This window comes from Streptomyces sp. NPDC003248, assembly GCF_055563235.1.
The window spans coordinates 283,943-340,072 of the sequence record NZ_JBVHDT010000006.1; the positions used below are offsets into that span (position 1 = coordinate 283,943).

General features: G+C 73.3%; 50 protein-coding genes and 1 pseudogene (2 of these 51 only partly in view). 19 read left to right on the forward strand and 32 right to left on the reverse strand.

What is annotated here, in order from left to right; translation table 11 throughout:
* Positions 1–351, forward strand: the 3' portion of a protein-coding gene (locus tag ACZ3KJ_RS17360; protein ID WP_467527791.1) for a pyridoxine/pyridoxamine 5'-phosphate oxidase. The gene continues 315 nt to the left of window position 1, outside the view; the window shows 351 of its 666 coding nt (coding positions 316–666); its start codon lies off the left edge, out of view; it ends in the stop codon at positions 349–351.
* A 178-nt stretch (positions 352–529) separates the two neighbouring features.
* Positions 530–1,555, forward strand: coding sequence for an expansin EXLX1 family cellulose-binding protein (locus tag ACZ3KJ_RS17365; protein ID WP_467527793.1), 1,026 nt, complete (start codon positions 530–532; stop codon positions 1,553–1,555).
* 187 nt (positions 1,556–1,742) lie between these two features.
* Here ACZ3KJ_RS17365 and ACZ3KJ_RS17370 read toward each other — a convergent pair whose 3' ends face one another.
* Positions 1,743–2,351 (reverse strand): GNAT family N-acetyltransferase, encoded by a 609-nt coding sequence (locus ACZ3KJ_RS17370; protein ID WP_467527795.1) that lies wholly within the window; start codon positions 2,349–2,351, stop codon positions 1,743–1,745.
* Positions 2,352–2,687: 336 nt separating this feature from the next.
* On the opposite strand from ACZ3KJ_RS17370, the gene ACZ3KJ_RS17375 reads away from it, so the two are divergent.
* The 3 genes from ACZ3KJ_RS17375 to ACZ3KJ_RS17385 all read left to right on the forward strand — a co-directional run bounded on the left by ACZ3KJ_RS17375 (position 2,688) and on the right by ACZ3KJ_RS17385 (position 6,513).
* The gene (locus ACZ3KJ_RS17375; RefSeq protein ID WP_467527797.1) at positions 2,688–4,322 is read left to right on the forward strand and encodes a subtype B tannase; all 1,635 of its coding nucleotides are present in this window, start codon (positions 2,688–2,690) and stop codon (positions 4,320–4,322) included.
* A 283-nt stretch (positions 4,323–4,605) separates the two neighbouring features.
* Positions 4,606–5,799, forward strand: a complete 1,194-nt coding sequence (locus ACZ3KJ_RS17380) for a flavin-containing monooxygenase (RefSeq protein WP_467527799.1) — start codon at positions 4,606–4,608, stop codon at positions 5,797–5,799.
* Positions 5,800–5,853: 54 nt separating this feature from the next.
* Entirely contained in the window at positions 5,854–6,513 is a 660-nt protein-coding gene (locus ACZ3KJ_RS17385) for a hypothetical protein (RefSeq protein WP_467527801.1), read from the forward strand.
* Here ACZ3KJ_RS17385 and ACZ3KJ_RS17390 read toward each other — a convergent pair.
* A complete protein-coding gene (locus ACZ3KJ_RS17390; RefSeq protein ID WP_467527803.1) occupies positions 6,399–7,712 on the reverse strand; it encodes an MFS transporter in 1,314 nt (437 codons plus the stop codon). The genes ACZ3KJ_RS17385 and ACZ3KJ_RS17390 overlap by 115 nt on opposite strands.
* A 71-nt stretch (positions 7,713–7,783) precedes the next feature.
* Between ACZ3KJ_RS17390 and ACZ3KJ_RS17395 the strand changes: the two genes are divergently transcribed.
* Positions 7,784–8,788, forward strand: coding sequence for a GlxA family transcriptional regulator (locus ACZ3KJ_RS17395; protein ID WP_467527805.1), 1,005 nt, complete (start codon positions 7,784–7,786; stop codon positions 8,786–8,788).
* A gap of 586 nt (positions 8,789–9,374) precedes the next feature.
* Here the strand turns inward: ACZ3KJ_RS17395 and ACZ3KJ_RS17400 are convergent.
* The 3 genes from ACZ3KJ_RS17400 to ACZ3KJ_RS17410 form a co-directional block, all read right to left on the reverse strand.
* Complete coding sequence (locus ACZ3KJ_RS17400) at positions 9,375–9,896, reverse strand: ATP-binding protein (protein WP_467528076.1); 522 nt, start codon at positions 9,894–9,896, stop codon at positions 9,375–9,377.
* Positions 9,897–10,629: 733 nt separating this feature from the next.
* Complete coding sequence (locus ACZ3KJ_RS17405; protein ID WP_467527807.1) at positions 10,630–11,142, reverse strand: EF-hand domain-containing protein; 513 nt, start codon at positions 11,140–11,142, stop codon at positions 10,630–10,632.
* A 149-nt stretch (positions 11,143–11,291) separates the two neighbouring features.
* Positions 11,292–11,672, reverse strand: a complete 381-nt coding sequence (locus ACZ3KJ_RS17410; protein WP_389521493.1) for an STAS domain-containing protein — start codon at positions 11,670–11,672, stop codon at positions 11,292–11,294.
* 338 nt (positions 11,673–12,010) lie between these two features.
* On the opposite strand from ACZ3KJ_RS17410, the gene ACZ3KJ_RS17415 reads away from it, so the two are divergent.
* Positions 12,011–12,592: a sigma factor gene (locus ACZ3KJ_RS17415; protein ID WP_467527809.1), complete on the forward strand. Its 582-nt coding sequence runs from the start codon at positions 12,011–12,013 to the stop codon at positions 12,590–12,592.
* The gene (locus ACZ3KJ_RS17420; protein ID WP_467527811.1) at positions 12,589–13,878 is read left to right on the forward strand and encodes a maleylpyruvate isomerase N-terminal domain-containing protein; all 1,290 of its coding nucleotides are present in this window, start codon (positions 12,589–12,591) and stop codon (positions 13,876–13,878) included. The genes ACZ3KJ_RS17415 and ACZ3KJ_RS17420 overlap by 4 nt, the downstream gene beginning before the upstream one ends.
* A gap of 49 nt (positions 13,879–13,927) precedes the next feature.
* On the opposite strand, the gene ACZ3KJ_RS17425 is transcribed toward ACZ3KJ_RS17420, so the two are convergent.
* Positions 13,928–14,233: an RICIN domain-containing protein gene (locus ACZ3KJ_RS17425; protein WP_467527813.1), complete on the reverse strand. Its 306-nt coding sequence runs from the start codon at positions 14,231–14,233 to the stop codon at positions 13,928–13,930.
* 440 nt (positions 14,234–14,673) lie between these two features.
* Between ACZ3KJ_RS17425 and ACZ3KJ_RS17430 the strand changes: the two are divergent.
* Positions 14,674–14,905, forward strand: a pseudogene (locus ACZ3KJ_RS17430) (TetR/AcrR family transcriptional regulator); the annotation flags it as partial.
* A gap of 66 nt (positions 14,906–14,971) precedes the next feature.
* On the opposite strand, the gene purU reads toward ACZ3KJ_RS17430, so the two are convergent.
* Together purU and ACZ3KJ_RS17440 are read right to left on the reverse strand one after the other, a co-directional pair.
* Entirely contained in the window at positions 14,972–15,856 is an 885-nt protein-coding gene (purU, locus tag ACZ3KJ_RS17435) for a formyltetrahydrofolate deformylase (RefSeq protein ID WP_467527815.1), read from the reverse strand.
* A gap of 138 nt (positions 15,857–15,994) precedes the next feature.
* Entirely contained in the window at positions 15,995–16,498 is a 504-nt protein-coding gene (locus tag ACZ3KJ_RS17440; RefSeq protein WP_467527817.1) for an SCO4402 family protein, read from the reverse strand.
* 117 nt (positions 16,499–16,615) lie between these two features.
* Between ACZ3KJ_RS17440 and ACZ3KJ_RS17445 the strand changes: the two genes are divergently transcribed.
* Positions 16,616–17,941, forward strand: a complete 1,326-nt coding sequence (locus ACZ3KJ_RS17445; RefSeq protein WP_467527818.1) for an ABC transporter substrate-binding protein — start codon at positions 16,616–16,618, stop codon at positions 17,939–17,941.
* 359 nt (positions 17,942–18,300) lie between these two features.
* Here the strand turns inward: ACZ3KJ_RS17445 and ACZ3KJ_RS17450 are convergent, their stop codons facing one another.
* Complete coding sequence (locus ACZ3KJ_RS17450; RefSeq protein ID WP_467527820.1) at positions 18,301–20,052, reverse strand: hypothetical protein; 1,752 nt, start codon at positions 20,050–20,052, stop codon at positions 18,301–18,303.
* A gap of 211 nt (positions 20,053–20,263) precedes the next feature.
* Positions 20,264–21,649: a transcriptional regulator gene (locus tag ACZ3KJ_RS17455; protein ID WP_467527822.1), complete on the reverse strand. Its 1,386-nt coding sequence runs from the start codon at positions 21,647–21,649 to the stop codon at positions 20,264–20,266.
* A 408-nt stretch (positions 21,650–22,057) separates the two neighbouring features.
* On the opposite strand from ACZ3KJ_RS17455, the gene ACZ3KJ_RS17460 reads away from it, so the two are divergent.
* On the forward strand, positions 22,058–22,720 hold the full coding sequence (locus tag ACZ3KJ_RS17460) for a bifunctional DNA primase/polymerase (protein WP_467527824.1): 663 nt from the start codon (positions 22,058–22,060) through the stop codon (positions 22,718–22,720).
* 218 nt (positions 22,721–22,938) lie between these two features.
* Here the strand turns inward: ACZ3KJ_RS17460 and ACZ3KJ_RS17465 are convergent, their stop codons facing one another.
* The 5 genes from ACZ3KJ_RS17465 to ACZ3KJ_RS17485 all read right to left on the reverse strand — a co-directional run bounded on the left by ACZ3KJ_RS17465 (position 22,939) and on the right by ACZ3KJ_RS17485 (position 28,730).
* Positions 22,939–23,874 (reverse strand): alpha/beta fold hydrolase, encoded by a 936-nt coding sequence (locus ACZ3KJ_RS17465; RefSeq protein ID WP_467527826.1) that lies wholly within the window; start codon positions 23,872–23,874, stop codon positions 22,939–22,941.
* 786 nt (positions 23,875–24,660) lie between these two features.
* Positions 24,661–25,353 (reverse strand): metal-dependent transcriptional regulator, encoded by a 693-nt coding sequence (locus tag ACZ3KJ_RS17470; protein WP_467527828.1) that lies wholly within the window; start codon positions 25,351–25,353, stop codon positions 24,661–24,663.
* A 310-nt stretch (positions 25,354–25,663) separates the two neighbouring features.
* Positions 25,664–26,419 carry an SIS domain-containing protein gene (locus tag ACZ3KJ_RS17475; protein ID WP_467527830.1) on the reverse strand — a complete coding sequence of 252 codons (756 nt, stop codon included), beginning with the start codon at positions 26,417–26,419 and terminating at the stop codon, positions 25,664–25,666.
* Positions 26,420–26,629: 210 nt separating this feature from the next.
* On the reverse strand, positions 26,630–28,063 hold the full coding sequence (locus ACZ3KJ_RS17480) for a PAS domain-containing protein (RefSeq protein ID WP_467527831.1): 1,434 nt from the start codon (positions 28,061–28,063) through the stop codon (positions 26,630–26,632).
* Positions 28,064–28,337: 274 nt separating this feature from the next.
* On the reverse strand, positions 28,338–28,730 hold the full coding sequence (locus ACZ3KJ_RS17485) for a RidA family protein (RefSeq protein WP_389521472.1): 393 nt from the start codon (positions 28,728–28,730) through the stop codon (positions 28,338–28,340).
* Positions 28,731–28,803: 73 nt separating this feature from the next.
* On the opposite strand from ACZ3KJ_RS17485, the gene ACZ3KJ_RS17490 reads away from it, so the two are divergent.
* Complete coding sequence (locus ACZ3KJ_RS17490; RefSeq protein ID WP_467527833.1) at positions 28,804–29,712, forward strand: LysR family transcriptional regulator; 909 nt, start codon at positions 28,804–28,806, stop codon at positions 29,710–29,712.
* Positions 29,713–30,034: 322 nt separating this feature from the next.
* On the opposite strand, the gene ACZ3KJ_RS17495 is transcribed toward ACZ3KJ_RS17490, so the two are convergent.
* Entirely contained in the window at positions 30,035–31,135 is a 1,101-nt protein-coding gene (locus tag ACZ3KJ_RS17495; RefSeq protein WP_467527835.1) for a citrate synthase 2, read from the reverse strand.
* 321 nt (positions 31,136–31,456) lie between these two features.
* Here ACZ3KJ_RS17495 and pdxH point away from each other — a divergent pair, with 321 nt between their 5' ends.
* Positions 31,457–32,086 carry a pyridoxamine 5'-phosphate oxidase gene (pdxH, locus tag ACZ3KJ_RS17500; RefSeq protein WP_389521619.1) on the forward strand — a complete coding sequence of 210 codons (630 nt, stop codon included), beginning with the start codon at positions 31,457–31,459 and terminating at the stop codon, positions 32,084–32,086.
* A gap of 18 nt (positions 32,087–32,104) precedes the next feature.
* On the opposite strand, the gene ACZ3KJ_RS17505 is transcribed toward pdxH, so the two are convergent.
* The 13 genes from ACZ3KJ_RS17505 to ACZ3KJ_RS17565 all read right to left on the reverse strand — a co-directional run bounded on the left by ACZ3KJ_RS17505 (position 32,105) and on the right by ACZ3KJ_RS17565 (position 50,811).
* Entirely contained in the window at positions 32,105–32,713 is a 609-nt protein-coding gene (locus ACZ3KJ_RS17505) for a TetR/AcrR family transcriptional regulator (protein WP_389521468.1), read from the reverse strand.
* On the reverse strand, positions 32,701–33,438 hold the full coding sequence (locus ACZ3KJ_RS17510) for an enoyl-CoA hydratase family protein (RefSeq protein ID WP_467527837.1): 738 nt from the start codon (positions 33,436–33,438) through the stop codon (positions 32,701–32,703). The genes ACZ3KJ_RS17505 and ACZ3KJ_RS17510 overlap by 13 nt, the downstream gene beginning before the upstream one ends.
* The gene (locus tag ACZ3KJ_RS17515; protein ID WP_467527839.1) at positions 33,435–35,006 is read right to left on the reverse strand and encodes a 4-coumarate--CoA ligase family protein; all 1,572 of its coding nucleotides are present in this window, start codon (positions 35,004–35,006) and stop codon (positions 33,435–33,437) included. The genes ACZ3KJ_RS17510 and ACZ3KJ_RS17515 overlap by 4 nt, the downstream gene beginning before the upstream one ends.
* A gap of 41 nt (positions 35,007–35,047) precedes the next feature.
* Positions 35,048–36,175 carry an acyl-CoA dehydrogenase family protein gene (locus ACZ3KJ_RS17520; protein WP_467527841.1) on the reverse strand — a complete coding sequence of 376 codons (1,128 nt, stop codon included), beginning with the start codon at positions 36,173–36,175 and terminating at the stop codon, positions 35,048–35,050.
* An 80-nt stretch (positions 36,176–36,255) separates the two neighbouring features.
* Entirely contained in the window at positions 36,256–38,115 is a 1,860-nt protein-coding gene (locus ACZ3KJ_RS17525; RefSeq protein WP_467527843.1) for an ATP-binding protein, read from the reverse strand.
* A gap of 6 nt (positions 38,116–38,121) precedes the next feature.
* Positions 38,122–39,720: an acyl-CoA carboxylase subunit beta gene (locus ACZ3KJ_RS17530; RefSeq protein WP_467527845.1), complete on the reverse strand. Its 1,599-nt coding sequence runs from the start codon at positions 39,718–39,720 to the stop codon at positions 38,122–38,124.
* Complete coding sequence (locus ACZ3KJ_RS17535; RefSeq protein WP_467527847.1) at positions 39,717–41,384, reverse strand: acyclic terpene utilization AtuA family protein; 1,668 nt, start codon at positions 41,382–41,384, stop codon at positions 39,717–39,719. The genes ACZ3KJ_RS17530 and ACZ3KJ_RS17535 overlap by 4 nt, the downstream gene beginning before the upstream one ends.
* Entirely contained in the window at positions 41,381–42,175 is a 795-nt protein-coding gene (locus ACZ3KJ_RS17540; protein ID WP_467527849.1) for a TIGR03084 family metal-binding protein, read from the reverse strand. Before ACZ3KJ_RS17540 ends, ACZ3KJ_RS17535 begins: the two co-directional genes overlap by 4 nt.
* A gap of 123 nt (positions 42,176–42,298) precedes the next feature.
* Positions 42,299–43,699, reverse strand: coding sequence for a hypothetical protein (locus ACZ3KJ_RS17545; RefSeq protein ID WP_467527851.1), 1,401 nt, complete (start codon positions 43,697–43,699; stop codon positions 42,299–42,301).
* A gap of 197 nt (positions 43,700–43,896) precedes the next feature.
* Positions 43,897–44,829, reverse strand: coding sequence for an EamA family transporter (locus ACZ3KJ_RS17550; protein WP_467527853.1), 933 nt, complete (start codon positions 44,827–44,829; stop codon positions 43,897–43,899).
* Positions 44,830–44,945: 116 nt separating this feature from the next.
* On the reverse strand, positions 44,946–47,171 hold the full coding sequence (locus ACZ3KJ_RS17555) for an ABC transporter ATP-binding protein (protein ID WP_467527855.1): 2,226 nt from the start codon (positions 47,169–47,171) through the stop codon (positions 44,946–44,948).
* Between the two features lie 110 nt (positions 47,172–47,281).
* Positions 47,282–47,407, reverse strand: a complete 126-nt coding sequence (locus tag ACZ3KJ_RS17560) for a hypothetical protein (RefSeq protein WP_467527857.1) — start codon at positions 47,405–47,407, stop codon at positions 47,282–47,284.
* Positions 47,408–47,622: 215 nt separating this feature from the next.
* Positions 47,623–50,811, reverse strand: a complete 3,189-nt coding sequence (locus ACZ3KJ_RS17565) for an FAD-binding and (Fe-S)-binding domain-containing protein (protein WP_467527859.1) — start codon at positions 50,809–50,811, stop codon at positions 47,623–47,625.
* A gap of 155 nt (positions 50,812–50,966) precedes the next feature.
* On the opposite strand from ACZ3KJ_RS17565, the gene serC reads away from it, so the two are divergent.
* The 3 genes from serC (at position 50,967) to ACZ3KJ_RS17580 (ending at position 53,161) form a co-directional block, all read left to right on the forward strand.
* Positions 50,967–52,085: a phosphoserine transaminase gene (gene serC / locus ACZ3KJ_RS17570; protein ID WP_385070781.1), complete on the forward strand. Its 1,119-nt coding sequence runs from the start codon at positions 50,967–50,969 to the stop codon at positions 52,083–52,085.
* Positions 52,086–52,331: 246 nt separating this feature from the next.
* On the forward strand, positions 52,332–52,811 hold the full coding sequence (locus ACZ3KJ_RS17575) for a hypothetical protein (RefSeq protein WP_467527861.1): 480 nt from the start codon (positions 52,332–52,334) through the stop codon (positions 52,809–52,811).
* Positions 52,808–53,161, forward strand: a complete 354-nt coding sequence (locus ACZ3KJ_RS17580; protein ID WP_467527862.1) for a hypothetical protein — start codon at positions 52,808–52,810, stop codon at positions 53,159–53,161. The genes ACZ3KJ_RS17575 and ACZ3KJ_RS17580 overlap by 4 nt, the downstream gene beginning before the upstream one ends.
* A 113-nt stretch (positions 53,162–53,274) precedes the next feature.
* Here the strand turns inward: ACZ3KJ_RS17580 and ACZ3KJ_RS17585 are convergent, their stop codons facing one another.
* Genes ACZ3KJ_RS17585 through ACZ3KJ_RS17595 form a run of 3 tightly spaced genes read right to left on the reverse strand, consistent with a single transcriptional unit; the run spans position 53,275 to position 54,614 of the window.
* Positions 53,275–53,520, reverse strand: coding sequence for a type II toxin-antitoxin system Phd/YefM family antitoxin (locus ACZ3KJ_RS17585; protein ID WP_467527864.1), 246 nt, complete (start codon positions 53,518–53,520; stop codon positions 53,275–53,277).
* Positions 53,521–53,568: 48 nt separating this feature from the next.
* Positions 53,569–53,748, reverse strand: a complete 180-nt coding sequence (locus tag ACZ3KJ_RS17590; RefSeq protein ID WP_467527866.1) for a DUF397 domain-containing protein — start codon at positions 53,746–53,748, stop codon at positions 53,569–53,571.
* Positions 53,745–54,614 carry a helix-turn-helix domain-containing protein gene (locus tag ACZ3KJ_RS17595; protein ID WP_467527868.1) on the reverse strand — a complete coding sequence of 290 codons (870 nt, stop codon included), beginning with the start codon at positions 54,612–54,614 and terminating at the stop codon, positions 53,745–53,747. The genes ACZ3KJ_RS17590 and ACZ3KJ_RS17595 overlap by 4 nt, the downstream gene beginning before the upstream one ends.
* 137 nt (positions 54,615–54,751) lie before the next feature.
* On the opposite strand from ACZ3KJ_RS17595, the gene ACZ3KJ_RS17600 reads away from it, so the two are divergent.
* The 3 genes from ACZ3KJ_RS17600 to ACZ3KJ_RS17610 all read left to right on the forward strand — a co-directional run.
* Positions 54,752–55,168, forward strand: coding sequence for an ATP-binding protein (locus ACZ3KJ_RS17600; RefSeq protein WP_467527870.1), 417 nt, complete (start codon positions 54,752–54,754; stop codon positions 55,166–55,168).
* The gene (locus tag ACZ3KJ_RS17605) at positions 55,149–55,466 is read left to right on the forward strand and encodes a hypothetical protein (RefSeq protein ID WP_467527872.1); all 318 of its coding nucleotides are present in this window, start codon (positions 55,149–55,151) and stop codon (positions 55,464–55,466) included. Before ACZ3KJ_RS17600 ends, ACZ3KJ_RS17605 begins: the two co-directional genes overlap by 20 nt.
* Before the next feature lie 81 nt (positions 55,467–55,547).
* Positions 55,548–56,130, forward strand: the 5' portion of a protein-coding gene (locus tag ACZ3KJ_RS17610) for a hypothetical protein (RefSeq protein WP_467527873.1). The gene runs 38 nt beyond the window's last position; only the first 583 of its 621 coding nucleotides appear in the window; its start codon is at positions 55,548–55,550; its stop codon lies beyond the right edge, outside the window.

The following is a 56,130-nucleotide window of genomic DNA, read 5'->3' on the forward strand; positions in this document are numbered from 1 at the left end:
TTCTACTGGCCCACGCTGGGCCGCCAGGTCCGCGTCCGCGGACCGGTCGGCGTCGCCCCGGCGGAGGCGGCGCGAGCCGATCTGCGGATGCGGTCGACGGGGGCGCTGGCCGCCGCGCTGACCGGGCGGCAGAGCGAGGTCCTGGGCTCGGTGGAGGAGTTGGCGAGGGCCTCGGAGGCGGCCTGGGAACGGGCCCGGCGGGACCCGGCGACCCCGTCCCCGACCTGGACGCTGTACCGGCTGCGCCCGGAGACGGTGGAGTTCTTCCAGGGCGACGAGAGGCGACGGCACGTACGGCTGAGGTACCGGCGGGACGCCGGGGACTGGGTCGCGGAGCTGCTCTGGCCGTAGGGCGCCCGGGCCCCCGCGAAGACGGGCGGGGCGAACGGATGACCCGCCCCGCATGACGACGGACCGCCCCTCGCCGACGGCCCACCCTCGCGACGGCGGCCTCCCCGCGGCAACGTTCCGGGCCCCGGCGGCGACCGAGAGGCGGACGTGCTCTCCCGGACCGCGTAAGGACTCAGCCGTGGCATCCCCCTCGCACCGCCGCCGTACCCGCCGTACCCGCCGTACCCGCCGTTCCCCCCGCACGCGGCGCCCCGCTCCCATCCCCGCCCGCGCCGTGGCGGCCGTCGCGGCTGGCGCGGCCGTCGCGGCGGTGACGCTCGTGGTGGCCCTCGTGGTGGCCCTCCACCCCGGCCACGGAACCGACGGCGCCCGGGAGGCGGCGGCCGGAACCGTCGCGGGAGCCGGGGGCACCGCCTCGCCGACGGCTTCGACGACGGTCCCGGCACCCTCCACGGCGTCCCCCGCGTCCCCGAGCCCGTCGGCGGGCCGGAGCACCTCACCCGCCACCCCGACGGCGGCCCCGGCCACCGCGTCGGCACGGTCCACGGCCGCGGGCGCCGCCCGCACACCGTCCGCCACCGCACCGCTGGCGGGACGGATACGGCCCGGAGTCGTCCGCCAGGGCGTCGCGACCTCCTACGCCGCCGGGGACGGCGACGGCGCCTGCTCGTACGGTCCCGCCGACGACCTCATGGTCGCGGCGATGAACACCGCCGACTACGAGACGTCCAAGGCGTGCGGGGCCCATGTCCTGGTCCGTACGGCGGACGGCGCGTCCGTCACCGTCCGGATCGTCAACGAGTGCCCGGCGCCCTGCGGGCCCGGCCAGCTCGACCTCAGCACCCAGGCCTTCGCCGAACTCGCCCCCCTCTCGGCCGGCCGTGTCGCGATCACCTGGAGCCTGCTGAGCCCCGCCGGCTCCGACCCGGTCTCGGTCCGCTACAAGACCGGCTCCAGCCGCTACTGGTGCGGCATCCAGGCCCTCGGCCACCGCAACCCGCTGGCCCGGCTGGAGGTCCGTACGGGCAGTGGCTGGACCGCGCTGACCCGCACCGAGTACAACTACTTCCTCTCCGAGCAGGGCACCGGCTGCGGCGGCGCGCTCCGCCTCACCGACATCTACGGCGAACGCCTGACGGTCGACGGCATCGCCCTGCGCCAGGAAGCCGTGCAGCAGACCGGGGTGCAGTTCGCCCGGCACTGATCGCCCGGCGCTGACCACCCGGCAGTGATCGCCCGGCGCTGACCAACCGGCACCGATCGCCCGGCGCTGACCAACCGGCACCGATCGCCCGGCGCTGACCAACCGGCACCGATCGCCCGGCGCTGACCACCCGGTACAGATCACCCGGCACCGACGCCACCCGCCCGCGGGCAGACGGGCCGGCCCCTCACAGCCCCCCGAGGTCCGGCTCCGGGTCCGTCGCGAGGCGGCCGTGGCGGTGGACGTCCCGCCAGGCGTCCCTGCGGCCCGCCTCCCACATCGCACCGCGCAGGGTCCCCTCGTACGGGAAGCCGCACCGCTCGGCGATCCGGCAGGACGCCTCGTGGCCGAGGGCGTGGCCCAGTTCCAGGCGGTGCAGGCCGAGTCCGGTGAAGGCCCAGCGTGCCGCCAGCAGCAGCGACCGGGTGGCGACCTGGCGGCCGCGGGCCTCGGGCAGGACCCAGTAGCCGACGGTGGCGACGCTCTGGACGGCGTCGACGGCGGCGAGCCCGATCTGGCCGAGGACCGTCCCGTCACCGGCGTCCGTGACGCAGAGGGTGATGCCCGTACCGGCCTCCGCGTCGGCGGCCCTCGCCCGCAGCGACTCCCGCGCGCCGTCGGCGTCGGTGACCGTCCGCAGCGGTGTGTTCCAGCGCAGGAAGTCGGGGTCGGCCACGCCCCGCAGCCAGGCGCTCACATCGGTGTCGGACGCGGGGTCCCACGCACGAAGGCGCAGGCCGTGACCTTGCAGGACCGGGGCGGCGGGAAGAACGAGCGGCTCGCGGATGTCGGTCATCCGGTCATTGAACACCCGCCCGACCGGGCGGACGCGCCCCGGCTCTCCCCCCAGGCGAGCCGACCCGACCACCTGACTGACGGCCCATCACCGCCACTTGCCACACTGGCCGTCGAGCCGCACCCCCGTCTCCGTGGCCCCGCACGCCCACCCCCGCGCACACGGCGCCCCGGTGCGCCGACCTCCCGTTCCGCGCGGCCCGCGCGCACGCCCGGCCAGCCTGTGGAGTCACCATGAAGCTGTGCATCGGCCATGAAATTCGCTGATTGTTGGCAATTTTGTCGGCACTGCTACTACGTTCACACCCGCAAGCCGTAGGAAGCGAGGAGTCGAACCGTGAAGCACAGGGCAGTCAAGCGCAGGTCCGTCGTCATCGGCATCGGGGCCACCGCCGGCGCCGCGGCAGTGGGCGGCATCGCCCTGACCGCGCAGGCGTCCGGTGACTCCTCGTCCTCCTCGGACTCCCTGGTCTTCGACCCCGAGGCCTACACGAAGCTGACGACGACGATCACCGACGCGGACGGCACCGACCACGAGGTGACGTACCACTTCTGGAAGGCGATCACCTACGTCGCCAAGCCGGTCGACGAGGCCTACCAGAGCCTGAACGTCAGCGTGCCCGTCGAGATCGACGGCACGGCCGTGGACGCGAGCGACGCGCCGATCCTCTTCGCGAACTCGGTGGGCGGCTACATGCCGTCCTCGGTCGCGGAGGCGACGGGCGTGGGCGGCGGCGGGATGACCGGCGCGCCCACCGGCGGCACCGGCGGCGCCTCCGCGAGCGCGGCCCCCAGCGCCTCCGCGTCGACCGGCACCGGCGAGGTCGCCTCCGGCGGCAACGCCATGCTGAACGCCGGCAAGATGGTCAGCCTCCCGCAGCTGGCGCTGGCGGCCGGCTACGTCGTCGTCGAGCCCGGCGCCCGCGGCCGCACCCTCAAGAACTCCGCGGGCGAGTACTACGGCGTCGCCCCGGCCGCGATCGTCGACCTCAAGGCCGCCGTGCGGTACGTGCGCGCCAACAAGGGCCGCATCCCCGGCAACACCGACCGGATCGTCTCCTCCGGCACCAGCGCGGGCGGCGCCCTGTCCTCCCTGCTCGGCGCCTCCGGCGACAGCCCGATCTACGCCAAGTACCTGAAGGAGCTCGGCGCGGCCGACGCCTCCGACGCGATCTTCGCGACCGGCGCCTGGTGCCCGATCGCCGACCTGGAGCACGCCGACGGCGCCTACGAGTGGAACTGGGGCGCCAACGCCCTGTCCACCGGCAAGCAGGTCGACCAGACGGTGTCGAAGGAGCTCCAGGCGCAGTTCGCCGAGTACCAGGCCGGCCTGAAGCTCAAGGGCCTCGACGGCTTCGGCACGCTGACCGCCCGCAACTACGACGAGTACCTGGTCGAGCAGTACCTCCAGCCGTCGGCCACCACCTACCTCGCCGCCCTGTCGGACTCCGACCGCGAGACCTACCTGGCCGCCAACACCTTCATCACCTGGAAGAACGGCAAGGCGTCCTTCACCTGGGAGGACTTCCTCACCCACGTCGGCGCCCGCAAGAAGACCGTCCCGGCCTTCGACGGCTTCGACCTGTCGACGGGCGAGAACAACGAGTTCGGCAAGGGCACGACCATCGCCCGCCACTTCACGGCGTACGGCCTGAAGAACGACACCACCGGGCTCACCGGCAAGCGCCTCGACAGCGACATCCCCGAGCTGCTGCGCCTGATGAACCCGATGTACCACCTGGTCGACGAGCCCAACGAGAACCGCACCAAGCACTGGTGGATCCGTCTCGGCACCAAGGACTCCGACACCTCGCTGACGGTCTCCGCCAACATCGCCGCCGCCGCGCACACCCTCGGCGACGACGTCAGCCACCTCTACTACTGGGACGAGGGCCACGGCTCCAACACCGACCCGGGCGACTTCATCGCCTGGATCGCGAAGGTCTCGGGCTACAGGGCCAAGAAGAAGTAACCACCCGGCCTCCCCCTCCCGGAGTTCTCCCTGAGTCCTCCCGGAGGCCTCCCGGAGGCCCATGGACACGGCGTCCGTTTCCCGTCATAAAAACTGACGCCGTCCGCCGCGCCGCCGGACCCCAGCGCACCTGGGCCCGGCGGCGCGGCTTGTTTTCGGAGGGCGAGGACGGGGCGGCGTACGCCACCGGCCGCAGACCCGCCTCCGCAAGCGTGATCAATCCGCAACCGATTCCGGTCTTGACCGAGACCCATCAATCCTGTGCTTGATTACGCTCCCGCTCATGGCCGACTCCACACCGTCCCCGAGCCCCTCCGCGCCCACCGCCCCGAACCCCGCCGACCGCCCGGTCTACGTCATCGGCGGCGGCCCGGCCGGACTCGCCGCGGCGTACGCGCTGGGCACCCGGGGGATACGGGCCGTGGTGGTGGAGAGGTCCGACCGGGTCGGTGCGTCCTGGCGGCGCCACTACGACCGGCTGCGCCTGCACACCACCCGGCGCCTGTCGGCCCTGCCCGGGCTCGCGATGCCGCGCCGGTTCGGACGGTGGCCGGCCCGCGACGACGTGGTCCGCTACCTGGAGAAGTACGCCGAGCACCACGAACTGGAGCTGGTCACCGGCGTCGAGGTGTCCCGCGTCGAGCGCACCGCCGACGGCACCGGCTGGCTGCTGCGCGCCTCCGGCGGCCGGGAGCTGACGGGCTCGGCGGTCGTCGTCGCCACCGGCTACAACCACACCCCGCACCTGCCGGACTGGCCGGGCCGCGAGACGTACGCCGGCGACCTCGCGCACGCCTCCGCCTACCGCGACGGCACCCCCTACGCCGGCCGGGACGTCCTGGTCGTGGGCGCCGGCAACACCGGCGCCGAGATAGCCGTCGACCTGGTGGAGAGCGGCGCCGGGCGGGTGCGGCTGGCCGTGCGGACCGTGCCGCACATCGTGCGCCGCTCGACCGCCGGCTGGGCCGCCCAGTACAGCGGCATCCTCGTCCGCCGGCTCCCGGTCGCCCTCGTCGACCGGCTCTCCCGGGTGCTGGCGCGGGCGAGCGTGCCCGACCTGTCGGCGCGGGGGCTGCCCCGCCCCGACACCGGGCTGTACACCCGGGCGAGACAGGGGGCCGTACCGGTGCAGGACGTCGGTCTGCTCGACGCCGTGCGGCGGGGCAGGGTCGAGGTGGTGGCCGCCGTGGAGGGCTTCGAGGACGGCAAGGTGGTCCTCGCCGACGGCACCCGGATCTCCCCGGACGCCGTCGTCGCCGCCACCGGCTACGTACGCGCCCTCGACGGCCTGGTCGGTCACCTCGGCGTCCTCGACGGCCGCGGCCTCCCCGTCGCGCACGGCCCCCGCACCCCGAAGAACGCGCCCGGTCTGTACTTCACCGGCTTCACCACGCCGCTCAGCGGCACCCTGCGCGAGGTCGCGCTCGACGCGGAACGGATCGCCAAGGCCGTACGCGCCCACCTGCGCCGCCCCTGACCACGACACGCCCGACGCCCCGGCCCGCCCCGTGTGCCGGATGCGACCGGGGCGTTGTCGCCCGCCCGTCCGCCGGTCGACGCGGCCGGGCTCGCCAACGCGGCGATCGTGCAGGCCGAGCTCGACGGCATGGCGAAGCTCGTCCCGGTCGACGCGCCCGAGCTGGACGCGGCCCCGACGGACACCGTGCGGGCCGCCGTCCTCGCGGACTTCGCCACGTACTTCGGCGGCCGGGCCCGGTCCCCCACGGCCTTCGTGCTCCAGCGCTGGAACAACGAGGCCCACACCCGCGGCGGTCCGGTGGCGATCGCCCCGCCCGGTGTGCTGACCCGCTGCGGCCCGGCCCTGCGGGAGCCCGTCGACGGGATCCACTGGCCGGGACGGAGACCTCCACCTCCTGGATGGGCTTCATGGACGGGGCCGTGCGGTCGGGCGAGCGGGTGGCGGAGGAGGTCCTGGCGGCGCCGTAGGGCCGGCCCCGCGGACCGGCCCCACAACGGCACGTCGACGCGGTCCGGCGAACCGGGCGGTCGGCACGATCCGGCGAACCGGGCGGTCGGCACGATCCGGCGATCCCGGCGGTCGGCGCGGTCCGGTGGTCAGCCCGCCACCGCGAGCCGGACCGTCCCGGCGTCCGGGCGCCGCCGGATCACCAGGGCCATCAGCGCCGCCGCCGCGCACAGCGCCCCCGACGCGTACCAGACCACGTCGTAGGAGCCGAAGACGTCGCGGGCGACACCGCCGAGGAAGGCGACCAGGGCGGCGCCGACCTGGTGGGAGGCGAGGACCCAGCCGAAGACGATGGCGCTGTCGTCGCCGTACTGCTCGCGGCAGAGCGCGAGGGTGGGCGGGACGGTGGCGACCCAGTCGAGGCCGTAGAAGACGATGAAGAAGATCATCGGGGGGTGGACCGTGGGGGCCAGCAGCATCGGGAGGAACAGCAGCGAGACGCCCCGGAGCGCGTAGTACACCGCGAGCAGGCGGCGCGCCTCGAAGCGGTCGGTGAACCAGCCGGAGGCGACCGTGCCGACCACGTCGAACACACCGATGACGGCGAGGAGCGAGGCCGCCGCCGTGACGGGCATGCCGTGGTCGTGGGCGGCGGGCACGAAGTGGGTCTGGACGAGGCCGTTGGTCGAGGCGCCGCAGATCGCGAACGTGCCGGCCAGCAGCCAGAAGGGGCCGGTGCGCGCGGCCGAGAACAGGACGGTGACCGCGCGCCGCGCGGCGCCCGTGACGGGGGGCGGCTTCGGCACGAACTCCCGTGCTCCGTACGGCTTCAGGCCCACGTCCGCCGGGTGGTCGCGCAGCAGCAGCCAGACGAACGGGACGACGGCGAGGGCGGCGAGGGCGACCGTGACGGCCGCCGGGCGCCAGTCGTGGCGGGTGACCATCCAGGACAGCAGCGGCAGGAAGATCAGCTGGCCGGAGGCGGAGGCCGCGGTGAGGATGCCGCTGACCAGGCCCCGGCGCTCGGTGAACCAGCGGTTGGTGACCGTCGCGGCGAACGCCAGCGCCATCGACCCCGACCCGAGACCGACCAGCAGGCCCCAGTACAGCAGGAGTTGCCAGGCCGCCGTCATCCACACGGTCAGGCCCGAGCCGACCGCGATCACGGTCAGGGCGACGGCGACCACGCGCCGGATGCCGAAGCGGTCCATCAGCGCGGCGGCGAACGGGGCGGTGAGCCCGTACAGCGCGAGGTTGACCGAGACGGCGGCGCCGATCGTGCCGCGCGACCAGCCGTACTCCTGGTGCAGGGGGTCGATGAGCAGTCCGGGCAGGGAGCGGAAGGCGGCCGCGCCGATGATCGTCACGAAGGTGACGGCGGCGACGAACCAGGCACGGTGGACGCGCGTCGGCCGCTTCTCCCGACGGACGGCGGTCGCTGGGGCTTCGCTTGTCTGGGTCACGCCATCGAGCTTCCGACACCCGCCTCGCGCGAACGAGTGGCCCGAAAGACAGGGTTCGCTAGGATCGGGCCATGACCTGTGAGCCGGATGCACCGCAGTTCCGCCCGCACCGCGTCGCCGTCCTCGCCCTGGACGGGCTGCTCCCCTTCGAGCTGGGCATCCCGCACCGCATCTTCGGCCGCCCCCGCGACGCCCTGGGGCGGCATCTGTACGAGGTCGTGACCTGCTCGGTCCGCCCGCCCGGCCCGGTCGAGACGGACGCCGACTTCGCGATCCAGGTGGAGCACGGCCCGGAGGCCCTCGCCACCGCCGACACCATGATCGTCCCCGCCTCCTACGAGCTGGGCCCGGTCCACGAGCGGGGCGTGCTCACCGAGGAGCTGGCCGCCGCCCTCGCCCACCTGCGCCCCGGCACCCGCCTCGCCTCCATCTGCACCGGCGTCTACGTCCTGGCCGCCGCCGGTTTCCTCGACGGCCGCCCCGCGACCACGCACTGGGCCGACGCCGAGCGCCTCCAGCGGCTGTTCCCGCAGATCGACGTCGACCCGGAGGTGCTGTTCATCGACGACGGCGACGTGCTGACCTCGGCGGGCGTCGCCGCCGGCATCGACCTGTGCCTGCACATGGTGCGCCGCGACCACGGCACCGCCGTCGCCAACGACGTCGCCCGCCGTACGGTCGTCCCGCCGCACCGCGACGGCGGCCAGGCGCAGTACATCGAACGGCCCGTGCCCGATCCGCAGCTGTCCGGCACGACCACCGCCCGCGCCTGGGCCCTCGACCGCCTCCACGAACCGATCCAGCTGCGGGACATGGCCGCCCAGGAGTCCATGTCGGTACGGACCTTCACCCGCCGCTTCCGCGAGGAGGTCGGCGTCAGCCCCGGCCAGTGGCTCACCCGGCAGCGCGTCGAACGGGCGCGGCACCTGCTGGAGTCCACGGAACTGTCCGTCGAACAGGTCGCCCAGGACGCCGGCTTCGGCACCGCCCAGTCGATGCGGCAGCACCTCCAGGCGGCGCTCGGGGTGACACCGACGGCCTACCGCCGCACCTTCCGGGCCACCGTCCGGACGTGATCCGGTGATCCCGGCGCCCACGGCGTTCGCGGTGTCCCCGGCGTCGTCAAGAATTGTCCACAGCCTGTGGAGAAGCGGGGGAAACGCCGGACGGCGGCGCGCCTCCCCCTGCCGGCTGCACCCGGGCGGGAGATGCCCCCGGCCCGCCCCGGGCACGGCAGCGCGCGCCACCGTCCGACTCGGCGTACGCCTCCCCACTCGCGACTCGCCCGAGCGGGGGGACCCTCATCGGTTCCCCTCGGCCCTGAGGGATCCGACGCCGAACCGGCGACCCGCACTCGGCGAGGACTCCCGTCACCGGAACCCTCGTCGTCCCCTCACGGCGAATCACCGACCACAAGCGTGATCAAACGGACACGCGCCGTCAACACCCGTTAGGTGATTCATCACTTACGCCCTCTTTGCGGTGGGCGCGCACGGAAGCACACCCGGCGCACCGCCACCCACCGGACACCGGCCGACCGCACCGCCCGCATCCGTGCCCCCGCCGGACACCGGCCGACCGCGGTCACCGCACCCGTGCACCCGTCGACCGTGCGCCCCTGGGCCTGTCGTTCGGATCACGCCGCGGACGCGGGGCCGGCCGTCACACGGCCTCGCAGGCGAACCCCTCGTACGCCGGCCCCCGGTAGGCCACCGCCGGTTCGGGACGGGACGGCGTGCCGCCGCGGTCCGCCGCGCCCCCGCACTCGGCCTCGTCCGCGCGGGGCCGCGCACAGCGGTCGAGTTCGCACCAGATGCGCTTGCCGGGCCCCTCGACGCTCCAGCCCCAGCGGTCCGCGAGACAGTCGACGAGGGCCAGACCGCGGCCGCCCGTGGCGTCGCCGTCCACGCACCGGGGCACGGGCGCCCGGCTGCTGCCGTCGGCCACCTCCAGACGGACGGTGGAGCCCCCCGCCTCCCCTCCGGCACCGCGCGGCAGCGAGAGGCGCAGCACGGCCGGACAACCCGTGTGCACCACGGCGTTGGTGACCAGTTCGGAGACGAGCAGGATCAGCGTCTCGGCGAGCGGCTCGTCGGCCTTTATCCCGGACCCGGCGAGGCGCGAACGGGCCCACCTCCGGGCCCGCCCCACCTCAGCGGGGTCGGGCCGGATCTCCAGCTGCACTTGAAGCACCTGCACCGCTCACACCATCCGAACCGGCGGACACATGGCCGCGCGCCACGTGAGCCACGCAAGCCACGCGAGCACCATGACGACGAGAGCCACGATCGTAGCCATTTTCTGCATGACCAGAACAATGGCCAGAGGCAGCGTGACGGAACGTGAATCCCTTACGAGACAGCCTGGTTGACGCACCGTCACCCCAACAAGCGCTTCGGGCATATTCCAGCGCGAAGGAGTACCCGTGCGGCATACTGTGCGACGCTCGCCCCGGGGGGTCGAACAGACGGGGCCCCGGCGCACATCCGCCCTGGGAGCGGGGGTGCGCACCCTCGCGTACGGCACCGTCCCCGGGGCACCACCGGCACGGCTCGCACTCGGAACCAGTCGCATCTCACAGACGGTACCCGAGCGACTCCCCGACTCCGGGCCGTGACGGGTCACGCCTCGGACACAACCGCAATTCACGCTCCGTGACAGCAGTACGCCACAATCCGCGACACCGGCGCCGTCAGTCATCCATCGCCGCAGGCCGGCGCCGTGCCGCCGTGTCCGCACCCAGGGGCCACGAGGGGGCCTCTCGTCACCCTCCGTGTGGTTGCACGCACATCGAGTGCACCTATGTGCGGACCGCGACTCCGCCTCCCAGGTGAACCCTGTTATATGCCTGACGTGATGTCAGATCGGTGTGGACGCGGGTCTGACTGCCGTTCAGTCAAGCGGCCATCGCCCCCGGCTACTCCGACACGGTGAAGTAGCGGGCGAACGCCGGCACGATGTCCGCCTCGCCGACCGTGCCGTCGGCGCCGGCGCCGAGTGCCGCCGCCACCGTGCGGGCGGTCTCGTCGGGGACGCCGAGGGCCTTGAGGACGCGGGCGGTGTCCTCGACGGTGGCGCGGCCGTCGCCGTCGGGGTCGGCGACGGCGAGGGCGGCGTGCAGGAAGGGACGGGCGATCTCGGCGAACCGGTCCGGGTTGTCGCGCAGCCGCTTGACCGCGCCGTTGACGAACTCCTCGCGGCTGATGCGCTGGTCGCCGTCGCGGTCGGCGATCCCCGCCATGCCCTGCCAGAAGGCCTCCGCCCCGGCGTACAGGGCCTGCCCCTTGTCGGACCGGGCGGGGGTGCCGAACTCGGCGAGCAGGGCCTTGGCCGCGGCGCCGAAGTCCTCCCGGTCGATGGTGCCGTTGCCGTCCTGGTCGAAGGTGGCGAACCGGCCGGCGATCCTGCGTTCGTACTCGCTGCTGACCATGTCTTCTCGGGCCGCCTTACGTCGTCGCGTGCGGGTGCTTCCGGCAGGGAGCGTACGACGCCGGCGACGCTCCGGTGGCGGCTGAGTGACGGTTGTGCCAAGACAGGGGGAATTTCGGGACAAGAGTGTGGCCGAGCGGGTGGCGCGGGTCACGCGGACAGGGGTTCGGTCCCTTCGTCGACGGCCTCCGCCACATCGCCGTACACGTCGAAGAGCCGGCGGACGCCCAACGCGCCGAGGACCCGGTTGACGTGGGAGTCCTCGACGGCGCCGCGCGCCGGGAGGATCAGGCGCAGCCGGCCCCGGCAGGACCGGATCAGGCGGCGGGCGGCGATGAGGACGCCGACGCCGCTGGAGTCGCAGAAATGCACCTCGGAGAGGTCCAGGACGAGGCTGTGGCGGCCCTCGGCCACCACGTCGTGGACCCGCTGACGCAGCACCGGCGACGTCACCAGGTCCAGCTCGCCCGACACGTGGAGCACGGCCCATCCACCCCGCTCGCCGCCGGTCACTTTGAACGCCACCACCACGCCCTTCGCTCGCCGTAAACGGAAGTCGTCCCTTCGCTTCCTTGCAGCGCGGCTGCCCAGCGGCCGTGCCCCGAAACGCCGCACGGAAAACGGCCACTCAAGAAAAGAGGCCGATTCCTGTCATATTCAGTCCTGTTCAATCTTTGTTGATCAATCTTGCACTGATCCGATCGGGTCTGATCAGTACCGAGCCGGGTAGGCAACGCCCTATACCACCCTCCGCCCGGCAGGGGGCGCACATTGCATCAAAGGGGCGTGCGGCATCGGACGTGCCGACTACATTCGAGGTGACGGTGGACGCACGCTGGACGCAGACACGAGCACGACGAGGGGGTCGCATGGCGCGGAAGGACGCACCACCCCGCTGGGACCGCAAGATGCAGCAGCGGCTCGCGCGCGGCGAGGCCGCCGCCCTCGGTGAGCTCTATGACCGCTTCGCTTCGCTCGTGCACGGACTTGCTCATCGTGTGCTCGAAGACGAACGGGCCGCCGACGGCATCACCCGCGAGGTCTTCGCCCATGTCTGGCAGCACCCCGACGCCTACGACCCCGCGCAGGGCCCGCTGCGCACCTATGTCGCCGCGCTGACCCACCGTCTCGCCGTGCAGCGGCTGCGCGCCACCGAGACCGCGGCGCTGGCCCGCGGCGGCCCCGGCAGCACCGAGGAACTGGAGAACAAGGTCCGCCACGCCTCCGTCGCCGCCCGCGCCGACTACATCGTCCAGTCCATGCCGGCCCCGTTGCGGGCCGCCCTCGAACTCGCCTACTTCCAGCGTCGCGACTACCGCCAGACCGCCGCCGACCTCGCCATCACCGAGGACGAGGCCCGCCGCCGCCTCCGTCTCGGCCTGCAACTGCTCTCCACGGCCCACGACACCGCCGCCCCGGGCGCACCGCCCGAATACGGGGGCGCGGCATGAGCGGCACGGAACGCTTCGCGGCGTTCGACGACGACGCCCACGCCCCCGGCGCTCCGAGCGCCGCCGGCCCGGCCGGCGGTTCCGGCGGTGCGAACGGTCCCGGCGGCTCCGGCGGTGCGGACGGTACCGGCGGTCCGCCGCCGTTGTCCGCCACGGTGCCCGCCGGCCCGACGCCCCCGCGTCTGGAGCACCCCGTGCTGAAGTCGCTGCTGGGCGCGTGGGCGCTGGCCGCCTGCTCGGCCGAGGAGACCGCCGCCGTGGAGGAGCACCTGGGCGGCTGCGGCACCTGCGCCGACGAGGCCCGGCGGCTGCGCGAGGCGGTCGGCCTGCTCCAGCGGCCCGAGAGCCTCGACCTGGACCCCAACCTGCGCACCCGCGTCCTGGACGGCTGCCTGGACCGGCGCCCGCCCCGCGTCCCGGTGCCCGCGTGGGCCACGTCGTACGACGCCGAGACCGCCCGCCTGGACGCCCTGCTCCAGGACTTCGGGGACGCGGAGTGGCACGCGCCGGTCCGGCTGCGCTGGTTCGGGGGCGAGGACGGGACGAGCCGCCGTACGACCGTCGCCGGGGTCATCGCGCACCTGCTCGCGGTGGACGGACTGATCGCCGTCGCCCTGGGCCTGGAGGACCCGCTGCCCGGGGACAAGCCGGCGGAGACGCCCGCCGAGCGGACGGAGGCGTACTGGGGGGCCTCGCGCTTCCCGCCGACGCGTACCGTGCGCGCGCCGTGGCGGGAGCAGACCCACGCCGTCGTCCGCACGGTCTCCTTCACCGGCGGCGGCCGCGGCACCCTGCCGGTGTCGTACGGCGGCTTCGAGCTGCCGCTGCGGGACGCGCTCGCCGACCGGGCCTTCGAGTGCTGGGTGCACGCCGAGGACATCGCGGAGGCCGTCGACTACCCCTACGCGCCGCCCGCGCCGCGCCACCTGCACGACATGATCGACCTGGCCGCCCGCCTGCTGCCGGGCGCCCTGGCCGAACGGCGGCGGGCGGGCCTCGCCGCGCCGGGGCGCAGCCGGCACCTGGTGACCGCCGGCCGGCCCGGCCGCAGTCTGCGGCTGGAGATCGAGGGCTCGGGCGGCGGCGAGTGGCTCATCCCGCTGGACTCCCCCGCCGCGGTGGGCTCCGCCGACCACGAGGTGGCCCATGTCGCCCTGGACGACGTGGAGTTCTGCCGGCTGGCGGCGGGCCATGTGTCGCCGGAGGAGGCCGCGGCGGGACAGGTCGGGGACCCGGAGGCGATCAGGGACGTCCTGTTCGCGGCGGCGTCCCTGAGCCGGATGTAGGCCGCCGCCCGGTCACCGACCGCCCCCGCACCGCCCCCGGGCCCTGTCGTCACACCGCCGACCAGCGCTGGGACGCCTCCCCCGCGCAGGTCGTCGCCGCCACCCCGCCGCCGAGGGCGAGGTCGAGGCAGCCGCCGATGGAGACGCTCACCAGGCTGCCGCCCGATCCGGAACGCCACAGCCGGGCGGCGCCCCCGTCGCACGCGGCGACGAAGACGGCCTGGCCGAGCATGTTGGCGGACAGGCACTGACCGCTCTGCCCGTTGACGAGCTGGAAGCTCCCGCCCGACGCGCTGCGGACGGTCCACGAGGAGCTCGCGTCCGAGCAGCTTCCGTCGTCCGCGGCGCCGTACACGGTGGTGAGGCAGTTGTCGTTGTCGCCGTTGCGGTAGCGATGGGTGCCGGAGGCGGGGGCGGTGGTCGACGTCGACGTACCGCCGGAGGTGCCCGAGCCGGACCTGTCCGCCGGTCCCTTCCGCGCCCGCCTGCCCGCCGGCGGCCGGTGACGCCGTCGGTGTCGTCGTGCCCGACGGGCTGCCGCCCGCGGCGGACGGGGTGACGACGGCGGTCGGCGCCGTCACGGTGACGGACGGGGTGGCCCCCGCCCCGGCCCCCGCCCCGGCCTCCGCCTCCGCCGCCCCCGGCGCGGACGTGTACGGCAGGTGCTGGACGGCGAGGGTCGTCCCGCCGACGATCACCACGACGGGGACGACGGCGAGGAGGATGCGGGTCCGGCGACGGCGCCCGGGTTTCCGCCCGGTCGCCTCCTCGTCCCCCTTCGCCCCGCCCTGCTCGAAGGAACTCCGCGACTCCCAGGAGGCGCGCATCTCGGCGTTCGCCCAGTGGGTGCGGCCCCACGTCGAGTCGGGGGAACTCGCCCCGCTCCCCCTGGCGTTGATCGAGTCGCTGGTCCTCGGACCGGTCATCGGCGTCGCCCGCCGCTGGCTCTCCGGGGTCGACGACGTCGACCCCGACGACGCCGCGCGGGATCCTGCCGGAGCGGATCTGGCGTTCGGTGAGCCCGTGAGGGAGAGCCGGGGAACGGGTCAGGAGGACGGCTCGGTGAGCCCGGGAGAGAAAGCCGGGGAACGGGTCAGGCGAAGACGACCGTCCGCCGCCCGTTCAGCAGGATCCGGCGCTCCGCGTGCCACTTGACGGCCCGCGCCAGCGCCTGGCACTCCACGTCCCGCCCGATCGCGACCAGCTGGTCCGGGGTCACGTCGTGCCCGACCCGCTCGACCTCCTGCTCGATGATCGGCCCCTCGTCGAGGTCCGCGGTGACGTAGTGCGCCGTCGCGCCGATCAGCTTCACGCCCCGCGCGTGCGCCTGGTGGTACGGCTTGGCGCCCTTGAAGCTCGGCAGGAAGGAGTGGTGGATGTTGATGATCCGGCCGCTGAGCTGCTTGCAGAGGTCGTCGGAGAGGACCTGCATGTAGCGGGCGAGGACGACCAGTTCGACGTTCTCCCCGCGGACGATCTCCAGGAGCTTCGCCTCGGCCTCGGACTTGGTGTCCTTCGTCACCGGGATGTGGTGGAAGGGAAGGTCGTAGGAGGCCACCAGCTCGGCGAAGTCGGTGTGGTTGGAGACCACCGCCGCGATGTCCACCGGCAGTGCGCCGATCCGGGCGCGGAACAGCAGGTCGTTCAGGCAGTGGCCGAACTTGCTGACCATGAGGACGATCCGCATCCGCTCGTCGGCCCGGTGGATCTGCCAGTCCATGTGGAAGGAGTCGCCGATCGCCGCGAAGCTCGCCCGCAGCTTGTCCACGGTCACCGGGGGCTCCGCCGAGAAGTGCACGCGCATGAAGAACAGACCCGTGTCGTGGTCGCCGAACTGCTGGCTGTCCTCGATGTTGCACCCGGTCATGAAGAGGTAGCTCGACACGGCGTGCACGATGCCCTGCTTGTCGGGGCAGGACAGGGTGAGGACGTACTGGTCGGCGGGGGCCGCCGCGGCTCGGGTGGACTGCTCACTCATGCACGACAGGGTCTCACGACCGCACCGGCCCGGTGGAACTCCGTCCGCAGGACGGACCCGCCCCGGTACGCCCTCCCCGGCCTCCGGGGACCGACCTGCCTACGCGGACCGGCCTGCCCACGGGACCGGCCTGCCTGCCTACGCGGACCGGGTCAGGATCCGCAGCACCTCCAGCGTGCGCGGCGGCGCGTCCGGGTCCTCCCCGTCGGACACGGCCATCCGCACGTGCGCGTCACGGGCCGCCCGCACCGCCTCCGGCCACGCCTGGTGGTCCATGTAGGCGGAGACCGGCGCGTCCGGGCCGACCTGGTGCATGATCCGCAGCACCCGCAGCACGGCGGTGTCGACGAGCGCCGCCTCCTGCGAGTCGCGGAAGATCGTGCCGACGTACTTCTCGGCGGACCAGTTGTCCAGCCAGGTGTCCTCGACCAGGCGGTACACGGCGTCGGTGACGTCGCCGTACCCCTCGACCCCGGCCAGCCAGACGTCCCGCTGGAACAGCGGGTCGGAGAGCATGTGCAGCGCGGAGCGCACATTGCTGCGCCAGCGCCACCACGGCATGTCGTTGAGTGGCATGCCGCCCATGGTGGAGGAGCGACGGCTGCGACGGGAAGAGTTCTCCGAACCTTGTTGCACGGTCATCGATCGTACGTTCCGTGTCCCGGGCGTCCCACTCGCCCCGGTAATTCACCTGCATGTCACCGAGCGTTGACCAAGAGTCACTCGGCGGTTGGTGATGTGGCGGAATCGTGCGGGTTCATGACCGGCAGGCGACGCATGCGAAGCACCTTCCTCCCCAGGTACCTCCGCCTCACCCGATCCGTCAGAGCCACCGCCCTGTCGGCGGGTGCCCTGATCGCCTGCGCGTCACTCGCCGCGGGATGCGGGATCGTCCCCGGCACCACGGGGGGTTCCGGGGACGATCCGATCGTCGTGATGACCTGGGCCCCCGAGGGCACGGCCGCGACCAACAAGCCCGGAATGCCCGCCTTCGCGCGCGCCTACGCCCGCTGGATCAACGCCCACGGCGGGCTGGGCGGCCGCGAACTGACCGTCCTGACCTGCAACGACCACAACGACACCGTGGCCGCCGCGAAGTGCGCCCGGCGGGCGGTCAAGGAGGGGGCGGTCGCCGTCATCGGCTCCTACAGCCAGCACTCCGAGTCCTTCCTGCCGCCCCTGGAGGGCGCCGGCATCCCCTACATCGGCGGCTACGGCGTCACCAACGAGGAGTTCACCAGCCCCCTCTCCTACCCGGTCAACGGCGGGGCGCCGGCGCTGCTGGCCGGACTCGGCAGGGAACTCGCCGCGGTCTGCGGATCCGTCGCGCTCGTCCGCCCCGACACCATCGCGGGCGACGCGCTGCCCGCCATGCTCGACGCCGGGCTGAAGGCGGGCGGGCACGACGCGGCCGACGACCAGCTGGCGGCGGAGGACGCCGCCCAGTACACGGCGCAGGCCGAGGCGGCCCTGGAGTACGCCACCGACGGCGGCGACGGCGCCGAGGGGAAGGGGTGCGTGGTTCCCGCGCTCGGCGACCGCACCAGCACCTACATGGACTCCTTCCGCCGCACCCGCGAGGACTACCCCGCCGTGCGTACGGCCACCGTCCTCGGCAGCGTCGACCAGGCGGTGATCAACTCCACCGGCGGCGCCACCGGCCCCTTCGAGGGGTCGTACGTCACCGGCTGGTACCCGGTCGCGGACGACTCGCGCTGGGACGCGATGAAGAAGGTCGTCAAAGAGCAGGCCTTCTCCGACACCCGGATCGACGCGTCGGACACCGGGGTGCAGACCACCTGGATCGCCTACACCGTGTTCCGGCGGGTCGTGGAGTCGCTGGGCAGCGGCGAGGTGACCGCCGACAGCGTGCGCGGCGCCCTGGACGACGGGCTGGAGATCAGCACCGGCGGTCTCACGCCGACCCTGCGCTGGGAGTTCAGCGACAAGCTCGCCTCCATCGGCTTCCCGCGCCTGGTCAACGCCGACGTGACGCTCCAGACGGTACGCAAGGGCCGGCTGGTGGCCGCCCGGGACGGTTTCGTCGACGTGACGAAGACGCTGGAGAACGCGGACGTCGACTGAGCCCGCCGGGCCGACCGGCCGGACTCCCCGCCGGGCGGCCCTCCCCGGCGGGCTCACAGCCGGGCCGGCCGACGAGACTCACAGCCGGGCCGACCGGCAGGGCGCCCAGCCGGGCTGACCGGCGGACCTCTACAGCCGGTGCGGTCGGCGGGCCTCGGAGCCGGGCCGGCCGCCGCGCCTCTACAGCCGATCGGGCCCGCAGGCCTTAACAGCCGGTGCGGCCGACGAGCCTCGGAGCCGGTCCGGCCGCCAAGCCTCAGAGCCGGTGCGGCCGAACGAGCCTCTACAGCCGGTCCGGCCCGCAGGCCTCTACAGCCGGGCCGGCCGCCAAGCCTCGGAGCCGGGCCGGCCGTCAGGCCTCACAGTTGGGTCGGCTGGCGCTCCGTCAGTCCGTACGTCGCGGCGATCTGGTTCCAGATCGCGGCGGCCTGGGTCTTCTGGGTGCTGGCGGTGCCGCTCTCGCGGTTGCCGGCCTGCGTCTGGGCGGTGGTCGGGGCCTGGCCCTTCTTGCAGCTCTTCTTGTTGGCGGCGACCTGGTCGGCCCAGGCCGCGTAGTGGTTGTCGGCGGACGCGGACGCCTGCCACGCCTTGGTGAGCGCGGTGGTCAGCGCGGCGTGGTTCGGGAGCTGGTCGACGCTCAGCCCGGACAGCCTGGTCACCAGCTCGGTGCGCTGCGTCGCCGCGTCCCGCAGGTTCTTGGCGGCCTGGGCGAGGTTGCTGCACTTCTTCACGTCGGCCACCGCGCCGATCACGGTGGCCCGGCTGCTGCCGCTGTCCGCGAGCAGCGCGTCCAGCGCGATCGCCTGCTGCTCGGCGGGGTCGGCCGCCGACGCCGAGGGGGACGCCTCGGTGGCGGGCGCGGACGCCGCCACGGTCTTGTTGTCGTCGCCCTGGTCGCTCGTGCCCCCGCCGGCGAGCAGCGCTCCCGCGCCGATCCCGACGACGGCGATCGCCACGCCGACCGCGGCGAACAGCGGCACCCGCGATCCGGTGCGGCCGCCACGGCCACGCCCGTGGTCGTCGTCGTCCCGCGCGGCGCGCCGCCCGCCCCCGCCGCCGGGCGGGGCGTACGAGGACCGGTCGGACCCGTGACCGGGCCCGGCGCCGTAACCGCCGTGTCCGGCGGGCTCGGGCGCGGAGAACTGCGGCAACTGCTGCGTCGACCCGGACGGTCCGTCGTCCGCGGGCCCGCCCCGGAAGAGGTTCTCGAACTCCGCGGGCGGCTGCCGGTCCGCGCCGCCCCCGCCGTACGGCGGCTGACCGGTCACCGGCGGGATGTACTGCGTGGCCTCGGAGTCGGGGTGCGCGGCACCGGGCAGCGGACCGGGGTGGGCGCCGGGGTGCGCACCGGCGCCGGGCAGGTGCCCCGCGCCCGCGTGCGCCGGGCCGCCGGGGTACGCCGGGGCGCCCGGGACGTGGCCCGCGCCCGCGCCCGGGAAGGAGCCGGGCTGCGCGCCGCCCGGCATCGGGCCGGGGCCGTGGCCGGCCGAGTGGCCCGGGAAGTGGGCCGGCTCCGACGGCGCCTCCGGGGGCAGGGCACCCGGTCCCACCGGCGGCAGGTACTGCGTGGCGCCCTCGTCCACGGGGGCCGCGGGCACCGGCGGTATGTACTGCGTCGCACCGTCGTCCACCGGGGCGGCGGACACGGGCGGTATGTACTGCGTCGCGCCGTCGTCCACGGGTCCGGCCGGGACCGGCGGGATGTACTGGGTGGCGGCGTCGGCGGGCGGCGGCAGCGGGGCCGACGGCGCGCCGTGGCCGTACGACGGGGCCGGGGCGCCCTCGGGCGGCAGCGGGGCGGCGCCCGGGCGGGCCCCGGAGCCCCACGCGTCGTGGCCCGCGGGCTGCGGGGCGGCGCCCCACTGCCCGTCCGCCGGGGGCGGCCAGCCCTGGCCGCCCGGCTGCTGCTCGGGGCCCCACGGCCCGCCCCAGGTCTGCCCGCCGGACGGCGCGGACACCGGCGGCGGCGCCTGCTGCCCGTACGGCCGCCTGCCGTCGGGGGAACTGCCCGTCATGCCCGGCAGCAGGGGTTCCCCGCCGTCGGAGGGCAGCACGATGCCTTCGCGCGCGGGCCGCGCCGAGGGCTCCTCGCCCTGTCCACTCTGCGTCACCGGGACTCCAACTGATGGGGGACCTTCGGAATCGTCGGCTCACGCTACCGGGTCGGCGGAACCCCGTGCCACGCAGCTCAGGACGTGATCTCCCTCCCAATGGGACGAGTGTGAGATGTGTGACGGAACCGGAGCGCCGTGCGCCGTGTCCGCCGGGCCCCGCGCGACGACGGGCCGTTCCCCGGTGTTCACGCACTGACGCTCCGTCCGTTCACGCGGCGGCCTGGAGGTCCAGCCGGGCCCCGAACTCCCTGACCACGGGTTCCTCCCGGAACGGCTGGAGCCGCTGCTGGAGGTCCTCCAGGTACTCCGCGCCCCGGTTGGAGCGCAGGGTCTCCAGCAACTCCACCGCCTTCGTACCGGTGTTGCAGGCCTGCTCCACCTCGCGCTGCTGCACCTGCGCCGTGGCCAGGAGCACATATCCGATGGCCCGCCGGCGGGCCCGCCCCTGCGGATGCCCGGCCAGGGACTGCTCGGCGCACCGGGCCGCCGCCTCGGCCTGGCCGAGATCGCGGTGGCAGTGCGCCAACTCGTCGGCCAGATAGGCCTCGTCGAAGTGCGCGATCCACGACGGGTCGTCGCCGGCCGCCGGATCGGCCGCCTCCAGTGCCGCCACCGCCCGGCCGGCCGCCTCCTGGGCCGCCCGTACGTCGCCCATGAGCGCGTGTCCACGGGCCTCGGCCGCGTGGAACATCGCCTCCGCCCGCGGCGTCACGCGCCCCCGTGCGCCCTCCTGCGCCGCCCGTGCCAACTGGGCGATCTCGCGCGGGTTCCCGAGCTGCGCGGCCAGGTGGCTCATGGAGGCGGCGAGGACGTAACCGCCGTAGCCGCGGTCGCCGGCCGCCTGGGCGAGGCGCAGGGCCTGGATGTAGTAGCGCTGGGCGAGCCCCGGCTGTCCGGTGTCGACGGCCATGTAGCCGGCCAGCTCCGTCAGCCGGGCCACGGACGCGAAGAGTTCCCGCCCCACCGCCTCCCGGTAGGACCCGGCGAGCAGGCCCGAGACGACGCTGTTGAGGTAGTGCACGACGACCGGGCGCACGTGCCCGCTGCCGTACTGGTGGTCCAGGTCGACCAGCGCCTGGGTCATCGCCTTGACGGCCGCCACGTCGGACAGCCCCACCCGCGGGCCCGCCGAGCGCGCCACCTGCGCGTCCGGGGAGGAGATCAGCCAGTCCCGGCTCGGCTCGACCAGCGCCGAGGCGGCCACGGACGACCCCGAGAGGAAGTCCCGGCGGCCCACGTCACTGCGCCACAGCTCGCAGACCTGCTCGATGGCCCCCAGTACCGTCGGCGAGAACTGGAGTCCGACACCCGACGCGAGGTTCTTGCCGTTGGCCATGCCGATCTCGTCGATCGTGACCGTACGGCCGAGCTTGCGGCCCAGCGCCTCGGCGATGATCGCCGGGGCGCGTCCCCGCGGCTGCTGTCCGCGCAGCCAGCGGGCCACGGACGTCTTGTCGTAGCGCAGGTCGAGGCCGTGCTCCGCGCCGCACATGTTGACGCGGCGGGCGAGCCCGGCGTTCGAGCAACCCGCTTCCTGGATGAGCGCCTGCAACCGTTCGTTCGGCTGCCGCGCGACAAGAGGCCTTGCGGCCATGGGCACTACCCCCTGTTTCTCGGCGGCTCACCTCCGGAGCGCGCCGCTGGTGCCGGGAGGACGGCCCGGCGGGCCCGTGGGCCTCCGTCCCGTTCGTCCCGCCGGCGCCGGCGCTCCCTTCGGCTCGTCCGCCCTGTGGCTGCGGTGCCGTCCCGCGCACCGAGTTGATGTGTCTTCCACCGAATAGTTCCGGCCGTGAAGATCAATGCCCCACGAATACGGCGAGAATGCGAGGCATGTGACGATTGCCGGGGTAATGGCGGAAGCCGACCCCCAAGCGTGACTACCCGCTTCCGCGCTCATTCCTGCCGCGCGCCCCCGCCGATGCACCCATGCGCCCCGGACGCGGGATCGATGCTCCTCCCCCGCGCACGTGGGCGGGCGTAACCCCTGGTGACGCCCAGAGTTGTGTTCATCGTGGAAGAGACCATCGCGGGCGCCGAAGCCGCTCAGATCCCGAAGCAGCGCGGGGAATCGCTGCTGGACACCGCTGTTCGCTACGCCGAGGAACGTCACTGGGACGTCTTTCCCGGCACCTGGCTGGAAGCCGTGGAGGGGACGCAGCGGTGCTCCTGCGGTGACGCCGCGTGTCCGGCGCCCGGGGCGCATCCCGCGCGGCCGGACTGGGCCACGCAGGCCACGGGGAGTGCGACCGTCGCGCGCCGGATGTGGCAGAAGCAGCCGTCCGCCTCGATCCTGCTGCCCACGGGGCGGACGTTCGACGCGATCTCCGTGCCGGAGACGGCGGGCTTCCTGGCGCTGGCCCGGATGGAGCGGATGGAACTGACGCTGGGGCCGGTGACGTTGACGCCGGACCGCCGGATGCACTTCTTCGTCCTGCCGGGCGCGTCCGCGAAGCTGCCCGAACGGGTCCGCGCACTGGGCTGGTCGCCGGGGTCGCTCGATCTCGTCGCGCTGGGCGAGGGGTCGTACGTGGCCGCGCCGCCCACCCGGTTCGGGTCGCGGGGCGCCGTGCAGTGGGCCTGCCGGCCGACTCCCGCGAACCGGTGGCTGCCGGACGCGGAGGAGCTGGTCTCGCCGCTGGCCTATGCGTGCGGGCGGGACCGGTAACGGCGCGCCGCCCGCACGGTCCGGGTAGGACGGCCGTGACGAACGTGACTGGCGTGGCTGCTGTGACCGCCGTGAAGGCGTGACAGCCGTGACAGCGTGAACGCGGTGACCGCAGCCGTGAACGCCGTGAACGCCGTGACAGCGTGAAGGCCGGGACGGCCATGTCGGCGGCCGTGAAGGCCCCGCTCACCCGGCGCGGACGGCGGTGACGGCCCCGCTCACCCGGTGAGGACGCCGTCGAGGAACGGCTCGATGGCCGCGCGCCACGCCTCCGGCTGGTCGTAGTGGACGAGGTGGCCGGCGTCGGCGACCTCGGCGTACTCGCCGCGCGGGAGGACGCGGACCATCTCCTGGGCCTCGGCGCGGCCCAGCAGGCCGTCGAGGCCGCGCACGACCAGGGTGGGGCACCGCACCTGGGCCAGCTCCTCCCAGTGGGCGTCGTAGATCCAGGTCTCGCGGGACTTCAGCATCTGCTCGGGTTCGAAGACGGGGCGCCAGCCGTCGGTGGACTCGTGCATCACCTCGGCGTAGAACTCGCCGCGCGCCGGGTTCGGGCGCTCGACCCAGGGGTCGTCCTCGCCGAACCACTTGCGGACGTCGGCGAGGGTGGCGAAGGGAACGGGCCAGGAGCGGAACCAGTCGGCCCACTCACGCTGCGAGGCCGCGCCGAGCGCGGAGGCCCGCATGTCGCAGATGATCAGCCCGGAGACCAGGTCGGGACGCTTGGCGGCGAGCTGCCAGGCGGTCAGGGCGCCCATGGCGTGGCCGATGACGACGGCCGGGGCGAGACCGAGCTGCTCCAGGGCGGCCTCGGCGTCCTCCACGTACGCCTCGCGGGTGTAGGCGGCCTGCGGGGGCTTCTCGCTCTGGCCGTGGCCGCGCTGGTCGAGGGCGATCGCCCGGTGCCGCCCGGAGAGCCAGCGGGCGGTGGACGCCCAGTGCGAGGCCCGGCCCATCAGACCGTGCAGCAACAGCACGCCGGTGGTCCGGTCGGGGTCGGCGGGCCCGTCCGGCACCGCCCCTCCCCCGGACGACTGGGCCGGAATCGTGGGCTCCGACCCGTTCTGCGCCGGGTCGGACTTGGGCGGGTCACCGAACTCCCAGGCCGCCAGGCGTACGCCGCCCGCCCCGGTCACCTCGATGCGTCGCGCCATAGGTCCTGGCACCCCCCTCGCTCCGCTCGGACCCCCCGCTCCCGTTCGAGCCGGCCGGTCCGGTCACGCGTCGTGTCTGCCGTCGTACCGCTGTGCTGTCCACTGCCTTCGCCCATCGCGCGCCTCGCGCGGCCCGTCACGGCCGTGAATCATCACGGTCGTGATGCGCCCCGCGCGAGGCCCTTCACCCGCAGGCTATCGAATGAACATTCGAAAACACCCACTTACGCGGCCAACACCGCTCGTTCGAGTGACCACCCTCAAGGAATGATCGCCGCCCCCGAGGGGAGATCTTCAACGGGAGGCGGACCGCTCGGGGAAAACGGTCCGAGGGGATTGACCCTGAGAGCTCGGGGCTCCGGGTCAGGACAGGGGAGGACAGGCCCCGGCGCCACACGGCGCCGGGGCCCTCCGTTCGTCTGCGGCACATCATCCCCGCCCCCTCAGGTCATATGCCTCTCGCGACAGATTGGCACGCGAAGCGCCGGAGCGCTGCGATTCGGCACAGGGAATCACCGATTCGACGACATCGACGCGTCACCTCAACTGCCCGACGCGCCCCAGGAGTTGAACAATGCTCAGGCTTTACGGAAGGCCAGCCGCCGGTCCCGCCGCCACCCGGGGGTCGGTATGGGTGGTCGGTATGGGTGGTCGGTACCGGTGATCGCTACCGGTGATCGGTACCGATGATCAGTACGGGGCGAACCCGGGTCCGGTGCCGGCCCGGCTCCGGCGCGGCGCGGTCCAGCTCCGGCGCGGCCCGGCTCCGGCGCGGCCGGCTGCCGCTCAGCGCTTGGCGACGAACACGTGCGACGCGACGTCCGACTCCAGCTCGGCCGCCTCACCGCCACTGCCCACCAGCACGCCGCCGGCCGACTCCGTGACGCTCACCACCGCACCGGGCTGCACACCCGCCCGGCGCAGCGTGTACATCAGCTGCGCGTCCGTCTGGATCGGCTCGCCGATGCGGCGGACGACGACCGTCTTGCCCTCCAGGCCGGGGTCGAGGTCGGCGAGCGAGACCATGCCCTCGTCCAGGAACGGGTGGGCGCCGTCCGTCTCGCCCAGCTCCTCCAGCCCCGGGATCGGGTTGCCGTACGGCGACTCGGTGGGGTGGCGCAGCAGCTCCAGGACGCGGCGCTCGACGGCCTCGCTCATCACGTGCTCCCAGCGGCACGCCTCGGCGTGGACCTGCTCCCACTCCAGGCCGATCACGTCGACGAGGAGACACTCGGCGAGGCGGTGCTTGCGCATCACGCGCGTGGCCAGCCGGCGGCCCTCGTCCGTGAGCTCCAGGTGCCGGTCGCTGGCCACCGAGACCAGGCCGTCCCGCTCCATGCGCGCCACGGTCTGGCTGACCGTCGGCCCGCTCTGGTCGAGCCGCTCGGCGATCCGGGCGCGCATCGGGACCACACCTTCCTCTTCCAGCTCGAGGATGGTGCGGAGATACATCTCCGTGGTGTCGATCAGTCCGGACATACGTGCCCCTTGATGAGATGTGCCGAAGGCTCGACGGCTCTTCGGCGCGTGCGCTGGCCCTGGCTTCAATTCTGCCGGATGGCACTGACAAGCGTGCCGCGCCGGTGGAACGAGGCGGTTACATCGGGGAATCCGGGTCCGGCGACCGTCCGGAGGCGAGCTCGCGCCCGGACCCTGCGGAGACCTAAGGGCCTGGTGGGGCCTGGTGGGACCCGGTGGGGGTGGTGGGGCCCGGTGGGGCGGTCGGGCGCGCGGGGCCGTCGGGCTGGTGGGCCGATCGGGCTCGGGGGACGGGCCGACGGGAGCGGGCTCAGCGCCGGTAGAAGATCCGGTCCCCGTACTCGTCCATGATCCGTCCGTTCCACTCGTGCCCGCCGTCCACGTTGCCGGAGCGCAGCAGCGGGGGCTCGATGCCGCGGGCGGCGAGGGAGGCGGCGGCGGTGGCCACGACCGCCTGGAGGAGGGCCGCGGTGACCACCGTGGAGGCGGGCGCGAAGGGCGCGGGGACGGTGTCGAGGGTGAGTTCGGCGTCCCCGACGGCGATCTTGGAGTCCACGACGACGTCGCAGTGGTCCTTCAGGAACGTGCCCGAGGCGTGCCGTGACACGGTCTCGGTCGCGTACGCCACCGAGGTGACGCCGATCACCCGCACGCCCAGGCCGCGGGCGGTCAGGGCCATCTCGACGGGCAGGGCGTTGCGGCCGGACAGGGAGACGATCACCAGGGCGTCGCCCGCGCGCAGCGGGGAGGTGCCGAGGACGGCGCCCGCCAGGCCGTCGACGCGCTCCAGGGCGGAGCCCAGGGTGGCGGGCACGACGTCGACGCCGACGACGCCGGGGACGGCGAGCAGGTTCATCAGGGCCAGGCCGCCGGCCCGGTAGACGACGTCCTGCGCGGCCAGCGAGGAGTGACCGGCGCCGAAGGCGAAGAGGCGGCCGCCGGAGGCGACGGTGTCGGCGAGCAGGGTGCCCGCGGCCTCGACGGCCCCGGCCTCCTCGTCGCGGACCCGGTGCAGCAGGCCGATCGCGGCGTCGAAGAACTGGGCGGCGGGCGTGCGGTCGCTCATCCGAAGGGCCCCTCTGCCGTGTCCGGTGTCGGTGTCGCGGATCCCCGGTCCGGTGTCCGGCGTCCGTGTCGCGGATCACCGTGCGGTCTGGACCAGCGTGCTGTCAATACGTGAGCGGGCGGGCTGAGGCTCAGGTGCCGGCCGGGCGGGGCTCCCGCGCAGAGGGCGAGGCGCTTTCCGGACGCCGTCGCGCCCGCCCACCCGAAGGTGTCAGGCCGGCTCGCCCGGTGCCGTCGCCGCCGCCAGGTCCAGGGCCAGGGCTATGCGGACGGCGACGTCCTCGGCGTACGTCGCGTCGGAACGTTCGAACGGGGTGCGGGCGGCGCCCCGGAGGAACGTCACGACGCCCAGGGTGCGGCCGCGGCTGCGCAGCACGGCGCACAGGGCGTGCACGGTGTCCTCGGGCCACTGGCGCGCGTGCGCCCACTCCTGTGCCCGGTCCTGCGGCACGGTGCCGGCGGAGGCGCGCACGCAGCCGGCGCGGGCCACGCACTGGAGCGCCGGGTGCCCGTCGGCGTAGCGCACGGGCAGGCCCGCGCGGCCGGTGAGCGCACTGGGGCCGGGGCCGCCGGAGGGCGTGGCCGCGACCCGCACCAGCCGGGGCGGCGCTCCGGACTCGCCGTCGGCCTGCGGGGCGCCCGCCACCCGGTCGATCAGGGCGTGGTCGGCGAAGCCGGCGAGCGCGAAGTCGAGGTGCACGGTGGCCGCCTCCGCCGCGTCCTCGCACTCGGCGGCCGCCCGGGAGGCGCGGTGGAGCTGGTTGGCGCGGAAGCGCAGCAGCGCGGCCTCCTGCTCGCCCTGCTTGGCCTCGGTGACGTCCTGGAACAGCCAGCCCACCCCCAGCGGCACCGGCTCCTCGGTGAGCGGCGACGCCAGCCGCAGGAACCCGCTGCGCCAGCAGCGCCGCTTCTCGCCCTCCGGGGTGCGCACACCGATCCACATCTCGGCGGGCGCGGGCGGGGCGCCCTCGGCGAGGACGTGCGTCAGGGCGTTCTCCAGTTCCTCGACGCCCCGGGTGAGCAGCTCGCCCAGCGGGCGGCCCAGGACGGTCGTACGGCCGGTGCCGAGCGCGCGGGCGGCGTGCGCGTTGACGACGGCGGGGCGCAGGTCGGCGTCGACGAGCACGACCCCCCAGGAGGCGTCCTCGAACAGGGCCTCGCTGAGCGCTATCGAACGCTCCAGGTCTATCTGGGCGTGCACCTCGCTGAAGGCGCAGTACAGGCCGGCGGGCTTGCCCTCGGGGCCGCGCACGGCGGCGGACTGGGTGCGCACGAGGACCCGGCCGCCGTCCTTGGTCACCAGGGCGAACTCGTGCACCTGCCGGCCCGGGGCGTGCATGGACGCCAGCAGACGGCTCTCGACGTCCGCGGCGTCCGCCTCGCGCACCGCCCACCCGGCGAAGCCGCGGCGGCCCACCGCGTCCTCCGCGCTCCAGCCGAGGATCCGCTCGGCCTCCCGGTTCCAGTGGGTGACGACACCGTCGGCGTCGAAGGCGCACAGCGCCGCGTCCATGCCGTCGAGCAGCGCGGCCAGCAGATCCGAGCCGTCCGGAACCGCCGGGCCGTCCGAGGCCCCCGGCCCGGGCCGCTCGGGCTCGTCCGGCCCCAGTTCGTCGGTGGTCCCACTACGGCGGGAAGCACTCACCTGGACCCCCTGCAGGTTCGCTCACGTGCCCTCATTCAACTCGAACGTGACGCAGCCCACATAGGGTTCCCGCAAGATTGCGGAGAATCGTTGCACCGCTCACACCGCCTGCCCGGAGGCGGCCAGCCGCAGGTCGACCCGGACGTCGCTCCCGCCGTCGAGCACATACCGTTCGATCTCCACGAAGCCGCGCGCCACCGCGCACCGCAGGCCCTCCTCGTGACGGCCGGCACCACGTCTCCACGGGACAGGAGAACGCGGGCCCCCGCGCGCGTCAACGCGTGTGCGGCCGGCGCGCGTACACCTCGATCTCGATCCTCATCCGGGGGTCGGCCAGGCCGCACACCATCATCGTCGCCGCCGGCCGCACCTCCCCGAAGCAGCGGCGCAGCACCGGCCAGCAGGGCTCGAAGTCGTCCCGCTCCGGCAGCAGGTAGCGCACCCGCACGACGTCCGCGAACCCGCAGCCCGCCTCCGCGAGCGCGGCCCCGATGTTCCGCAGGCACTGCTCGGCCTGCTCGACCACGTCGTCCGCGATGGTCATCGTCGTGTAGTCGTAGCCGGTCGTCCCCGACACGTGCACCCAGTCGCCGTCGACGACGGCCCGGGCGTATCCGATCCGCTCCTCGAACAGGGACCCGCTGAGGATGGCACGTCGCTCGCTCATGCCCGGAACCGTAGGCGGACCGGCGCAGATACGTCCAATACGTACGTGCGTGCCATCTGATACCTCTGGAGATATGGAGCGCCCGGAACTGCCCCTCGCCCAACTGCACGCCTTCGTCGTCCTCGCCGAGGAACTCCACTTCGGCCGGGCCGCCGACCGCCTCGGCATCGCCCAGCCGCCGCTCAGCCAGCAGATCCGGCGCCTGGAGGCCAAGGTCGGCCACCCCCTGTTCACACGTGACCCGGGCGGAACCGCGCTCACCCCGGCCGGACGGCACCTGCTGCCCGCCGCCCGCCGCGCCCTCACCGGCCTCGCGGACGGACTCGCCGCGGCCAGGGCCGCCGGTGACGGCCGCACCGGCCGGCTCCGCCTGGGCTTCGCCGCCTCGCTCGCCCTCACCGTGCTGCCGGGGCTGCTCCGCGCCCACCGGGAGCGGTTCCCGGGTGTCCACCTGGACCTCCGCGAGATGACGACCGCCCCGCAGCTGACCGCCCTGCGCGAGGGCGCCATCGACGTCGGTCTCCTGCGCGAGCCGCCCGCGCGGGACCCGGACCTGACGTTCACCCCGCTCCTGACCGAGCCGCTCGTCGCGGTCCTCCCGGCGTCCCACCCCCTGGCCGCCCGTCCCGCCGTCGCCCTCACGGACCTCCGCGACTCCCCCTTCGTCCTCCTCCCCCGCGCGACCGGCCCCGGCCTGCACGACCGCATCACCGCCGTGTGCGCCGCCGCCGGCTTCACCCCGCGGGTCGCCCAGGAGGCCGTCGAGTGGGTGACGGTCTGCGCCCTGGTGGAGAGCGGCCTGGGCGTGTCCCTCGCCCCGTCCGGCATCCGCCGCGTCCGCCTGGAGGGCGTCGCCTTCCGCCCCCTCGACCAGCCCGCCGCCCACACCACGGTGGCCCTCGCCCGGCGAACGGAGGACCGGAACCCGCTGGTCGGCCATGTGCTGGCAACCGCGTCGCCAGGACTTTCGAAAAACAGTTGATTCGGTGCCGGAGCGGTTCTTAGGGTGGCTGGTACTTCGGAAAGGAGGTGGTTCGGCAGATGTACGCATACCGGACGGAAGAGGTGACTGCGGGCTAGCAGCCCGTCGTCGTACTCGGTTCGGCGCCGGACCCGCGTGTGTGAGATGCACGCAGCCGGCCAATTCCACGCAGTCACCCGACCCGCGAGTCGCCGGTACGTCCGGCCGGCCCCTCCTCCGGAGGGCCAGACTCGCGGGTCGCCTGCGTTTGCGGCAGCGGTGGTGGGGTGTCGGTCACGCGGAGCGGGTCGGCCCCGCGTGCCGTGGGGGGGCTGCCGGGGGGTCAGTGGGCGATGTCCGCGTAGCCCTCGATCTCGCGGGGGCTGCGGGAGCCGGGGCCGGTGTAGCGGGCGGAGGGGCGGACCAGGCGGCCGGTGCGCTTCTGTTCCAGGATGTGCGCCGACCAGCCGGCCGTGCGGGCGCAGGTGAACATCGAGGTGAACATGTGCGCCGGGACCTCGGCGAAGTCGAGGACGATGGCCGCCCAGAACTCGACGTTGGTGGCGAGGACGCGGTCGGGGCGGCGGTTGTGGAGCTCCTCCAGGGCGGCCTTCTCCAGGGCTTCGGCGATCTCGAAGCGGGGGGCGCCCAGCTCGCGGACCGTGCGGCGCAGGACGCGGGCGCGGGGGTCCTCGGCGCGGTAGACGCGGTGGCCGAAGCCCATGAGGCGCTCGCCGCGGTCCAGGGCCTGCTTGACGTAGGCCTCGGCGTCCCCGGTGCGTTCGATCTCCTCGATCATGTTGAGGACGCGGGAGGGGGCGCCGCCGTGCAGCGGGCCGGACATGGCTCCCACGGCGCCGGAGAGGGCGGCGGCGACGTCGGCGCCGGTGGAGGCGATGACGCGGGCCGTGAAGGTGGAGGCGTTCATGCCGTGCTCGGCGGCGGAGGTCCAGTAGGCGTCGACGGCGGCGACGTGCTTGGGGTCGGGCTCGCCGCGCCAGCGGATCATGAAGCGTTCGACGACGGACCGGGCCTTGTCGATCTCGCGCTGCGGGACCATGGGCCGGCCCTGGCCGCGGGCGGACTGGGCGACGTAGGACAGGGCCATGACGGCGGCGCGGGCGAGGTCCTCGCGGGCCTGCTCGGCATCGATGTCGAGGAGGGGCTTGAGGCCCCAGACGGGGGCGAGCATGGCGAGGGCGGACTGGACGTCGACGCGGATGTCGCCGGAGTGGACGGGGATGGGGAAGGGCTCGGCGGGCGGCAGGCCGGGGTTGAAGGCGCCGTCGACGAGCAGGCCCCAGACGTTGCCGAAGGAGACGTGGCCGACCAGTTCCTCGATGTCGACGCCCCGGTACCGGAGTGCGCCGCCCTCCTTGTCCGGTTCGGCGATCTCCGTCTCGAACGCGACGACTCCTTCGAGTCCGGGTACGAAGTCGGACATCAGGCGGCTCCTCGTGATGTGTGCGACGGGTGGTGGGGCGGGGTGGAGCGGGACGGGTGGTGTGAGGGCTGTGGTGACGGGCTGAGTGTGACCGGTACGTCGGGTTCCGCGGTCCGGGGACTCGCGGTCCTGGGCGGTCACCCCTGTGATGCCCCGTGCGGCCGACGGTCGTCCGACCGGGGCCGGTATCAGCACCATATCCCTGAGTGCCATGTTTGGGGAGTCCTCGCGGCACTCAGTGCCACCCTGGGTTTCGGTGCGCCGGTACGGCAAGATGACCGCGTGACTCCCGCAGACACCGCCTCCCCCGATCCCGGCTCGATGCGCAAGCAGTACCGGGCCGAGGGCCTCGCCGAGTCCGGCCTGGCCGCCACGCCGCTGGAGCAGTTCGCGCGCTGGTTCAAGCAGGCCGCGGCGGAGGCCCATCTGTTCGAGCCGAACGCCATGGTGGTGTCCACGGCGGACGGCGAGGGGCGGCCCAGCTCGCGCACGGTGCTGTTGAAGCACTTCGACGAGCAGGGCTTCGTCTTCTACACCAACTACGACTCCCGCAAGGCCCGCGACCTCGCGGAGAACCCGTACGTGTCGTTGCTCTTTCCGTGGCATCCGATGGCCCGGCAGGTCATCGTGCGGGGTGTGGCCCGGCGGACCGGGCGGGACGAGACGGCCGCGTACTTCCGGACCCGGCCGCACGGCTCGCAGCTGGGCGCGTGGGCCAGCGCCCAGTCCTCGGTGATCGCCACCCGCGCCGAGCTGGAGGCCTCCTACGCCGAGCTGGAGGCCCGCTATCCCGAGGGCGAGCAGGTGCCGGTGCCGCCGCACTGGGGCGGTTTCCGGGTGGCGCCGCAGTCCGTGGAGTTCTGGCAGGGGCGGGAGAACCGGCTGCACGACCGGCTGCGGTACGTGGCGCGGGCGGACGGCAGCTGGCGGGTGGAGCGGCTGAGTCCCTGAGCAGGGCCCGGAAGCCCGTCAGCGGAGCGTCTCCTCCAGCAGTGCCGCCCACTGCGCCACCACCCGTTCGCGGCGCGCCGCGTCGTCGGTGAGGAGGTTGGCGAGGCCCAGGCCGCGGGCCATGTCGAGCAGGCCCTGGACGGTTTCGCGGGTGCCGGGGCGGGACTCGTCGGCGCCGAGCAGGTCGACGGCTATGCGGTGGGTCTCGCGGCCGACGCGGGCCTCGAGTTCGGTCACGCGGGGGCGGAGCTGTTCCTCGTCGGAGGCGGCCACCCACAGGTGCAGGGCGGCCCGGAAGAGGGGGCCGGTGTAGAGGTCGACCAGGGCCGTCACCACCGCGCGCCGGTCGCCGGACGCGCCCTGCGGGAACAGGGCGCGCAGGGCGAGGGAGCGTTCTTCGGCGACGTACTCGACGGCGGCGGTGAACAGGTCCTCGCGGGTGGGGAAGTGGTGCTGGGCGGCGCCCCGGGAGACGCCCGCCCGTTCGGCGACGACGGAGACCGTGGAGCCCGCCCAGCCGCGTTCGGCGAGGCAGGCCACGGCGGCTTCCAGGAGCCGCTGCCGGGTGGCCCGGCTGCGGTCCTGCTTGGGGGCGCGGTCGCGGTCGGCTGCGGTCACAGCACCCATGAGGGATCCCGTCGTTCGAGGAAGGCCGTCATCCCCTCGCGGGCCTGCGCGGAGGAGAACAGGCGGGCCGAGAGCGCGGTCAGGGCGGCCGCGTCCCGGTCGAATGCCTCCAGCACCCTAGCCGTGAGCAGTCGTTTCGTCTCGGCCAGGCCCTGCGGGGCGGATCTGCGCAGACCGTCCAGGACGGGTGCGAGGACGGCGTCGACGTCGTCGCCGGTGGCGGTGAGCAGGCCGATGCGGGCGGCCTCCGCGGCGTCGAAGCGCTCGCCGGTGAGGTAGTAGCGGGACAGGGCGCGCGGGTCGGTGCGGGGCAGCAGGGGCAGGGAGATCACGGCGGGGGCGACGCCGATGCGCACCTCCGTGAAGGCGAAGGACGCCCCGGTGGACGCGGCCGTGATGTCGCAGGCGGCGAGCAGGCCGAGGCCGCCGGCCCGGACGTGTCCGGTGACCCGGGCGACGACCGGTACGGTCAGTCGGACGATCTGCCGCAGCAGGTCCACGAACGCGTCCGGGTCGGGCGGGTCGCGCAGGTCGGCGCCGGCGCAGAAGGTGCCTCCGGTGTGGGTGAGGACGACGGCGCGGACTGCGGGGTCCTCACCGGCCCGCTTCAGCGCGTCGGCCAGTTCGGCCACGAGGGCGCGGGACAGGGCGTTGCGGGTGTCGGGTGCGTCGAGGGTGAGGGTCTCGACGCCTCGCGCGCGGGTGCGGCCGACGGGTGGTGTCATGTGCGGTCCTCCCTGAGCTGCCGGCGGAGGATCTTCCCGGAGGCGGCGCGCGGTACGGCGTCGATGAAGGTGACGCGGCGGACGCGCTTGTAGGGGGCGACCCGTTCGGCGACGTAGAGGGCGATCTCTCCTTCGGTGAGGTCGCCCGCGGTGGGCTGGCGGACCACGTGGGCGTGCGGCACCTCGTTGCCGTCGGGGTCGTAGGCGCCGATGACGGCGGCGTCCGCTATGCCGGGGTGGGTGAGCAGCAGTGCCTCCAGTTCGGCGGGGGCGACCTGGAAGCCCTTGTACTTGATGAGTTCCTTGACGCGGTCGACGACGAAGAGCCAGCCGCCGTCGTCGACGCGGCCGATGTCGCCGGTGTGCAGCCAGCCGTCGGGGTCGATCATGGCGGCGGTGGCGTCGGGGCGGCCGAGGTAGCCCTTCATGACCTGGGGGCCGCGGATGAGGATCTCGCCGGCCTCGCCGACGCCGAGGTCCTTGTCGGGGTCGGCGAGGGAGACGATGCGCATCTCGGTGCCGGCGATGAGCTTGCCGACGGTGCCGGCGGGGGCGTCGCGCATGGCGTCGAGGGGGACGACGTGGGTGCCGGGGGAGAGTTCGGTCATGCCGTAGGCCTGGCCGACGGGCGGCAGGTCCAGGCGGGCCGAGCAGGCGGCGGCGAGGTCGGCGTCGAGGGGGGCGGCCGCGCTGATGACGTGCCGCAGGGAGGACAGGTCGTACCGGGCGACGGCCGGGTGTTTGGCGAGGGCCAGCACGATCGGCGGGGCGACGTAGAGGCCGGTGATGCGGTGGTTCTGGACGGCGGCGAGGAACGTCTCCAGGTCGAAGCGGGGCAGCACGACGACGGTGGCGCCGTTGCGGAGGGGGCCGTTCATCAGGGCGGTGAGGCCGTAGATGTGGAAGAAGGGCAGGACGGCGAGGATGCGGTCGCCGGGGCCGGCCGGGATCGCCGGTTCGAGCTGGGCGAGGTTGGTGGCGATCTGCCGGTGGGTGAGCATCACGCCTTTGGGGACGCCGGTGGTGCCGGAGGAGTACGGCAGGGCCGCGACGTCCTCGGCGGGGTCGACGTCGACGCGGGGTTCGGGGGCCGTCGAGGCGAGCATGTCGAGGAGGGAGCGGTGGCCGGGGGCGCTGTCGCAGACGAAGATCTCCTGGACGCCGCCGGCGAGTTCGGCGGCGCGGCGGGCCGTCTCCAGCAGGGGGGAGACGGTGACGATCCAGCGGGCGGCCGAGTCGCCGAGCTGTTTGGCGAGCTCCTCGGCGGTGGAGAGGGGGTGCGCGGTGGTGACGGTGGCGCCCGCGCGGGTGGCGGCGTAGAACGCGGCGGGGAAGGCGATGGTGTTGGGGCTGTGCAGGGCGAGCACGTCGCCCTTGCGGACGCCGGCCTCGGCGAGGGCGGCGGCGATCCGCCGGTGGAAGCGGTCCAGTTGGCCGTACGTGAGGGTGGTGCCGTCGGTGCCGTCGATCAGGGCCGGATGGTCGCCGAAGTCGGCGGCGCGGCCCAGTACGGCGTCGTGGATGGGCAGTTCTACGGGCGGGACGTCTGCGTACTCGCTGCGGAACATGGCTGGTTCCTCCTGGCGCGACTGGCACCCCACGGTGCCGCTCAGTACGACTTGGGCAGGCCCAGGGTCTGGTGGGAGACGTAGTTCAGGATCATCTCGCGGCTCACCGGGGCGATACGGGCCACGCGGGAGGCCGTGATCAGCCGGGCGAGGCCGAACTCGCGGGTGAGGCCGTTGCCGCCGAGGGTGTGCACGGCCTGGTCGACGGCCTTCACGCAGGCCTCGCCGGCCGCGTACTTGGCCATGTTGGCGGCCTCGCCGGCGCCGATGTCGTCCCCCGCGTCGTACAGGTGGGCCGCCTTCTGCATCATCAGGCGGGCCAGTTCGAGGTCTATGTGGGCCTGTGCCAGGGGGTGGGCGATGGCCTGGTGGGCGCCGATGGGGGTCTTCCAGACGGTGCGGTCGCGGGCGTACGCGACGGCTTTGGCGAGGGCGTGGCGGCCCATGCCGATCGCGAAGGCGGCCGTCATGATCCGTTCCGGGTTGAGGCCGGCGAAGAGCTGGAGCAGGCCCGCGTCCTCGTCGCCCACGAGTGCGTCGGCGGGCAGCCGTACGTCGTCCAGGACCAGCTCGAACTGCTTCTCCACGCTGTGCAGTTCCATGTCGATGGCGCGGCGGGTGAAGCCCGGCGCGTCGCGCGGGACGATGAAGAGGCAGGGCTTGAGCCGGCCGGTGCGGGCGTCCTCGGTGCGGCCGACGATCAGGGTGGCGTCGGCGATGTCGACGCCGGAGACGAACACCTTGCGGCCGGTGAGCAGCCAGTCGGTGCCGTCGCGGCGGGCGGTGGTGGTGATGCGGTGGCTGTTGGAGCCGGCGTCGGGTTCGGTGATGCCGAAGGCCATGATGCGGGCGCCGTCCGCGAGGGCGGGGAGCCACTCCCGTTTCTGGGCTTCCGTGCCGAAGCGGGCGATCACCGTGCCGCAGATCGCCGGGGAGACGATCATCATGAGGAGGGGGTTGCCGGCGGTGCCGAGTTCTTCGAGGACGAGGGAGAGTTCGGTGATGCCGCCGCCTCCGCCGCCGTAGGCCTCCGGCAGGTTGACGCCGATGTAGCCGAGCTTGGCGGCGTCCTGCCAGAGGGTCTCGGAGGCGTGGTCATGGCTCCTCGCGAAGGCCGCGACCGCCGCGCGGAGTGCCTTGTGTTCGTCCGATTCGATGAGGGTGGTCACTGTGGCTCCTTCGGGTGCGGCGTCGTCGTGGCTGGTCGCGCTCACGCGGCGGAGCCGCACATTGATGCGGCCCCGCGCCCCTAGGTCTCTTGCACTACCGCCAGCAGAGTGCCGACCTGTACTTGTTGTCCTTCCGTGACCGGCAGGGACGACAGCGTCCCCGTCGCCGGGGCGGAAATGACGTGTTGCATCTTCATCGCTTCGAGCCAGACGATCGGTTCTCCCGCCCGGACACTCGATCCGGTGACGAGGCCGTCGGCGACCTTGACGACGGTGCCGGGCATCGGGGCCAGCAGGGAGCCGGGGGCGCGCTGGGTCTCGGGGGCGGGGAAGCGGGGCAGGGCGGTGAGGGTGGTGGCGTTGACGTGGACCTGATCGCCGTAGCGGGCCACCCGGTAGCGCCGCCGCAGGCCGTCGGCCTCCAGGACGACCAGGTGCGCGTCGGCGTGCACGATCTGTACGCCTTCCGCGGTCAGGCCGGTGCGGGTGTGCCGGTAGTGGACCTCGTACTCCTCCCCCGCCATGGCGTACCGCTTGGTCTGCGGTGGTGAGGGCAGGTTGCGCCAGCCGCCGAGGCGGGGGCCGGGTCCGGTGCCGGTGTGCGCGTCGGCGAGCGCGGCGGCGAGGGGGGCGTACGGGTCGGGGGCCGGTGCTGTCAGGGCGGGCAGGTGGCGGTCGTAGAAGCCGGTGTCCATACGGGCCGAGGCGAACTCCTCGTGGCGCAGGGAGCGGACGAGCAGGTCGCGGTTGGTGACCGGGCCGTGGATCGCCGCCCGTTCCAGGGCTCCGGCGAGTGCGCGGGCCGCCTCCGCGCGGGTGGGGGCGTGGGCGACGACCTTGGCGAGGAGGGGGTCGTAGTGGACGCCGATCTCGTCGCCGTCGTCGTAGCCGGTGTCCAGGCGGACGCCGTCGGGGACGGCCAGGTGGTGGAGGGTGCCCGTCTGGGGGGTCCAGCCGTTCGCCGGGTCCTCGGCGTAGAGGCGGGCCTCGATCGCGTGGCCCCGCGCGCGCGGGGGGTGGCCGGTGAGGGCGTGGCCCTCGGCGACGCGGATCTGCTCGGCGACCAGGTCGACGCCGAACACGGCTTCCGTGACGGGGTGTTCGACCTGGAGCCGGGTGTTCATCTCCAGGAAGTGGGCGGTGTCGCCGGCCACCAGGAACTCGACCGTGCCGGCGCCGACGTAGTCGACGGCGCGGGCGGCGCGCACGGCGAGCGCGTGCACCTCGTCGGTGAGCTTCTCGGACAGCGCGGGCGCCGGCGCCTCCTCGATCACCTTCTGGTGGCGGCGCTGGAGGGAGCAGTCGCGGGTGCCGAGGGCCCAGACCGTGCCGTGGGTGTCGGCGAGGACCTGCACCTCCACGTGGCGGCCGTTCTCCACGTAGGGCTCGACGAACACCTCGCCGTCGCCGAAGGCGCTCGCGGCCTCGGCGCGCGCGGCCTCCAGCGCGGCGTCCAGGTCCGCCAGACGGCGTACGACGCGCATGCCGCGCCCGCCGCCGCCCGCGGCCGCCTTCACCAGCACCGGCAGATCGGCGTCGGACACCTCGTCCGCGCGCAGGGGGGCGAGCCCCATGAGGGCCTTGGCGCGGGTCTTGGACGCCATCGCCTCGATCGCCTCGGGCGGCGGTCCGATCCAGACCAGGCCGGCGTCCCGTACGGCGCGGGCGAAGGCGGCGTTCTCGGAGAGGAAGCCGTAGCCGGGGTGCACGGCGTCCGCGCCGGCCGCGACGGCCGCCTTCACGATCAGGTCGGCGCGCAGGTAGGTGTCGGCGGGCGCCGCTCCCGGCAGCCGTACCGCCGTGTCGGCCACGCGCGCGTGGAGGGCGCCTTCGTCGGCGTCCGAGTGCACCGCGACCGTGCGGATGCCCAGCTCACGGCAGGTGCGGAAGACGCGGCAGGCGATCTCGCCCCGGTTCGCGACAAGTACGGAGGTAATCACTGGGCCTCACATCCGGAAGACGCCGAAGCCGCCGCGCGCGCCCTCGTAGGGCGCGGTGTGGACGGCCGACAGGCACAGGCCGAGGACGGTGCGGGTGTCGCGCGGGTCGATGACGCCGTCGTCGTACAGCCGCCCGGACAGGAACATCGGCAGGGACTCGGACTCGATCTGCTGCTCGACCATCGCGCGCAGGGCGGCGTCGGCCTCGTCGTCGTAGGGCCGGCCCTTCGCCGTGGCCGACTGGCGGGCGACGATCGACAGGACGCCGGCGAGCTGCTGCGGGCCCATGACGGCCGATTTGGCGCTGGGCCAGGCGAACAGGAAGCGGGGGTCGTAGGCGCGGCCGCACATGCCGTAGTGGCCGGCGCCGTAGGAGGCGCCCATGAGGACGGACAGGTGCGGCACCCTGGAGTTGGAGACCGCGTTGATCATCATCGCGCCGTGTTTGATGATGCCGCCCTGTTCGTACTCCCTGCCGACCATGTAGCCGGTGGTGTTGTGCAGGAAGAGCAGGGGGATGTCGCGCTGGTTGGCGAGCTGGATGAACTGGGCGGCCTTCTGGGACTCGGCGCTGAAGAGCACGCCCTGGGCGTTCGCCAGGATGCCGACGGGATAGCCGTGGAGGGCGGCCCAGCCGGTGACCAGGCTCGTCCCGTACAGCGGCTTGAACTCGTCGAAGTCGGAGGCGTCGACGATCCGGGCGATCACCTCGCGCGGGTCGAAGGGCACCTTCAGGTCGCCGGGGACGATGCCGAGCAGTTCTTCGGGGTCGTACTCGGGGGGCGCGGCCGGCCCCGGGTCCTGGTACGCCTTGCGGTGGTTGAGGCGGGCGACCACGCGCCGCGCCTGGCGCAGGGCGTCGTGTTCGTCGACGGCGAAGTGGTCGGCGAGGCCGGACACGCGCGCGTGCATCTCCGCGCCGCCCAGGGACTCGTCGTCGCTCTCCTCACCGGTGGCCATCTTCACCAGCGGCGGGCCGCCGAGGAACACCTTGGCCCGCTCCTTGACCATGATCACATGGTCGGACATGCCGGGGACGTACGCGCCGCCGGCGGTGGAGTTGCCGAAGACGACCGCGACGGTGGGGATGCCGGCCGCCGACAGCCGGGTGAGGTCCCGGAAGATCGCGCCGCCGGGGATGAAGATCTCCTTCTGCGAGGGCAGGTCGGCGCCGCCGGACTCGACCAGGCTGATGCAGGGCAGCCGGTTGGCGAGCGCGATGTCGTTGGCGCGCAGGGCCTTCTTCAGCGACCAGGGGTTGCTGGCGCCGCCGCGCACGGTGGGGTCGTTGGCGGTGATCAGGCACTCCACGCCCTCGACGATGCCGATGCCGGTGACGAGCGAGGCGCCGACGGTGTACTCGCTGCCCCAGGCGGCCAGCGGCGACAGCTCCAGGAAGGGCGTGTCGGGGTCGAGGAGCAGCTCGATGCGCTCCCGGGCGAGGAGTTTGCCGCGCGCACGGTGGCGGGCCACGTATTTCTCGCCGCCGCCCGCCAGCGCCTTGGCGTGCTCGGCGTCGAGGTCGGCGAGCTTGGCGAGCATGGCCTCGCGGTGCGCGCGGTGGTCGGGGCCGTTGGGGTCCAGCACCGACGGCAGGACGGTCACAGCAGGACCTCCGGGATGTCCAGGTGGCGGGAGCGCAGCCATTCGCCGAGGGCCTTGGCCTGCGGGTCGAAGCGGTGCTGGGAGGCGACGCCGTCGCCGAGGAGTCCCTCGACGACGAAGTTCAGGGCGCGCAGGGCGGGCAGGGCGTGCCGGGTGACGGTCAGCTCGCGGCTCTCCGGGATCAGCTCGCGGAAGCGGTCCACGGTCAGGGTGTGGGCGAGCCACCGCCAGGCCTGGTCCGACCGCGCCCACACGCCCACGTTGGCGTCGCCGCCCTTGTCGCCGCTGCGGGCGCCGGCGACGAGGCCGAGGGGGGCGCGGCGCACCGGCCCGGCGGGCGGCGGCTCGGGCAGGGGCGGTTCCGGCAGGTCGGCGAGGGCCAGGGCGTCGGGGGGCGGCGGCACGGGGACGCGGCGCCCGTCGTGGAGCACGGCCACGTGCTCGGCCTCGCCCTGGGGGACGTACGCGGCCTCGAACACGCCGTACGGCGCGCCCTTGCCGGGTGGGGCGAGCAGGTGGAAGCCGGGGTAGCTGCCCAGCGCCAGCTCGACCGCCGCGCCGCTGAGCGCCCGTCCGACGACGGCCTGGTCGGGGTCGCGTACGACGAGCCGGAGCAGGGCGCTCGCGGTCTCCTCGGTGCCGGCGTCGGACCGGTCGGTGCGGACCTGCTCCCAGCGCACGTCGGCGGCCTTGGTGAGCGCCGGTTCCAGTTGCTCGCGGACCAGGGCGGCCTTGGCCTCGATGTCGAGGCCGGTGAGGACGAGGACGATCTCGTTGCGGAAGCCGCCGAGGCGGGTGCGGCCGACCTTGAGCGTCGGGGGCGGGGGCTCGCCGCGCACGCCGTCGATCCGGACCCGGTCGGGGCCGTCCTGGGTGAGCCGTACGGTGTCCAGGCGGGCGGTGACGTCCGGTCCCGGGTACTGGGCGCCGGCCGTCTCGTACAGCAGTTGGGCGGTGACCGTGCCGACGTCGACGAAGCCGCCCGTGCCCGCGTGCTTGGTGATCACGCAGGTGCCGTCCTCGTGGAGTTCGGCGAGGGGGAAGCCGGGGCGGCGGACGTCGCCGTCGCGGAAGAAGGCGTAGTTGCCGCCGGTGGCCTGCGTGCCGCACTCCAGGACGTGCCCGGCGACGACCGCGCCCGCGAGCCGGTCGTACTCCGTGGGGGCCCAGCCGAAGTGGGCGGCGGCGGGACCGGTGACCAGGGCCGCGTCCGTCACCCGGCCGGTGACCACGACGTCGGCGCCCTCGCGCAGGCAGGCGGCGATGCCGAAGCCGCCGAGGTAGGCGTGGGCGGTGAGGCTGCCGGGGTGGCCGGGGCCGACGTCGTCGCCCTCGACGTGGGCGACGCGGACGGGGACGCCGAGGCGGTCCGCCAGCGCGCGGACGGCGTCGGCGAGGCCGGCCGGGTTGAGGCCGCCGGCGTTGGTGACGAGGCGGACGCGGCGGTCGTGGGCGAGGCCGAGGCACTCCTCCAGCTGGCGCAGGAAGGTGCGGGCGTAGCCGGCGGCGGGGTCCTTCAGCCGGTCGCGGCCGAGGATCAGCATCGTGAGTTCGGCGAGGTAGTCGCCGGTGAGGACGTCGAGCTCCCCGCCGGTGAGCATCTCGCGCATCGCGTCGAAGCGGTCGCCGTAGAAGCCGGAGGCGTTGCCGATGCGCAGGGTCACTCCGTGTCCCCCTTCGGGGGGCGTCCGCCGCCGGGCGGGCCGGCGAAGGCCTGGGCGATGTCCAGCCAGCGGTCGGCGTCGGGGCCCTCGGCGCGCAGGGCGAGGTCGGCGCGGTGGGCGCGCTGGGTGACCAGCAGGCAGAAGTCGAGGGCGGGGCCGGTGACGCGCTGCGTGGCGTCCTCGGGGCCGTAGGTCCAGTGGTCGCCGGAGGGGGCGACGAGTTTCACGTGAAACGGCTCGGTGGGGGCGGGGAGCCCGTGGACGCCGTACGCGAAGTCACGGGTGCGGACCCCGAGGAAGGCGATGTGCCGGATCCGGTCGGTGGGGGTGCGCGGGACGCCGAGCGCGTCGGAGACGTCCAGGCTGTGCGCCCAGGTCTCCATCAGGCGGGCGGTGGCCAGGGATGCGGTCGACATGGGCGGCCCGTACCAGGGGAAACGGGCGCCGGGCGGGGCCTCGCGCAGGGCCCGGTCGAGGGCGGTGCGTCCGTCCCGCCACCGGGTGAGGAGTTCGGCGGGCGGGAGGCGGGCACCGTCCTCCGCTCCGTCGTCGACGAAGGAGTCGGGTGCGGCGAGCGCCTTCTCGACCAGGGTCCGGAAGGCCTCCGGGTCGGTCGCCGCGAGGTGGGCGGAGTGGTCCGTCCAGGCGAGGTGGGCGATCTGGTGGGCGATGGTCCAGCCGGGGGCGGGGGTGGCGAGGGCCCACTGAGTGGGGGTCAACTCGGCTACCAGGCGGTCGAGTTCGTCACTCTCGGCGCGCAGGTCGTCGAGGACGGGCGTCGGGTCGGCCATGGGGAGGAGCATGGCAGCGGGGGTAGAAACAAGCAAGCATGCTTGCATGAATTGGGTCGACCCTGCGTCCCGCTCCGCGGTGTTCCGGCCCAGGGCGCATCGCGGAGCGGTCGTATCCCTCGGTCAGGCACCGCCCCGCTCGGAGTCGCTGTAGGCGAACGGGCCGGTGGCGCCGTCTCCCGCCCTGCTCCGGCCGGCTTGCTGGTACGCCGCGTAGAGGGCGCTGCCCGCGGAGGCGGGGTTGGACACCAGCATTCCCCTGGGCAGCCGCTGCCCCGTCATGGCCTGCCATATCTCGGCCGCGAAGCTCGTGCAGTTGTACCGCAGGAAGTTGTAGGACTCCCCGGACCGTCGGTGGGCGAGCATGTACGCGCCGATGACATCGCTCAGCGGAACGTGCTGCGAGAACTTGTCGGTGTAGGCGTGGTGCGGCTCGGGGCAGCGGATCATGCCGGGGACACTCTGCACCGGCCCGGCGAGGCCCTTCGGATAGAAGCCGAACGAAGTGCGTTTTCCATTGCCGGTCTCCAGTTGGACCCAGACGTGCCCCACCTCGAAATCACGGTAGAAGCCGGGAGTGTGCCAGGGCTTGCCGCGGTCGGCCTTCACGGTGACCTTGTACGACTCCGTCTCGCCGTCCTCCACGCTTTCCCTGATGAAGGTCCGGAAAGGGGCGATCAGTTCGTTCAGTGGAAGATCAGGGACTCCATGGACGCCTTGGAGTCGCCTGTCGAGCGCCAGGACGGCGCGCACGTCAGCGGCTACCGTGCGCGCGATGTCCGCAGCGGCCCCGGCAGTTCGATTTTCCTTGTCATATTTCTTTTCGAATATCTTGGTGCACGTGGTCAGGAACGCGTTCTCGAACTCTGTGGCATCTCTCGTTCCGGGCGCGATGGCGATGGCGCCCACCTCGTCGGCGATCCGCCACGCCACGTCAGTCATGAATGCCTTGATGTCGGCGGCTTTCCGGGGATCCTCTTCCGACTCCGGAGCGCAGATGTCGTAAGCGACGTACCACGCGATCTCATGGGCCCTTTGAGCGGGCGCCACCACGGGCGGCGACGCCTGCCGGGGTGCCGAGGCGGGACGGGCGGCGGCCTGCGGGCCCGGACGGCGCGGTCGGCCCCGCTCGGCGTCGGAGTGGTCGGAGCAGTCGGAGTGGTCGGCGTCGTACCCGGCGTTCATCTTGACGGGGTCGTAGCGCATCATGCGCTGCACCGACGGCGTGCCCGCCCTCGCGGCCGGAGGCGCGCCGGCGTCTTCGGTCCGCTGATGACCGCAGCCGGCGCCGTGCCGGTGCTGAGCCCAGGAGTGGCCCGCCTGCCGGAGCATCTGGACGACCGCCGCGTTGCCCGCGGCGCCCTGCTGGGCCAGCAGGGCCCGCGAGGGCGTCGCGGCCTCCGGGCCCGGCGCCTTGGCGGGCGTGCGGGCAGGAGTCCGATGGGGCTCGGCACCGTCGCGGCGGGTGGTTGTTTCGTGGACGCGCATCGCAGCCTTCGGGTCGGCACTGTCGTGGGTCGCCACCACCCCCGTGGAGCCATGGAGGGTGGAACGGCCGGTATGCGCAGAGAAACGAGCCGTATGCGGAACCGGTTCACCGCGTCGGTGAACCGGCCGCCCGCCAAGGAATCGGTCGGGCGGTCTGGTCTTGAGGCCCCAGGCAGCTCGGGCCTCGGGCCTCGGGCCTCAGGCCTCGGGCCGCAGGCCTCAGGCCTCGGGCTTCAGGCCTCCGGGACCGGCGGCCTGCCCCGGTCCACCTGGGTGCGGACCGCGCCCATGCTCGCCGCGATGACGAGGGCGATCGCGGCCGCCTCCATGGCGGACAGGGCCTGGTCGAGGACGAGGAAGCCGGCCGCGGCCGCGAGGGCGGGCTCCAGGCTCATGAGGATCGCGAACGTGGAGGCGGGCAGGCGGCGCAGCGCGAGGAGTTCGAGGGTGTAGGGGAGGACGGAGGACAGCAGTGCCACCGCCGCGCCCAGGCCCAGCGTCACCGGGTCGACCAGTTTCGCGCCCGACTCGGCGATGCCCAGCGGCAGGAAGAGCAGCGCACCCACCGCCATCGCCAGCGCCAGCCCGTCGGCCTGTGGGAAGCGGCGGCCGGTACGGGCGCTGAACACGATGTACGCCGCCCACATGGCGCCCGCCCCGAGCGCGAACGCGGCGCCCACCAGGTCGAGGTCGCCGAATCCGCCGCCGCCGAGCAGGAAGACCCCGGCGAGGGCCAGCCCGGCCCAGACCACGTTGACCGCCCGGCGCGAGGCCAGCACGGAGAGGGCGAGGGGGCCGAGCACCTCCAGGGTGACGGCCAGGCCGAGCGGGATGCGGGCGACGGCCTGGTAGAAGAGGCCGTTCATCCCGGCCATGGCGACGCCGAAGGCGATCACCGTGCCCCAGTCGGCCCGCGTGTGCCCGCGCAGACGGGGCCGGCAGACCAGCAGGAGCACGACGGCCGCGACCACCAGCCGGAGCGTCACCACCCCGAGCGCGCCCGCCCTCGGCATCAGCATCACCGCGAGCGCCCCGCCGAACTGCACGGAGACACCGCCGGCGAGCACGAGGCCGACCGGCCCGAGCGAGCCGAGGCGGCCCGGGGCGCCCACCTCGTCGACGGCGGAGGCCGGCCGGGTGGGTGTGGCGGTGTCGGGGGTGCTCACGGGCGGTCCTGGGGGTTCGGCGCGAAGAGAACGTGCAGCCTGATGTACTGCCGAGTCCAGGGTAGTGGACCTGTGTCAGGTGTGTGAAGCCGTTATGCCAATGTCCCAGGATATGGTCAGAGTCCCGCCCAGGGCACCTCGTCACGGAAGAGGGGGCGGCCGTCGTCGAGGACGGTCGGGATCCCCTCGGGCGGGACGTACTCGTAGTGGTCGTGCTCGTAGTGGCCGTGCTTGTAGTGCTCGTGGGTCTGCTGGTGCGGGTGCGGGTACGGGTACGGGGAGGCCTGCTGGGGGAGCACCTGGGTCGCCTGTTGCGCCGTCTGCTGAGGGAGCACCTGGGTGACCTGCTGGGGGATCAGCTGGGTGACCTGCTGGGGGATCAGCTGGGTGACCTGCTGGGCCATCTCCTGGGGGAGCAGCTGGGCGACCTGTTGGTACATCTCCTGGGCGGCCTGCTGGTACATCTGCTGGGGTACCTGCTGCTGGGCGTGGGCGGCGGCCGCGTAGTCGTACGCCGGCTGCTGCGGTGGCTGCGTGTCGAACAGCGGCAGCCGCAGTTCACCCGTGTCCATCATGGCGTTGTTCTGCGAGCGGTGCAGCCGCGCGTACGCGCCTCCCCGGGCCAGCAGATCGTCGTGCCGGCCGGTCTCCACGATGCGGCCGTTGTCGATGACGAGGATGCGGTCGGCGTCGGGGGCCAGGTTGAGGTCGTGGGTGATCATGATGGTCGTGCGGCCCGTCATCAGGCGGCGCAGGGGCTTGACCACCCGGCGCGCGGCCATCGCGTCCAGGCCGGTCGTCGGCTCGTCGAGGACCAGGACCGGCGCGTCGCGCAGGATGGCCCGTGCGATGGCGAGGCGTTGCATCTGGCCGCCGGAGAGCCGGGCCGAGTTGGGGTCGACCCTGGTGTCGTAGCCCTCGGGCAGCTTCTCGATGAAGTCGTGCGCGTCGGCCGCCTTGGCCGCCTCCACGATGGCCTGTTCGCTGGCGCCGGGCCGGCCGCAGGCGATGTTCGCGCGGACGGTGTCGTGCAGGACGAGGGTCTCCTGGGGCAGGAGCGTGATGTACTCGCGCAGCCGGGCCAGCGGGAAGTCCCGTAGGGGGACGCCGTCGAGGCGGACCGTGCCGGAGTCGGGGTCGTAGAAGCGGAGCAGCATCTTGGAGACCGTGGACTTGCCCGCGCCACTGGGGCCGGTCACGATCACCAGCTCGCCGGGGTGGACGGTGAAGGAGAGGTCCCGCAGGGCGATGCCGTCCGCGCCCGGATAGCGGAAGGACACGTCCGTCAGCTCGACGCGGCCGTCCGGGCGGCCGGTGTCCGTCTCGCGCCGGGGATCGCTGACCGAGGGCCGTACGTCCAGGATCTCGATCAGCCGCTCGGCGCCGGCGGTGGCCGCCGTGATCGTGAGCCCGAGCTGTGCCAGGCCCCGCACGGGCGGGTAGAGGTAGCCGAGGAAGGCGGAGAAGGCGAGGAGCTGGCCGAGGGTCATCCGGCCGGTGGAGATCTCCCAGGCGCCGATGCCGATGACGGCGAGCACGCAGATCGTCTCGATGACCGCCACGAGCTGTTCGTACGCCTCGTTCAGCCGGGTCGAGCGGACGGACGCCCGGAACCAGGCGGTCGCCTCCTCGTTCAGCCGCCGCCGCTCGGCGTCGCGCCGGTCGTAGGCCTGGGTGAGGACGATGTTGCCGAGCGACTCCTCGACCACGGAGGTGATCGCGCCGTCGGCGACCCGGCCCTCGCGCGCGACCGACTTGATGGAGCCGGAGAAGCGGCGGGCGGCCAGCCAGAACAGGGGCGCGAGGATGAAGGTGGCCGCGGCCAGGTCCCAGCGCAGCCAGAAGGCGGCGGCCGAGTAGAAGAGGGCGCTGAACAGGGCGGAACCGGCGCCGACCAGCCCGGACACGACCATCGTCTCGATGGCCTCGACGTCGCCGGTCAGACGGGACAGCAGATCACCCTGGCGGTGATTCTGGAAGAAGTGCGGAGGCAGCCGCTGGACATGGTCGAAGACCTGCTCGCGCAGCCGCATCACGAACCGTTCGGTGGTCCAGGCGGCGAGCGAGTTCCCCGCGTACGCGATGATCGCGCCGACGGTCGCCACGACCAGCCACTGGCCCGCGGGCTTCCAGAAAGCGGCCAGTGAGCCCTCCTGGAGGGCGTGGTCGGTGAGCTCGCTGAAGAGCAGGATGGCGGCGGTCTCGGCGAGCGCGGCCAGCACCGTGCACAGCCAGACCACCATGAGGCGTCCGCGCAGCCCCTTCGTCAGCGGCCAGAAGCGGCGGAAGGCGACGCGGGCGGGAATGGTGGGCGTTTCGTATTCGTACTCTTCGTCATCCACGCCGCATTCCCCTTGCCTGAACAGGAATCAATTTCCCTGGTTCATGAAACCACGCAGAAATGAGGGTCGACTGTGCACGGCCGACCCCCATTCACGGCTTCAGGACCGAATTAGCAGTCGCGGCCGGAGACCGGCTTGGGAAGCGGCTGCTTCTTGGCGGCCTTCTTCGGCTGCGGCGGGGGCGGGAGCTGCTTCGACTTGGGCTTCGGCAGGGGAGCAAGCTTCTTGAGGCTCATTCCAACTCCTTGGATTGCGCTGTACCTGAGGTTTGTCGCCGAGGAAATCCCCGAACCGACGTCACAGAACCTACACGCTTGCGTTGCAGTTCAGCGGTAAAAAAGGCAAAGCAGCGCTGTGAATACCCTTGGAAAACCTGGGGATTGGTTCAGCAGCCGCTCCTTCCGTCATGTTTCCGTCATCTCTCGCCGCCGCTTCTGTCGTCATGTTTCCGTCATCTCTTGCCGCGAGTCCGGTCCCAGTCGCGAGTCCGGTCCCCGTCGTGAGCCGGTCCCCCGTCGGCGGCTGCTCCCCCGTCGGCGGCCGCTCCCCCGTCGGCGGCCGCTCCCCCGTCCTGGGGCAGTCCCTCCGCGAGCACCTCCGCGAGATGGCGCCCGCGCACCCCCGCCAACTGCTCCAGCTGGGTCCGGCAGGAGAAGCCGTCCGCCAGCACGACGGCTCCCTCGGGTGCCCGGCGCACCGCGGGCAGCAGCTGTTCCTCCGCGCAGGCCTTCGACACCTCGTAGTGGCCCCTTTCGAAGCCGAAGTTCCCGGCGAGGCCGCAGCAGCCGCCGCTCAGGTCACCGGTGAGGCCGGCGGCCTCGCGCAGGCGGCGGTCGGCGGTGTCGCCGAGGACCGCGTGCTGGTGGCAGTGGGTCTGGCCGGTCACCGGACGGTCCAGGCGGGGCGGTCTCCAGTGCGGGGCGTGGCGTTCCAGCACCTCCGCGAAGGTCAGGACGCGGGTGGCGAGGCGGGCCGCGCGCGGGTCGTCGTGCAGCAGCTCGGGCAGGTCGCCGCGGAGGGCCGCCGCGCAGCTCGGCTCCAGTACGACCACGGGTGCGTCCGTCTCCAGGACCGGGGCCATGAGGTCGAGCGTGCGGCGCAGGACCGCGCGGGCGCGGTCGAGCTGGCCCGTGGAGACGTACGTCAGGCCGCAGCAGACCCGGTCGCGGCGGGCCGAGAGCAGCGCGGCCGGGGACCTGGACCGCCCGTCCCCGACCGGCCGTCCGCGCATCCGCAGGGTCGGCGGCAGCGCGACCCGCAGGCCCGCCGCCTCCAGTACGGCGACGGCCGCCCGGCCCACGGACGGTGAGAAGTACTCGGTGAAGGTGTCCGGCCACAGGATCACCAGATCGCCGCCGGTGCCGGGGGCGGCCTCCCGCCCCCGCGACGCGCCGCCGCCGGTGCCGGGGGCGGCCCCCCGCCCCCGCGACGCGCCGCCGCCGGTGCCGGGGGCGGCCCCCCGCCCACCCGACGCGCCACCGCCGGTACCGGGGTCGACCTCCCGCCCACCCGACGCGCCACCGCCGGTGCCGGGGGCGGCCTCCCGCCCACCCGACGCGCCACCGCCGGGGACCGGCGGCCTCCTGCGCCACCACCGGCTGAACGTCTCCCGGGCCAGCCGCGGGATCCGCCGCTCCGGCGCGATCCCGCCCGCCCTCTTCATGACCTGGGCGAGCGGCCGCAGGGAGGCGAGCGCGTTGACGACACCCGCCGTGCCCGTACGGGCCACCGCGCGCAGCCACTCCGGCAGCCGGCCCATGCTGTGGTGGGCGGCCGGGCGGCGGCGTCCGGCGTAGTGGTGGTGCAGGAACTCCGCCTTGTAGGTGGCCATGTCGACGCCGACCGGGCAGTCGGAGCGGCAGCCCTTGCAGGACAGGCACAGGTCGAGGGCGTCCCGGACCTCCGTCGAGCGCCAGCCGTCGGTGACCGGCCCGCCCGCGAGCATCTCGTGCAGCAGGCGGGCCCGGCCGCGCGTGGAGTGCTGCTCCTCACCGGTGACCCGGAACGACGGGCACATCACGGCCGGCCCGGTCGCCGTCGTCGTACGGCACTTGGCGACGCCGACGCAGCGGCGGACCGCGGCGGAGAAGTCGCCGCGGTCGCCGGGGTAGCCGAAGGCGACGTCGACGGGCTCGCGGGGCAGGACGGCGAAGCGGAGGTTGGCGTCGAGGGGCTCGGGGCGCACCAGCATGCCCGGGTTGAGCAGGTCGTCCGGGTCCCAGACGGCCTTCGCCCGCTCGAAGAGGCGGACCAGGTCGTCGCCGTACATCCTCGGCAGCAGTTCGGCGCGGGCCTGTCCGTCGCCGTGCTCGCCGGAGAGGGACCCGCCGTGGGCGGTGACCAGGTCGGCGAGCTCCTCGGAGAAGCGGCGGAAGCGGCCGACGCCCGCCTCGGTGAGCAGGTCGAAGTCGACGCGGACGTGGATGCAGCCGTCCCCGAAGTGGCCGTAGGGCGTGCCGCGCAGGCCGTGGGAGGTCAGCAGGGCACGGAAGTCCCGCAGGTAGGCGCCGAGCCGGGCGGGCGGGACCGCGCAGTCCTCCCAGCCGGGCCAGGCCTCGGAGCCGTCCGGCATACGGGTCGCCGTGCCGCTCGCGTCCTCCCGGATACGCCACAGGGCGCGCTGCCCCGCCGGGTCGGTCACCACGGCCGCGTCGACGACGTCCGCCGCGCGCACGATCGCCTCGGCACGCGCGCGTGCCTCGGCCGCCGACTCCCCGCCCGTCTCGACGAACAGCCAGGCCGCGCCGCGCGGCAGGCCGGCGGCCGACGGCACGAGGTCGGCTGCCATCCCCTCCACCGTCAGCGGCCGGTGCGGCAGCAGTCCGGCCGCGGCGTCGGCGGCGGCGCCCTCGTCGGCGTACCCCAGCACGGCGAGCGCACGCGCGCGGGGCGCCTCGACGAGGTCGACGACCGCTTCCGTGAGCACGGCCAGCGTGCCCTCGGAGCCGCAGAGGGAGCGGGCGACGTCGGCGCCCCGCTCCGGCAGCAGCGCGTCCAGCGCGTACCCGGAGATACGGCGGGGCAGGTCGGGGAATCCGGTGCGCAGCCGGGCCAGCTCGCCCTCCACGAGGTCGCGCAGCCCGTCCGGCGCGCCCGCCCAGCCCCCGCCGGGCCGCAGCCGCCGTCCGCGCGCGGTGACGACGGACAGCTCCCGCACGTTGTCCGCGGTCGTCCCCCAGGCCACCGAGTGGGAGCCGCAGGAGTTGTTGCCGATCATTCCGCCGAGCGTGCAGCGGCTGTGGGTGGACGGGTCGGGGCCGAAGCGGAGGCCGTGCGGGGCGGCGGCCTCCTGGAGCCGGTCGAGCACCAGCCCCGGTTGGACGACGGCCGTCCGGGTGACGGGATCGAGGGCGACGAGCCGGTTCATGTGCCGCGTGAAGTCCAGCACCACGCCCGTGCCCGTCGCCTGCCCCGCGATCGACGTGCCCCCGCCGCGCGCCACGACCGGCACACCGCGCGTCCGGCACACCTCCAGCACCGCCGCCACGTCCTCCGCGTCGCGCGGCGCGACCACGCCCAGCGGCACCCGCCGGTAGTTGGACGCGTCCATGGTGACCAGCGCGCGGGAGGTGACGTCGAAACCGACGTCACCGCGCACGGCCCTGCGCAGTTCACCCTCGAGATCCCCGGGATCGGTCATGGGTCCAGCATGCACCTCGTCACTGACAGTGACGACGGCCTCCGCCTCGCGAGGGGCCGCCTCGTACATCCGTACAGGTCCGGAAGCCGGGAATCCCGTCTCATCCGACGGGACACGTTTCCGTAGGGTTTCGCCCAGGGGATACGCTCCGCCTCGTGGCTGAGATCCAGATTCCTGCTGACATCAAGCCCGCCGACGGTCGATTCGGCGCGGGCCCCTCCAAGGTGCGGGTGGAGGCGCTGGACGCCCTGGCCGCCACCGGCACGTCCCTCCTCGGCACCTCCCACCGCCAGGCCCCGGTCAAGAACCTGGTCGGCCAGGTCCGGGAAGGCATCCGCGAGCTGTTCCAGCTCCCCGAGGGCTACGAGGTCATCCTCGGCAACGGCGGCTCCACCGCGTTCTGGGACGTCGCGACGCACGGCCTGATCGAGAACAAGTCGCAGCACCTGAACTTCGGCGAGTTCTCCTCCAAGTTCGCCAAGGCCGCCAAGCTGGCGCCGTGGCTCGCCGAGCCCACCGTGATCGCCTCCGACCCGGGCACGCACCCCGAGCCGGCGGCCGAGGCGGGCGTCGACGTCTACGCCTTCACGCACAACGAGACCTCCACCGGTGTCGCCGCCCCGCTGAAGCGGGTCGAGGGCGCCGACGAGGGCGCGCTGGTCCTGGTGGACGCCACCTCCGGCGCCGGCGGCCTCCCGGTCGACATCGCCGAGACGGACGTCTACTACTTCGCCCCGCAGAAGTCCTTCGCCTCCGACGGCGGCCTGTGGATCGGCGTGTTCTCCCCCGCCGCCATCGAGCGCGCGGAGCGGATCCACGCGTCCGGCCGCCACATCCCGGAGTTCTTCTCGCTCCCCACGGCGATCGACAACTCCCGCAAGAACCAGACGTACAACACCCCGGCGCTGGCCACCCTCTTCCTGCTCAACCAGCAGCTTGAGTGGATCAACGGCCAGGGCGGCCTGGACTGGTCCGTCCGCCGCACCGCCACCTCCGCCCGCACGCTCTACGGCTGGGCCGAGGACGTCAAGTACGCCAACCCGTTCGTGACCGACCCCGCCAAGCGCTCCCAGGTCATCGGCACGATCGACTTCTCCGACGAGGTGGACGCGGCGGCCGTCGCCAAGGTCCTGCGCGCCAACGGCATCGTCGACACCGAGCCCTACCGCAAGCTCGGCCGCAACCAGCTCCGCGTCGCCATGTTCCCGGCGATCGACCCGACGGACGTCGAGGCGCTGACCAAGTGCATCGACTACGTCATCGAGAAGCTGTAGTCACGGCCTGAACGACAGCGAAGGGCGCCCGGCGGACCTCCCGCCGGGCGCCCTTCGCCGTTCGGCGCAGTCCCGCCTCGTCCGTCGTCCCGTCCCAGCGCCGACGACGGGGGCCACACCCGGGCCGACCGGGGATCCGCTCGATCCGGGTCGGACCGCGCGGTGATCGCGACCATCTCCTTGCCGAGCGGCGCCCCGACCGAGAGCCGCTCCCCGAGCCAGGACATCCGAGCTACTGTGGATGTCATGACGACGGCCTACGAGGACGTGCCCTTCAGCGAGCTGCTCCACCATCCCGCGGCCACCGCCCGGCGCCTGGACTCGGTCCGCGCCCTGCGCCTGCGCCGACGCGACGCGGGCGACCTCGCGCTCATTCGCGCCGACCAGCTGGAGCAGGACTCCACCGTGGTCGACTTCACCGCCCGCCTGCTCGCCGCCCTGGTCCGCACCGAAAACACCGCCGCACTGCGCCAGGCCCTGCCTGATGCCCTGCCCTGGTCGGTCTTCCTCCCTGAGGACGACGTCGAGGCAATGCTCGACGAGCTGGTGGACACCGCCCGCGGAGCTGCTGCGCTGGAGAACTTGGCTCCCATCGCGCTGCTGCTGGCCCAGTGGCGGCACAGTGCCGAGATCTACGCCGACCCCGCCCTGCACGCCGTCCTCACCCGCGAGCCCGACGGCGACCTCGGCAGTGTCCCCGTGCCCGACGGCGAGACCGACGAGTGAGCCCCAAACGCGGTGACCGCGCGGCCCCACCCCCGGTCGGCGACGAGTTCGACCTGCGCTTCGCCAACACCGAGGCGGCCAACGGCTGGGACCATCTCTCCCGCCACGCGGCAGGCAACCTCCGCCGCGCCTTCGACAAGATTCGATCCGCCCCGCGCGCCACCGATGACCCCGAGCGCCACCACCGTCTCAAGGGCAAGCTCGGCTCCACAGTCTGGAAGGGGCAGACGCTGGAGCGCTGGCAGTACGAGGTCACCGGCGGCGGCCGCGTCTGGTACCTGGTCGACGACGCCAACCGAACCGCCTGGATCACCTATGCAGGCACCGGACACCCCAGAGCAACCGACTGATCGCCCTTCGCCGTTCGGCGCAGTCCGCTGCGTCCGTCGTCCCGTCCCAGCGCCGACGACGGGGGCCACACCCGGGCCGACCGGGGGACCTGCTCGATCCGGGTCGGGCCCGGTCAGCTCTCGCAGCGTGTTCCGCCGCCGTTCTCCAGCTCGTCGATGGACGCGAGCAGGCGCCAGGCGTTCGCCGGGCTCCGTAGCAGGTACGCCGTCTCCTTCAGGGACTCGTAGTCCTCAAGGAAGACGATGACGACCGGCTCACGCCCGGCACGCGTGATGACGACCTCTTCGCGGTCGTCGGTGATGGAGTCGAGCACCTCGGCGTACCGGGCGCGCAAGTCGGAACACGTCATGGTCTTCACGATCGAACCTCTTACCGCCCTGAACGCCGTTCGCCGGCGTGCGCCGTCCTAGCCGAACTGCCGCAGGAACGCCTGCCAGCTCTGACCGGATACGGCGATCAGGGGGCCGTCCTGCTGCTTGCTGTCACGGACGGCTCGGCCGCCAGGAGCGGTGTCGGCCACCTCGACGCAGGCGTTCTCCTGCCCCGAGTACGACGACTTCCGGAAGGGGCTTACGACCTCGGTCACGATGTGTGTTCCTTCAGGCTCTGCAGTATGCCCCGGATGAGCTTCGCACTCGCGTCCGGCGCCAACGCTGACGATCGTAGTAGGTCGTATGCATTGGCGTAAGCGGCCAGATCCTCGGATCCCTCAAGGACCGACGCGCCTCGCAGATTGTCCATCGCGACCGCTTCGACCGTCGGCTCCTCGTCGAAGCTGAAGGAGTAGAAGGCGGAGGAGTAACCGGCCAGTACGCCAGCGCTGAACGGCAGCACCTGCACCGTGACGTTCTTCCGCTCCCCGATCTCAAGGATCGCGGACAACTGCTCCCGGTGAATCTCCACGTCCACGAGCGGGTGCGCAACGACCGCTTCCCAGAGGATGGCCGTGTACGACGCTCCACCCTCTTCGATCTTCGCCTGCCGCCCCATACGCACCTTCACCAACTGGGCGACCCGTTCCGAATCGATGCAGTGAGGACCGCCTGCGATAACAGCTTCCGCATACGCCGGAGTTTGCAGGAGCCCCGGCACCATGACCGGCTGCCACTCACGGATATAGGTGGCGTCGTCCTCCAACGCAATGTGGTCAACGTAGTCCGGACGCAGGTGCGCCGCATGCTCAAGCCACCAACCCCGGTTCTTGGAGTGCTTGGCCAACTCCTCCAGCTTGTGACGCACTGCGGCATCCGTGACGCCGTACGCGTCCAGCAGCAGGCGCACCTCGATGACGCGAGCGGTGACGTGCCCGCTCTCAAGGCGGCTGATTCTGGCCTGACTTGCCGCGATCACCTCGGCGGCCCGCGGCTGGTCGAGCTTTGCGGCAAGTCGGTACTGCCTGAGCGCCGTACCCAAACGCCTGCTGCGTACCGTCGGTCGTCCACCTGCGGGCATGAGTTCTCCCCTCTCCTGCGGCAACGATCCCACACGGGTCGACAAAACTGACAACCCATCACTCGATCGAGTGGACGACTGCATGCATTCACTTGAGTTCATTGTGCTGACGTCGAATGCAGCCGTAGCTTCCGGACATGCCCCTCACCGAAACCTTCCGCGTCCCCGGGCACCGCCGACACGTGCCCAGCACCCGCCAGCGCGTACGCAAGGCCCTCGCCGACTGGGGAGTCACTGACGAACTGGCCGACGGCGTCACCCTGTTGGCGAATGAACTCGTCACCAACGCCGTGACCCACTGCCGGATCTCCTACGCCCAGGTCGGGATCACGCTGATCCACCACGGGACCGACCTGGTCCTGGAGGTCTCGGACCCCGACCGGGACCGGCTCCCCCGGCTCCACCACTCCGGCCCGGACGAGGAGGGCGGACGCGGACTCGCGCTCGTGGAGGCGCTCGCCGACGCCTGGGGATGCCGACAGGAGCGGTACGCGAAGTGCGTGTGGGCCCGGTTCACGCTCGTGGAGAGGGCCCATGCTCCGGCCGGTTCGTGACGCGGTCGTCCGCCTGCTGGGCCGTACCAAGGCGGACGAACGGAATCCCGTGCGGGAGGTCCGGGCGCCGGACCCGTACGTCTGGCGGCTCCCCAACCCGCGCGACGCCCGCTGGCGCCGCTGGGCCAAACGCTGCCGGGCAGCCGGCCGCTACTTGCCGTTCCCGTGCGACGGAGAGGCCTGCTGGCAGAGCCCGCCCCCTCCCCGGCCACCGGCCTGGCAGACCGACGACGACGTGGTGCGGGCGTACGTCCTCAGACCGACGGCGGCGCGGTCGAGCTCGGCCCCTTTCGGGTGAACCCCACCATTCCCCGCAACCTCACAGCTTGCGACACAAGTCGTACGTTCACACGTGACCCTTCATGCCCTCGGGGAGACCATGAGCCAGCAGTACCCGCCGCAGCAGCCGAACCAGCCCCACCCGCAGCAGCCCGGATGGGGCGGCGGCCCCCAGCCCGGCTTCCCGCCACCGCCGAAGAAGCGCGGCGTCGGCAAGATCCTCGGCCTCGGCTGCGCCGGCATCATCGGCCTCTTCGTCCTGATCGGCGTCATCGGCGCGATCGCCGGTGGTGGAAGCGGCGACAACGAGTCCGGCAGCGCCGAGCCGGCGGCCTCCGCGGCCGAGGACGACAAGCCGGCCGCCGACGCCGAGTCCGGCGAAGCCGCGGAGAGCCCGGCCGAGGAGGACACGGCGAAGAAGAAGGTCGCCACCTTCAAGGTGTGGGGCACCGCTCCCGCCGGGGCCCTCGGCCCCCTGGACATCACCTACGGCTCCGACAGCGACAGCCGGGACGGCACGTGGAAGGACGGTGAATTCACCGCCACCCTGCCCCTGGACGAGGACGCGCTGTACTACACGGTGACCGCCCAGCTCCAGGGCTCGGGAGACATCAACTGCTCCGTCACCGTCGACGGCCACACGGAGAAGGCCCACGCGTCCGGCGGATACAACATCTGCCACG

Coding starts and splice junctions, on each gene's coding strand:
- pdxH (WP_389521619.1), top strand. CDS start 31,457: ATGCGCAAGCAGTACCGGGCCGAGGGCCTCGCCGAGTCCGGCCTGGCC.
- ACZ3KJ_RS17445 (WP_467527818.1), top strand. CDS start 16,616: ATGACCGGCAGGCGACGCATGCGAAGCACCTTCCTCCCCAGGTACCTC.
- ACZ3KJ_RS17540 (WP_467527849.1), bottom strand. CDS start 42,175: ATGGCCGACCCGACGCCCGTCCTCGACGACCTGCGCGCCGAGAGTGAC.
- ACZ3KJ_RS17415 (WP_467527809.1), top strand. CDS start 12,011: ATGGCGCGGAAGGACGCACCACCCCGCTGGGACCGCAAGATGCAGCAG.
- ACZ3KJ_RS17505 (WP_389521468.1), bottom strand. CDS start 32,713: ATGGGTGCTGTGACCGCAGCCGACCGCGACCGCGCCCCCAAGCAGGAC.
- ACZ3KJ_RS17595 (WP_467527868.1), bottom strand. CDS start 54,614: ATGCCCGCAGGTGGACGACCGACGGTACGCAGCAGGCGTTTGGGTACG.
- ACZ3KJ_RS17495 (WP_467527835.1), bottom strand. CDS start 31,135: ATGTCCGACTTCGTACCCGGACTCGAAGGAGTCGTCGCGTTCGAGACG.
- ACZ3KJ_RS17455 (WP_467527822.1), bottom strand. CDS start 21,649: ATGGCCGCAAGGCCTCTTGTCGCGCGGCAGCCGAACGAACGGTTGCAG.
- ACZ3KJ_RS17475 (WP_467527830.1), bottom strand. CDS start 26,419: ATGAGCGACCGCACGCCCGCCGCCCAGTTCTTCGACGCCGCGATCGGC.
- ACZ3KJ_RS17440 (WP_467527817.1), bottom strand. CDS start 16,498: ATGACCGTGCAACAAGGTTCGGAGAACTCTTCCCGTCGCAGCCGTCGC.
- ACZ3KJ_RS17380 (WP_467527799.1), top strand. CDS start 4,606: ATGGCCGACTCCACACCGTCCCCGAGCCCCTCCGCGCCCACCGCCCCG.
- ACZ3KJ_RS17370 (WP_467527795.1), bottom strand. CDS start 2,351: ATGACCGACATCCGCGAGCCGCTCGTTCTTCCCGCCGCCCCGGTCCTG.
- ACZ3KJ_RS17405 (WP_467527807.1), bottom strand. CDS start 11,142: ATGGTCAGCAGCGAGTACGAACGCAGGATCGCCGGCCGGTTCGCCACC.
- ACZ3KJ_RS17605 (WP_467527872.1), top strand. CDS start 55,149: ATGCTCCGGCCGGTTCGTGACGCGGTCGTCCGCCTGCTGGGCCGTACC.
- ACZ3KJ_RS17510 (WP_467527837.1), bottom strand. CDS start 33,438: ATGACACCACCCGTCGGCCGCACCCGCGCGCGAGGCGTCGAGACCCTC.
- ACZ3KJ_RS17490 (WP_467527833.1), top strand. CDS start 28,804: ATGGAGCGCCCGGAACTGCCCCTCGCCCAACTGCACGCCTTCGTCGTC.
- ACZ3KJ_RS17515 (WP_467527839.1), bottom strand. CDS start 35,006: ATGTTCCGCAGCGAGTACGCAGACGTCCCGCCCGTAGAACTGCCCATC.
- ACZ3KJ_RS17465 (WP_467527826.1), bottom strand. CDS start 23,874: ATGGCGCGACGCATCGAGGTGACCGGGGCGGGCGGCGTACGCCTGGCG.
- ACZ3KJ_RS17600 (WP_467527870.1), top strand. CDS start 54,752: ATGCCCCTCACCGAAACCTTCCGCGTCCCCGGGCACCGCCGACACGTG.
- ACZ3KJ_RS17560 (WP_467527857.1), bottom strand. CDS start 47,407: ATGAGCCTCAAGAAGCTTGCTCCCCTGCCGAAGCCCAAGTCGAAGCAG.
- ACZ3KJ_RS17420 (WP_467527811.1), top strand. CDS start 12,589: ATGAGCGGCACGGAACGCTTCGCGGCGTTCGACGACGACGCCCACGCC.
- ACZ3KJ_RS17565 (WP_467527859.1), bottom strand. CDS start 50,811: ATGACCGATCCCGGGGATCTCGAGGGTGAACTGCGCAGGGCCGTGCGC.
- purU (WP_467527815.1), bottom strand. CDS start 15,856: ATGAGTGAGCAGTCCACCCGAGCCGCGGCGGCCCCCGCCGACCAGTAC.
- ACZ3KJ_RS17485 (WP_389521472.1), bottom strand. CDS start 28,730: ATGAGCGAGCGACGTGCCATCCTCAGCGGGTCCCTGTTCGAGGAGCGG.
- ACZ3KJ_RS17470 (WP_467527828.1), bottom strand. CDS start 25,353: ATGTCCGGACTGATCGACACCACGGAGATGTATCTCCGCACCATCCTC.
- ACZ3KJ_RS17395 (WP_467527805.1), top strand. CDS start 7,784: ATGACCTGTGAGCCGGATGCACCGCAGTTCCGCCCGCACCGCGTCGCC.
- ACZ3KJ_RS17575 (WP_467527861.1), top strand. CDS start 52,332: ATGACGACGGCCTACGAGGACGTGCCCTTCAGCGAGCTGCTCCACCAT.